Genomic DNA, 56489 nt, shown 5'->3' on the forward strand with positions numbered 1-56489 from the left:
GCAAGGGGGACCTTGTGGGAGAGTAGGTCGCCGCCGAACAATTATTGAATAAAGAGGGAGGGCCCGCGCCGGGTGGTGCGGGCCCTTTCTGCGTTTATGGGGCAGTCGGGGGCGGGGGCAGGGGCTTTTTCGTTGCGGGGCGGCGGGGAGCCGGGGGATCATCGGCTGCATGAACCATGAGATCCGTGCCGTGCGGCCCGAGGAGTGGGAGAAGGCCAGGGAGCTGCGGCTGCTGGGGCTCCAGGACCCCGCCGCTCCCATCGCCTTCCTGGAGACGTACGAGCAGTCGCTCGCGCGGCCGGACTCCTTCTGGCGGGAGCGCGTGGCCGGCGGAGGCGGGCGGGCGCGCCAGTTCATCGCGGAGGCGCCGGACGGGACCTGGTCGGGGGCGCTGACCGTCCGCGTGGAGGAAACGGGCAGTCTGGACTTCCTGAACACCGTGATCAAGCAGGCACAGGGCCACGTCGTGAGTGTCTTCGTGCGGCCGGAGCAGCGCGGCACGGGGCTCATCGGGGCGCTGATGGACGCGGGGCTCTCGTGGGCCTGGTCGCTGGACAATCCCCCGCTGGAGCTGGTGCGGCTCTACGTCCACGAGGAGAACGCCCGCGCCCGTGCCGCGTATGCCAGGCTGGGGTTCGTACCGACCGGCCTTGAGATCCCGTTCGCGCCGGACCCGAGCACGCAGGAGCTGGAGATGGCCCTGGAGCGCCCGCGCCGATAGCGCGGCGACCTCGGCGGTGGGGGTGGGTCCGGGCTCCGCGCGTTCAGGGCGCGTCGGCGAGGGTGTGGTGGGGCCAGCGGCTGCGGGCCTGTTCGCGGGAGCGCATCAGGGCGAGCGGCGGGAGGCCCTGGGCGCGGCCCGTGGCCAGCAGGTCCGGGAGCATCGGCAGCGGGGCGACCGCGGCGACGTCGTCCAGGACGAGGGACATTGGTGGGTCGAGCCGGCCGTCAGGTGACCTGGCGGCCATGCGGCGGCCGTGCTCGACCACGTGCGAGGCGAGAGCCGTCAGCAGCGGCATCGCGCCGGGGCGTGAGCGGGGATCCTCAAGAGGTTCACCCACCACGTACAGTGTCCCCCCTTCCGCCGCGAAAGACTCCAGTGAGACGGCGTCATTTCGGTTGAATGTGACGGCGTCCCGGATGTGCACGGAGGAGAGCGCTTCCACCGTGCGGGCGGCCAACTGCTGTGCGATCTCCCGGCGTTCGCGGTGCGCGGTGAGGGCGCTCTCCAGGAGGCCCGCGTAGCCGGCCGCGGCCTTCGGGTGGGTGCGCAGGACGCGTACGGCCTCCTGGGCGCCGGTGCCCTGGGCCCAGCGGTGCACCTGGCGGAAGGGGCGGCCGTCCACCGCCGCGGCGTGCAGCCAGCAGCGCAGCAGGGTCTCCGCGGTGTCGGCCATGGCCGCGTCGAGGGCCGCGTGCGGGCGTACGGGGGCCAGCAGGGCGATGGCGCGGTCGGTGGCCGTCGCGGGGTCCTCGCAGCCGGTGGTGGGCGACCAGCGCAGCCTGGCGGGGGTGTCGCAGAGGTGGCCGGGGTCGAAGACGAGGACGGGCCCGAGCTTGGCCCGTGCGTCCTTGGTGTCGTCCCACACGGCGGGGTTGGAGGTGACGACGAGGGCAGGGCCCTCCGCGTCCCTGATCGCGGCGACAGCGGTGGGCCTGCGGGTCGCGGCGTCGCCGTAGTGGACCTGCTGCGGGGCGCGTTGGCCGGGCAGGGGGACGGCCGGTACGGCGGGGGCGTGCGGGGACTGGGGGTCCTGGCCGGCCGCCGGGGCCGGTGGTGGCGCGTCCGGCGTGGCTCCGGTGGGCGTGAGGGGCGCGGGGGCCGGAGGGAGCTGCTCCCCGGGGAGCTCATGCGCCGTGTGCAGGGGCTCGGGGTGTGCGGTGTGCGCGGGGTGGCCGTACGGGCTCCGGGGGTACGGCTCCTGCATGTACGGGCCCTGTGCGTGAGGCCGTTCCCCGTACGGCCGTTCCCCGTAAGGCCGTTCCCCGTACGGCTGTTCCGCATACGGTTCCGTGGTCCCGGGGGACGGGTGGCGGGTGCGGCGGGCGGCTCGTACGGCGCGCCAGCGGGCCAGGGTGCCGAGGACGAACACGGTGAGGACGGTCAGCACCATCAGCTGGCTGATCAGCAGGCCCCAGAACAGGCCGTAGCCGGAGAGCCGGTCCTTCGGTGTGGCGGGCCAGGCGGCGGCCAGGTCGTGCGGGTGGGTGACCAGGGAGCGCATCGCGCCGGGGGTGCGGGTGAAGGCCACCCCTGAGGGCCAGGCGCCGTGGGTGAACAGGCCGCCGAGCCCTGTCGCGGTCCACACGAGGACCGTCAGGCCGAGCACGAAGGCGATCAGGCCGATCAGGGCGCCGTCGGGGATGCCGCCCTGGCGGCGGCCCCCCGACCGCCCGCCGCGCGCGTCGTGCGGCGGGCGGGGCTGCGGGTACGCGTCGTCTCGTGCCATGGGCTCACGCCACCGTCGACTCTGACGACTCGTTGAGGCGCCGCTGGTGTTCGAGGCGGGCGGCCCGCTGCTCGGTCTCCCACTCGGCGGCCCTGAGGTCGTCGGGCAGCGACTCGTACGGCACGGGGTTGGCTTCGCCGCTCTGCGGCCCGGGGACCGCGGAGTCCTCCGTCATCGCGCGGTCGGTGAAGACGAGCGGGCGCTCCGCCTCGGTGACGAGGTGCTTGACGACCTGCACGTTGCCGTTGACGTCCCACACGGCGATGCCGGGGGTGAGGGTCGGGATGATCTCGACGGCCCAGCGGGGCAGGCCGAGCACTCGGCCGGTGGCGCGTGCCTCGTCGGCCTTCTGCGCGTAGATCGTCCTGGTCGACGCCATCTTGAGGATGGCGGCAGCCTCCTTGGCCGCGGCGCCGTCGACCACGTCGGAGAGGTGGTGCACGACGGCGACGAAGGACAGGCCGAGGCGCCGGCCGAACTTCAGCAGCCGCTGGAACAGCTGCGCGACGAACGGGCTGTTGATGATGTGCCACGCCTCCTCGACGAGGAAGATGCGCTTCTTCCTGTCGGGGCGGATCCAGGTGTGTTCGAGCCAGACGCCGACGATGGCCATGAGGATCGGCATGGCGATCGAGTTGCGGTCGATGTGGGAGAGGTCGAAGACGATGAGGGGCGCGTCGAGGTCGATGCCGATGGTGGTCGGGCCGTCGAACATGCCGCGCAGGTCGCCGTCGACCAGCCGGTCGAGGACAAGGGCGACGTCGAGGCCCCAGGCCCGTACGTCGTCCAGGTCGACGTTCATGGCCTCCGCCGACTCGGGCTTGGGGTGGCGGAGTTGCTCGACGATGTCCATCAGCACGGGCTGGCGCTCGGTGATGGTCTCGTTGACGTAGGCGTGGGCGACCTTGAGGGCGAAGCCGGAGCGCTCGTCGAGGCCGTGGCCCATGGCGACCTCGATGATGGTGCGCAGCAGCGCCAGCTGGCCCGTGGTGGTGATGGCGGGGTCCAGCGGGTTGAGGCGGATGCCGTCGTCGAGGGCGGCCATCGCGTCGAGCCTGATGGGGGTTATCCCCAGCTCCTGGGCGATGAGGTTCCACTCGCCGGCGCCGTCCTCGCCCTGCGCGTCGAGGACGACGACCTGCCGGTCGCGGAAGCGCAGTTGCCGCAGGACGTACGTCTTCTCCAGCGCGGACTTGCCGTTGCCCGACTCGCCGAGCACGAGCCAGTGCGGGGCGGGCAGTTGCTGTCCGTAGAGCTGGAAGGGGTCGTAGATGTAGCCCTTGCCGCTGTAGACCTCGCGGCCGATGATCACGCCGCTGTCGCCGAGTCCTGGCGCGGCCGTGGGCAGGTAGACGGCCTGGGCCTGGCCCGTGGAGGTGCGTACGGGCAGCCGGGTGGTCTCCACGGCCCCGAACAGGAAGCTGGTGAACGCGTCCGTGATGACGGACAGCGGATCTTTCATCGCGGACCCCTTTCGGCTCGGCGGTCGTTCGGGCGGCGGTCGTCGTGGCGGCGGTGGTGGCCGCGGTGCTCGCCTCGGTGCTTGCTGCGGTCGAGGTGGCGGCTGTGGTGGCAGTGGCGGTGGTGCTCGGGGTCGGCGGGTGTCACCGGCGGATGCCGGTGGCGAACGGCAGGGTGTTCACGAACGCCCTGTGGTGCTCGCGGTCGCACCACTCCAGCTTGAGGTACGACTTGCCGGCGGACGCCCTGATCGTCCGCTTGTCGCGGGCGAGGGCCTCAGGCGAGCGGGACGACACGGTGATGTACCCGACGAGGTTGACGCCTGCGGCGCCGCTCGCCAGATCTTCACCCCGCTGGTCGAGCCGGCCGTGTGCGGCGATGTCGCGCGGGTCGACCGTGCGGTTCATCTTGGCGGCGCGGCTCGCCTCGGCCTCGTCGTTGGTCTTCTCGGTGAGCATCCGCTCGATGGCGATCTCGGTGGGCTCCAGGTCCATGGTGACGGCGACCGTGCGGATCACGTCGGGGGTGTGGACGAGGAGCGGGGCGAGGAAGTTGACGCCGACCGGGGTCATGGGCCACTCCTTGACCCAGGCGGTGGAGTGGCACCAGGGGGCGCGGGTCGCGGACTCGCGGGTCTTGGCCTTGAGGTACGTGGGTTCGACCGCGTCGAGCTCGGCCGGCCAGGCGTTTCGTTTCGTCATCGCCTGGATGTGGTCGATGGGGTGGTCGGGGTCGTACATCGAGTGGACGAGGGACGCGAGGCGGGCCTGGCCGAGGGGCTGGCGCACCCGGATGTCGGCCTCGGCGAGGCGGGCGCAGATGTCGGTCAGCTCGCGGGCCATGACGATGGCGAGGCCCGCGTCGTGGTCGAGGCGGCGGCGCGTGCCGCCCGCCTGGCGGGCGGCACGCGCCATGGCCTGGGCCTCGGCGGCCAGTTCGCGGTTGAAGTGCATGCACGCGACGAGGTAGGCGCGGTGCTGCTCGCTCGACGTGGAGACCATCGACTGGAGCTGGTCGTAGGAGTCGCGCAGCCAGGCGGGGGAGTCGTGGTCGCCGCGCTGGGCGACGTCCTTGGCGTGCGCGTCCGGGTCGGCCGGCAGGGTGCGGGCGAGCATCTGGAGGCGGGTGACGAAGCCGTCGCCGTTGGCGACGTGCTTGAGCAGCGTGCCGAACCGGTCGACGAGGGCCTCCTGGTCCTCGCTGTCGCGGAGGCCGACGCCCGGGCCCTCGATCTCGATGGCGGCGGTGACCGTGCGGCGGTCGGCGTGCAGCAGTACGGCGATCTCGTCGGGGCCGAACGGCGCCGCCAGCCAGTTGACATGGCCGATGCCGGGCGGCGGGCCGATCTCGATCTCGCGGCCGTCGAAGGACGTGCCCGCCTCCATCGCGGGCGACCTGTACGTCGTGCCGCGGCGCAGGATGCGCTTGTAACTGCGGTTGATCTCGAACCACTTGTAGAACGTACGGTGCTTGTACGGCACGTAGACGGCGGCGAGCGCGAGCAGCGGGAAGCCCATCAGGAACACGATCCGCAGGGACAGCACCGGCACGATGAGGCCGCTCATCATGCCGAGGAACGCGCCGGCGATGATCAGGGCGATCTCGCCGGTCTCGCGGTTCTTGCCGACGATCGCGTTGGGCCTCGCCCGGCCGATGAGATACGTGCGACGGGGCGCGATCGGGTGGGACTGGGTGGTCAACGCCCTCTACCTCCTGCTGTTGGTGCCTGGGCCGCCGGCGCCGCCGCCCGTGGAGCGCGAGCCGTGCGGGGTGCCGCTGGTGGGACTGCTGCTGCGGGGCGGGGGTGCGGCGGAGGGAACATGTCCGCCGCCTGCCCCGCCCCCGGAAGGGGACGGGCGGGAGCCGTGCGCTGCGACGCCGCCGCCCATCGGGTTGGCGGGCCTGGCGCCGCCGCCTTCCCCGCCGCCCTCGCCGCTGCCGCTGCGCTGGGGGGCGCGGCTTGAGTGGGTCTTGATGCCCTGGGCGACGAGGTTGGCGGGCGAGGAGATGACGGCGGCGGCCTGGGAGCCGTCCGTGGCCTGTTTGCGGCCCGCGCGCGAGGAGGCGATCTCGTCGCCGAAGCCGGGCACGAAGCGGTAGATCATGGCGGAGGCGAAGATCGCGAGCAGGATGATGGCGAGGCCGGAGACGACGGCGGAGAACGCGTCGGGGCCGGTGTCGCCCGAGAGGGCGCCGGCGAGGCTCAGGACGACGACGATCACGGGTTTCACCATGACCACGGCGATCATGATGCCGGCCCAGCGGCGTACGTGGCCCCACATGTTCTTGTCGACGAGGCCCGCGTAGACGACGGTGCCGAGGAGGGCGCCGACGTAGAGCAGGGCGGCCCTGATGACGAGTTCGAGCCAGAGGACGCCGGCCGCGAGGATCGACACGAGGGAGACCACGATCAGCATGATCGGGCCGCCGCCGATGTCGCTGCCCTTCTTCAGAGCGTCCTGGAAGCCGCCGAAGAACACGTCGCTCTGGCCGCCGGTGCTCTTGGAGATGACGTCGGTGACGCTGTCCACGGCGGAGACGACCGTGTACAGGATGAGCGGGGTGAACGCGGAGGCGAGGACGGTCAGCCAGAGGAAGCCGACCGCCTCGGAGATCGCGGTGGTCAGCGGCACGCCCCTGATGGCCCGCTTGGCGACGGCGAGCAGCCACAGGACGAGCGTGAGGATGGTGGAGGCGGCGAAGACGACGGCGTACTGGCGCAGGAACGAGGGGTTGGTGAAGTCGACGTTGGCCGTCTCCTTCACGGCGGACGACAGCTTCCCCACGGTCCAGGCCGCGGCGTCGGCACAGCCCCGGCCGAGGGAGGAGAGGGGGTCGAGGGCGTCGGCACCGGGGAGCAGGCTGGAGGAGCCGCCGCCGCTGCTTCCCTTGTCGCAGAGGTCGCTGATGGGGCCGGGGACCGAGTCGGCGCACTTGTCGCTCGGCGTCGGCGCGGGGGACGGGGCCGCGGCCGCGCGGGCGGCGAAGAAGAACACGGCGGCCTGGGCGCCGGCCAGGGCGGCCAGGACGGAGCGGGGGCGCGGCAGAAGCCGCCCGGCCGCGCCGTCGGCGGCCGGGACCCGGCGCCGGCCGAGGGCCGCTCCGTGATCGGCGGCGGGCGCGGGCGGGCGGGCAGGGCTGTGGGCGTGGCTCGGGCTACCTTGCATATGTGAAGCCTCCGAACTGCTCGACAGCCTTGCTGATCTGATCCGACGTGGACGCGGCGTCGTCGCCTGGCACGGGGGCCGGGCCGTTCTTCTGCGTGTAGGCCGTGGCCTTCCACGTGCCGGCGGTCCAGCGCAGGTCGAAGGTCCCCGTCTTCCAGGTGGTGGTGACCGGGTTCTTGGAGTCTGTGCCTGCCATGCCGATGAGGCCCGTGTACCAGACGCTGACCTTGGCCGCGCCGGTGCTGTAGCTCTCGACCTTGGTGCCGACCGGGATGGTGCGGGAGACGAAGGTGGAGCCCTGGGGGGCGTCGCCGTGGGCGTCGAGGCCGAGTTGGGAGAGGAAGTCGGTGGAGTAGGCGGCGTCCAGGCTGCCGGTGAGCTTGGCGGCGGCGGACGGCGTGTAGAGGGTGTCGAGGATCGCGTGGCGGGTGTCGGCGTGGAACATGCCGGAGGAGCCCAGCGCGACCGCGTAGTTGGCGGCGGCGCTCGCGGCGCCCTGCTGGTCGTCGGCGAAGCCGGACGGGATGCCCGTCGCGGTGTTCGCTGTGCCCTTGACCGGTGTGACGCCGCTCGGCGCCGTGGGGTCGGCCGCCGCGCCGCCGCCCGCGCCTGGGCGGTCGCCGCCGGCGGAGGCGGAGTCGTGGCTTCCGCCGCCGCGGTTCGCGAAGGCGATCGCGGCGACGAGGAGGACCACGACGCCGACGACCGTGATGAGGGAGCGCGAGGCGCGCACGGGGCGCCTCGGGGCGCCGTAGCCGTCGTCGCCCTCGGGCAGGCGGGTGCGTGTCTGGCCGGGATCGCCGTGGTAGTCGTGCTCGTCGCCGTAGCTCATCGCCTGTCCCCTTCACCGTGCGCGCCGCCGCGTACGCCCACGTACGACGGTAGCCCCGCCGGGCCGCGTGCGGGGGTCCCGCGGTGATCGGGCGTCAGGGAAATCGTTAACAGCGTCCGCGATCGCGAAGCCCGCTGCGAATCCATGCGCGGGGTCGCCCGCGCCGCGGGGCGCGGGGGTGCGGCCGGGGTCCTTGGTGGCATCAGCAGGCGGGACATCGAAGGGGCGCATCCTCAGCCGGTGGGCGCGACGGGCGGATTCGGATCGGGTCGTGTGTCGGGGGCGGGTGGCCGTCGTGGGCCCTGGGCGGCCGGGCGGCGGGTGGCGCCGGTCGGGTGCGGGGAGGGGCCGCGTGCCGTGGGTGGGCCGGGCCCCGCCGGGGTGCGGGTGGCCGGGAGCGCGGGTCGTACGGGCTCGGGCCCGGCCGGTGCGCGGTGGCCGGCGGCGGGGTGCGGGCGGTGGCCCCCCGCCGCCGGCCGACCGGCCGTCAGACCGCCATGCCGTACACGATCGTGAACAGGGTGCCGAGGGAACCGATGATGAAGACTCCCGTCAGTCCCGCGACGATCAGGCCCTTGCCCTGCTCCGCGCTGAACGTGTCCCGGAGCGCCGTCGCGCCGATGCGCTGCTTGGCCGCGCCCCAGATCGCGATGCCGAGGCAGAGGAGGATGGCCACCGCCATCACCACCTCGACCATGACCTTGGCCTCGTTGCCCAGGCTGGAGAACGGGCCCCAGTTGGGGGCGATGCCACCGATGATGGTGTCGATGCTGCCCTTGTCGGCCGCCAGGTACATGTAACTCACCGCCCCTGTTGGGTCTTTCGCTGCCCGCGCCCCCATGGCACGGGTCAGGTCCAATCATCGCTGATGGAACCCGCCCCGTACGCCGGTTGGTGGCTCTCTTTACCCGATCCCCGCACATATGACCGATAGTGTTGCCCTGACCTGGCCCGGAGCACCACGTGCGCGAATGCGGATGGTCACTCTGTGTATCACGGTGCGTGACTCCGGGCAATGACTGTCGTTGATACACCTCGACGCAGAACCGGGCGGCCCGCCGCACGGCGGGCGCGGGCCCGTGCGGCGCCGCGTTCCGGCTGCCCCGTCAGGAGGCGTGCGCGCGCGTGCGCAAGCGCGCCGGGTCCGTCGTCCGGGTGAAGCGGAACGGGCAGGCGCGGGGGCGTCGCGGCAGGTCCTGGGCCCGGCGGGCGCGGGGCGGCGGCCCGGTCGGCGGGGGCACCGGCGCGCGCGTACGCCGCCTGCGCCCCCTTTTGCTCCCCAGGGCGTGGAGCGTCCGGTTTTGACAGAGTGCGGGCCCCTGCTTCGCCGACGGGCGGCGAAGTGCCGTTCGAGGGCGCGGGAATGACGGAGCGTACGGCCACGCGCGTGGCCACCTGGCAGCAGCTGTTCGACGTGACGGGTTCGGTGGGGCGCGGCGTCCTGGCGCCGGACGCCTGGCGCGGCGCGCGCGGGCGCAGGCTCGTCCACAGCGACGAGGCGTGGACGGCCGCGGCTGCCGCGCTGCGCGAGGCGGGCGGGCGGATCGCCCCGGTCGGCGCGGAGTTCGCCCGTGCGCACGAGGGGGTGGCGGCGGGGCTCGGCGCGCTGGCCGCCGCGGGGGCGCTCGGCGACGTACGCGGCTCCTGGGAGCGGCGGTTCGACGCGGCGGCCGTCGAGTGCGAGGAGGTGGCGCGTGCGCTGGTCGGGGTGGCGGAGGCGCAGGGGGCGCGGGAGGCGGTGATCCGGGGGACGTTCGGGGCTGCGACGGGGACGTCGGGTGGTGCCGGCCACTCTGCCGGGGCGGCTGGGTCGGCTGGTGCTGGTGCTGGTGCGTCGAGTGGTGCGGACGCCTCCGCCGTCGTGGGTGCGGCGTTTGGCGGCGGCAGAGACGGCGGTACGGCGTGACCGCGGCGGCGGCCGAGCGCGTACCCGCGTCCGGGAGCGGGCTGACCTGGACGGGCCTGCGGGACCTGCGGTGCGGTGAGTTGGAGGCGGCGGCGGACGGCTGGGACCTGGCCGCGCACCGGGCGGGCGACGCACGCGAGCGGGCCGACCGGCAGGTGCGCCTACGCCTCGCGCAGTCGCAGGAGGGCGCGGCCGCGCGGGCGGCGGTGGGCAGGCTGCGGGTGCTGAGCGGGGACTTCGCGTACGCGGGCGCCGAGTGCGGACTCGTCGCCGCGGCGCTGAAGAGGCTCGCCGACGAGCTGCGGGGCGCGCAGCGGGCGCTGCGGGAGGCGCTGGACGAGGCGGAGTCGCTGCGGTTCACCGTGCACGCGGACGGCTCCGTCGGCTATCCCGCGGCGGAGGTGCAGGGCGGGACGCTGTTCGGGGAGGCCGGGGCCGGGGCAGGCACCGGGCTGGTGCCCGGGGGCCGGGCGGCCGCGGACGCGTGGCTGCCCGTGGCCGGGGCGGGGCAGCCCCTGCGGTCCCCCAACCCGGGCGCGGCGCGGGCCCGCGAGGTCGCCGAGGCGATCGGCCGCGCCGTGGCGCTGGCCCGCGCGGTCGACGCGCGGTACGCGGCCGAGCTGCGCGCCCTGACGGCGGATCGCGCGCCCGGCGGCGCACCGGATGTCGCCGTGAGCGCGGCGATGCGGCGGGACGCGGCGGGCGACCTGCGCCGCGCCGTGCCCGCGGGCGCCGCGCCCGCGGCGGTCAAGGGCTGGTGGGACGGCCTCCCGCCCGCGCTGCGCGCGGCGTACGAGGAGGACTGCCCCGAACTGGTCGGCAACCTCGACGGCATCCCTGCGGCCGTCAGGGACCGCGCCAACCGCACCAACCTGGACGCCCTGATCGGCCGCCTCGCGCACCGGCGGGACGACGCCTCGCGCGAGCGCCTCGCGGGGCTGCGGCGGATCAGGGAGCAGCTGGCCGCCGGCGGTCACCCGAGGCCGTATCTGCTGGGCATCGGGAACGAGGGCAACGGCAGGGCGATCGTCTCCTTCGGCAACCCGGACACCGCGCGCAACGTCGCCGCGTACGTGCCGGGCCTCGGCACGGGCCTGGACGAGGACTTCGCCGAGGGGGACCTGAAGCGGGCGCGGGACACCGTCCTCGGGGCCGAGAAGTTCGACAGGTCCGTCGCGGCGATCGCCTGGCTCGGCTACGACGCACCGCAGAGCGCCGGGGTCGCGGGTATCGGCGCCGCGGAGGCCGGCGGGAGCGCGTACGACCGGTTCATGGGCGGTCTGGTGGCGACGAACACGCATGACGACCTGCATCTGACGGCGATCGGCCATTCGTACGGTTCTCGTACGGTCGGAGCTGCCGCGCGGCTCCCCGGGGGAATCCCTGGCGCGGACGACATCGTCCTGGTCGGCAGCCCCGGCGTGGGGGTCGACCGGGCGAAGGACCTGGGAGTCGGGAGGGACCACGTGTTCGTGGGCGCGGCGGAGAACGACGTCGTGACGAGGCTTCCTTCGCCGCGGCAGGTGGAGGCGGGCGCGCTCGGGCTCGTGCTGGCAGGCCCGGTCGCTGCCCGGGCCGCGGGGGGCCTGGCGGACCGCGAGGGCGACGACCTCTGGTTCGGCAGGGACCCGGCGAGCAAGGCGTTCGGGGCCAGGAGGTTCGCGGTGTCCGACGGCCCCGCGCTTTTCACGGACGGCGCGGTGCCCGCCCACTCGCACTACTTCGACCGGACCAGGGACCCGGAGTCCGCCGACAGCATCGCCCGTGTCACCGCGGGCTACGGCCGCGACGTGCGGGGCGAGGCCCCCAGGTGAGGCGCCGGTACGCGTACGTACTGGTTCTGGCGGCGTTGTTGAGCGGATGCGGTCTCGCGGGGCCCCCGGCCCCGGGGGCGGAGGGTGGTTCGAGGATGGACATGGAGGAAGCGGCCTACCGCGCGGACGCGATGCTCGACGGCACGTTCGCCGCTGTACGGCCCGCGGTGCGCTGGACGCACGGTGAGACGACGGTCGGGATCTGCGACCTCACCCGTAGGCGTGCCGTGATGACGGAGGTCTCGGAGTACCGCAGGGGGGCCTTCCTCGGCGTCGTGGACAGGTACTGGCGCCGTGCCGGATACACCGTCAAGTCCGTGCACGTCAGCAAGGAGTTCCCGGCGATCTACGCCCAGGCGCCGGACGGGTTCGCGATCAGTCTGAGCGTGGGGGCGCGGGGGCAGGTCTACTTCGAGGTGGACACCCCGTGCGTCGAGCGCTCGGCCGTGCCGCGTCCCCGTACCCCCTCCGACGGGCCCGACCACCAGGGCGGGCCCGTGCCGTGGCCGAACGTGCGGGACGACTTCTGGTCGTCCTCGGGCGCGGCCGTCTGAGCGGGGGCTTTCGCGCCTAAAATGTGCGCGTCACTGGCTCCGTGCCGCGGGAGAGGGGTGTCTGACGGTGCGCAAGGCGTGGGTGGTCGGCGGCGCCGTCGGTGGGTGCGGGGCCGGGTTCGTGGGGCTGCTCGTCGTGGGGACGTTCGTGGCGGCCTCGGGGCTCGCGGGCGGCGCGGGCGGCGCGGTGGTCGGCCTGGCGAAGGGCGCGGTGCCCGCGGCGTACCAGTCGCTGGTGGAGCGCTTCGGCAACACGTGCTCGGCGATCAGCGAGCCGCTGCTGGCCGCGCAGCTCTACCAGGAGAGTGGCTGGAATCCGACGGCGAAGAGTCCGGCGAACGCGTTCGGCATGGCGCAGTTCCTCCCGTCGACGTGGGCCGCGCACGCGGTGGACGGCGACGGCGACGGCGACCGGGACATATTCGACCCGGCGGACGCGATCGCCTCGGCCGCTGCGTACGACTGCGAGCTGGCGAAGAACGTGCAGCATGTGCCGGGCGACGTGACCGACAACATGCTCGCGGCCTACAACGCCGGTACGTACGCGGTCATCCAGCACAACGGGGTGCCGCCGTACAAGGAGACGCAGGACTACGTCGCGCGGATCACCACGCTCGCCAAGAGCTTCGCGAAGCCGGTGGGGCGGGTGCCGCCGACGCGGCAGGCGGCGGGGGCGATCGACTTCGCGCAGGGCAAGCTGGGCACGCCGTACCTGTGGGGCGGCAACGGCACGCCCGAGCAGGGCGGCAGGTTCGACTGCTCTGGCCTGACGCAGGCGGCGTACCGGACCGTCGGGGTGGAGCTGCCGCGCGTGGCGAACGACCAGTACAACGCGGGCCCGCACCCGTCGCGGAGCGAGCTGCTCCCCGGTGACCTGGTGTTCTTCTCCAACGACCTGTCCAACTCGCGGGCCATCCACCACGTCGGCATCTATGTGGGCGGCGGGTACATGATCGACGCGCCGCACACCGGCGCGAAGATCCGCTTCGACAAGATCGACAGCCCGGACTACTTCGGCGCGACCCGGGTCACCGCGTCCGGTGCAGCTTCGCTGCCGAAGGACCTGCCCGCTTCGGCGTGAGCGGGCGCGCGCCCCGGCGTGCGCGGGCCGGGACGCCTCGGGCCGACGCACCGGTGGGACGGGTGGGGCGCGAGGGGCGTGGGCCCCTCCGCAGATGCTCACTCTGCGTCAAGTCGAGGCCCTGAGCTGGGGCGATGGGTCACTCTTCGGTAACGTCATGGTGATCGTTCGGTGGAGTCCGGAACGCGGGCCGCGCGCAGGCCGTTCCCTGGACTGACTGCCCGTCGCCGACCGCCTGCCATGTGTCACATGTCACGCGCGGTGCGGCGGGTCCGACAGGGCACACGGCCGAGAGGCAAGGGCCAGGCAAGAGGCAAGGGGCCGCGGCAATGGCTGTACTCGCACTCGACGGTTCGAACCCCGATGTCAGCCTGCTCTACGACATCAACGGGCTGGCGCACAGCGCCCCGTCGTGGTTCGACCGTGCGGTGGAGTTTCTCGGGCAGTACGGCATCACGCTCGCCCTCGTCGTCACCGTGCTCGCCTGCTGGCTCGCGGTCAGGCGCCGCGGCTCCGTCCGCGACTCCGTGAGCGCGGTCGCCGGGCTGATCTGGGCGCCGCTCGCCGCGGGCGCCGCGCTGCTCGTCAATGTGCCGGTGCGCCGCTTCGTGGCGCGGCCGCGCCCGTCCGTCGACCACAAGGACCTCGACGTCCTGGTCTCCGGCCACCACGGCTTCGCGTTCGTCAGCAGCCAGGCGACGCTGGCCATGGCGATCGGCGTCGGCCTCTTCGTCGTGCACCGCACGTACGGGCTCGCCGCGATCGGGCTCGCCGTCGTGGAGGGCTTCACCCAGGTCTACGTCGGCGTCCACTACCCGACGGACGTCATCGGCGGCTTCGCCCTCGGCACCGCCGTCGCGCTGCTGCTCACCCCGGTCGCCATGGCGCTGCTGACCCCGCTGGCCTCGGCGCTCGCCGCGTCCCGGGCAGGACGCCTCGTCAGGTCGCGCCGCTCCGGCGCACTGGAGACCGCGGGCACGGCGGACGGCGGGGAAGAGGGGGATGGCGAGGACGGCCTGAGGGAAGCGGGACCCCTCCCCGCCGACACCCGCGAGCTGGGCGTGGGTGACCCGCGGCCCGACGACACCAACCTCGCGGCCTGAGCCGGGCCCGCCGCGCGGCGCCGCCGCGCCTCAGCGGCCGCTGCTCCCTGCCACGGCCACCGCGCTGACCACCACGTTCGCGTCCCAGTGCCCGTCGGGCCCGATCAGCCCTCCGCAGGTGATCAGGCGCAGTTCCGCGTCCCGCGTCGGTCCGTACACCCGCGCCGTGGGAAAGCGGCGCGTCGGGTACGTGTCGACGCGCGTCACCCGGAACGTCACGTGGGCGCCGTCGCCGCGCTCCACGTCGACCCGGTCGCCCGGACGCAGCCTGCCGATCCTGGCGAAGGCGCCGTCGCGCAGCCGCGCCCGGCCGACGCGCCTGCCGTGCACGTACGTGTTGTCCGGCGCGTCCCGGTGGCCGACGAACACGGCGGGGCCTGGCCGGCCGGGCCGCGGGCCCAGCGCGTACCAGCCCGCCTTCGCCGCGTCCGCGAAGCCCGGCACGTCGAGGCCGCCCGAGGCGTCGAGCGCGAGCGGCAGCACCCCTGCGGTCAGGCCGAGCGCAGGGACGCGCAGCCGCACGGGCACGCTGTCCGCCTCGGTGACCGGCACCGGGCCAGGCGCTGCCGTCGACTGCGGCGGCGGCGCGGCCTGCGACCCGGCGCGCGCGGGCCACAGCTGGAGGGCGAGGGCGGCCGCGGCGCACACCCCGGCGAGCAGCGCGAGCAGCGTGACGGCCCGGTGGAAGCGGGGCGCGGGCGCGCGGTTCCCGGCCGTCAGTGCTCACCGCCCGCCGGGGTGCCGCGCAGCCTGCGCACGGTCACGAGGCAGACCGCGCAGGCCGCGGCCGCCGCCCCGATGACGAGGGCGACGCGGGCCGCGACGGCGGCGGCCGACCGGTCGGCGACGACCGCCACCGGGTGCACGGCGCCCCCGTCCGCCGCCCCGGACGGCGTCACCTGGAGCGCCCCCACCACGGCGGCCGAGGCCCGCGGTACGGACGGGACCGCTGCGGCGGAGCCGGCCGGCACGGCGGTCGGGGCCGCCGTTCGGGAGGCGGCCGGTGGGGTGCCCGTGTGCGAGCGGGCCGGTGGGGCTGCTGTGTCGGACGTGGTGTAGGGGGACGTGCGGTGTCCGGCGCCTGCGGGTGATGTGGGGGCCGGGTGCTGCGGGCGGGAGGTCGCCGTGCCGATCTCGCCGCCCGGCGGCGGGAGCGGGGTGCCGTCGGGGGCGACCAGCCGGAAGCCGTCGACGCGCCGGCCCTCGGGGCGGTGGTGGGGGCGGTCCTTCGCGTAGTAGTAGAGGGGATGGCCCGCGTAGACGACCTGCGGGAGCGTGCTGCCAGGGGCGTGGTGCGGGGAGCGGGTGAGCGCGCCGGTGACGCCGTGGGCCCGGGTGGGCGAACCCACCGCGGGCGGGAAGAGGGCGGCGCACCGGCCGGTGCAGTCCGGCGTGCCGCGCCGGTCGGCGCTCCGCAGGTAGAGGGGCGTGCCGTGCGCGTCGGCGAGAGCCGCGCCGTCCGCCGTGCTGATCAGGGTCAGTTTCCCCGGCTGCGTGGGCCCGTCCACCGCGGCGGCGGTGCCCGCGGCCGCCAGCACGAGCAGCGCGGCCGCCGCGACCGCGGCGAGCGTGCGGGGGCGGCGGCGTGCGGGCGGGGCCGTGGGCAGGGGCACGGCCATGGGCAGGGGCGGGGGCGGCGCGGCAGCAGGCATGGAACCAGGCCATCCGCAGCCGCCCCGCGCGGCAACGCCGGTGAGCCGTCCGGGGGAACGGGTCACCCCCGGCCGCCCCCTGCGGCCCGCAGGGCCCCGGGGAGTCGCCGGCTCCCGAGGCCGGCCCCAGGCCCCGGATCCCCTACAGCCCCTGCGCGAAGGCGAAGAGGCCGTCCGGGTCGTACTGCTTCTTCAGCCGGGCCAGGCGGCCGGCGGCCGAGCCGTAGTAGGCGGTGCGCCAGTCGGAGAGCGTGGGGTCCGCGTAGTTCTGGTACGCGGCGCCCGACGCGTACCGCCGCAGCGCGCCGTGCGTGGTGCCGAGCCAGGCGCGGTGGGCGCTGCCGGTGCCGTCCGGCTGCCAGGACGCCACGTACTGGGCGAGCATCCGGGAGCGGCGGTGGACGAACGCGGTCGCCGAGGGGGCGACCCGGTTCACGGCGCCGCCGAGCGCCGTCAGGGCGAGCGAGGCGCCGCCGCCCTGGGAAACGGGCAGCCGGGTGAACGCCTCGACCGCGCCGAGCAGCGCCCTGCGGCCCCCGGCGTCGAGGGACCTGTCGTAGAAGTCGGAGGCGGCCGCGTAGGTCTCGCGCCGCAGCGCGCCCTGGTCGGAGCGGCCGGGGAGCGTGCCGGGCAGGGCGCACTGGGCGCCGCTCAGGCCCGAGCAGCCGCCGAAGACCCCCATGGCGTCCTCGAAGCCGCGGGTGCGCAGGGAGACGGAGCTCGCAGGGCCCGGGCCGCCCGCGCGGTCGGCGAGCCGGTCGACCGCGGTGTGCAGGTCCGCCTCGCCGCCGAGGGAGAACACGCTCACCGAGGCGGTCGGCGCCACTCCGCCGGGGCCCGCGTCGAAGTGCAGCGACGACCAGATCTCGTCGGGCTGGTCAGGGCCCCACTCCTGCCAGGAGGCGAGCAGGGCGTCCGCCCGCGCCCAGGGCCAGTTGAGGAACGCGACGACGCCCTCGGGCGCCGGGTGGGTACGGAAGCGCAGCGAGGTGACCACGCCGAAGTTGCCGTTGCCCGCGCCGCGCAGGGCCCAGAACAGGTCGCTGTCGCGGCCGGAGTCGACGGTGCGGGTCGTGCCGTCGGCGGTGACGAGGGTGGCCGAGGTGAGGCTGTCGCAGGCCAGGCCGTACGCGCGCGAGGTGACGCCGTGCCCGCCGCCGAGCGCGAGACCGGCGACGCCGACCGTGGGGCAGGACCCGGCGGGGATCGTGCGGCCGCGCTCGGCGAGCGCCCGGTAGACCCCGGCGAGCCGGGCGCCCGCGCCGACGGTGGCGCCGCCGGCCGTGGCCTCGACGGAGTCGAGCCGCGAGACGTCGACGACGAGGCGGCCGTTGCCGCTCGACCAGCCGCCGTACGAGTGGCCGCCGCCGCGTATCGCGACGGGCGTGCGGTGCGCGCGGGCGAACGCGAGGCACTCCCTGATGTCGTCCTCGCCGCTCACATAGGCGACCGCGGCCGGTTTCAGGCCGTCGTAGCGGGTGTTGTAGAGCTGCCGCGCCGCCGTGTAGTCGGCGTCGCCCGGCCGTATCAGGTCGCCGTCGAGGCCCTTGCCGAGCGCGCTCCAGCTGGGCGCGCCGGGGGAGGCGGAGGACGGGGCGGGACCGGTCGTGCGGGTGTCCGAGGGGGTGGCGCCCGAGGTGCGGCCGGGGCCGGGCGCACCGCCGTCGTCGCAGCCCGCGAGGGCGGTGGCGGCCAGCGCCGACACGGCTGCCAGCACGGACCTGCGCCGCACCGGCCGTTTTGCTGCGGGGCCTGTGCGTCCGGGCGCGGGCGTGGATCCGGGCGCGCCGCCGTCCGGCGCTGCGGTGGGACTGCTCATGTGGTCGACCCCTCCCGCGAAGGACAGGAGTGTGGGGAATGTCCCGTGGGGCGCGTCCTTCGCCAGTACCCGACGGTACGAGGGAGGCGTCCCGCGCGGGGAGGGGGTGGTGGGAAACGCGGCGCCCGGCCGCCGGGACCGCGGCAGCGGGGCCCGGATCAGAGGCCCTGGCCTGCCGTCTCGTGGGTGCGGGCGTCGGCGCGGGCGAGGTCACGGGATCTGCGGGCGGGGCCGCGCCAGCCGCAGCTGCAGCGCGCGGAGCAGAACGCGCCGCGCTCCACGGTCGTCGCGGAGTGCGGCGGGACGGCGGGGTCGGGGGCGGCGTCGGGGATCTTGTCGCACACGCCGTCCACCGTACCCGCGGCCCGGGCGTGCGGTCCCCGGGCGGTCCCCGGCCGACGCGCGGGACCCGCAGGGGACATGGGCCGCCCGGGCGGTACGCCGTGACCGGTCGGCGCGCGGCGTCGTTATCCGGACCGTCAGGGGGTTCGGCGCACGGGGGTTGGCAGGCGATGGTGGAGCGGCAGCGGGACCGCGGACGGGCGCGGCGCGGGCACGGCGGCAGGCGCGCCGCCCTCGCGCTCGCGGTGATGGCCGGGATCGCGGCGTCGGCCTGCGGCTGCGGCGCCTCGGGCGGCGCGGCGGCGGACGGCGCGGACGGCGGCGCCGCGGCCGTGCGGGGCGCGGCGGGCACGCTGGTCGCCGCGGGCAGCGCCCGCGCGGTCACGTCGATGGAGATGGCGGCGGGCGGCACCCGGGTCACGATCCGCGGCGAGGGCGGGTACGACTTCAGGCGCAGGATCGGCAGCCTCACGGTCACACTGCCGAAGGACCCGACGGGCTCGCCCGAGCACCGGCCGATCACGGAGCTGCTCTCGCCCGCGCTGCTCTACATGAAGAACAGGGGCGCCGGGGTGCCCGCGGGCAAGTGGGTGCGGATCGACTCGGCGACGCTCGCGGACGGGAACCTCGTCACCGGCGGGGCGACGGACCCGCTGACCGCCGCGGAGCTGCTCGGCTCGGCGGGGAAGGTGTCCTTCGCCGGCACGGAGGACCTCGCGGGCACCTCGGTGCGGCACTACCGGGGCGTGGCGGACCTCGGCGCGGCCGCGAGGGGCGCCGCGCCGTACGCGCGGGGCGCGCTGGCCGCCGCGGTGCGGGGGAAGGGGTTCGGCTCCGCGGCGGTGCCGTTCGACGCGTACGTGGACGGCGAGGGCAGGCTGCGCAAGGTCAGGCAGCGCTTCACCTATCTCAACCAGGGCAGGCCGGTCACGGTCGCCTCGACCACCGTGCTCTACGGCTTCGGCGCGCGGGTCCTTGTGCGGCTGCCGCCCGCGGCCGACATCTACGCGGGGCGCGTCAGGGACTGACGCCCGCGGCCGTTCCCCGCGGTCGGCCCCGGCGGCCGGGCCGCTCGGAAAGATGGGCGCCAAATGGTCCGGAAGTGCCATGCGCGGTGCGTGTCGCCCTCCGTACGCTAGGAGGCCGACACCGACCGAGAGAGGTGATGCACGTGGCTCCGTTGCGTACGCCGATCGTTCAGGACCACGTGGCCCTCGTCGAGATCGAGTTGTGCGGAGAGTTGATGATCGCGGCGTCGGCCGCCGACGGGGACCGGCTCAGCCCCGACCGGATCGACGAGGTGCTGAGGACGGCGGCCGAGCGGGCCGCGAGGCTCCGGCAGCCGGTGCGGGACTGGGAGTGACGCCCCGGCTCCGTACCGTCGAGAACCGGTCACGGCCCGGAGCGTGGGCGTCGGCGCGCGAGGGTCGGATATCTCACGCGCCGGACGCGTTTGCCGCGCCCGGCGGCGGGTGATCCGCGCGCGCGGGCCTCAGGTGCGCAGCAGCCGCGCGATGGCCTGCTTGGCCTCCTCCACCTTCTCGTCGATCTCCGCGCCGCCCTTGACGGCCGCGTCGGCGACGCAGTGCCGCAGGTGCTCCTCGAGGAGCTGGAGCGCGAAGGACTGCAGCGCCTTGGTGGAGGCGGAGACCTGCGTGAGGATGTCGATGCAGTAGACGTCCTCGTCGACGAGCCGCTGGAGGCCCCTGATCTGGCCTTCGATCCTGCGCAGCCGCTTGAGGTGCTCGTCCTTCTGCTTGTGGTAGCCGTACACCTGGTGGCCGTGGTGCGGGCCGGGGGGCGGCGCGGCGGAGGGCGGTTCGCCGGTCGCGCCGGCCGCGTCCGTGGTCGTCATGGCGTCCTCCGTGGTCAGCCGCGCGGCGGTCCGCGGGAGACCGCCGGTGTCCGGTTCGTGCGAGTAGCGAGGTATACCCCCTGCGGGTATATGGTACCTCTACGGGGAGCTTCGGGCAGGGGGTCCTTCAGGGCGGCCGTCCCGGATGAGCGACACTGGCATCCCGCTCATCTAGCATCGGCCTGACCGAATTCCATGTAACCCCGAGGACTCCAGGTGCGTTTTCGTCTGACCCCCAGGGAGACGAGCTTCTACGACATGTTCGCCGCGTCGGCGGACAACATCGTCACCGGCTCCAAGCTCCTGATGGAACTCCTCGGTGCGGACTCCTCCGCGAAAGCCGAGATCGCGGAGCGGATGAGGGCCGCGGAGCACGCGGGGGACGACGCGACCCACGCGATCTTCCACCAGCTGAACTCCTCGTTCATCACGCCCTTCGACCGTGAGGACATCTACAACCTGGCGTCGTCCCTCGACGACATCATGGACTTCATGGAAGAGGCGGTCGACCTGGTCGTCCTCTACAACATCGAGGAGCTGCCGCGGGGCGTCGAGCAGCAGATCGAGGTCCTCAGCAGGGCCGCGGACCTGACGGCCGAGGCCATGCCGCACCTGCGGACGATGAGCAACCTCACCGAGTACTGGATCGAGATCAACCGGCTGGAGAACCAGGCCGACCAGATCCACCGCAAGCTGCTCGCCCACCTCTTCAACGGCAAGTACGACGCGATGGAGGTGCTCAAGCTCAAGCAGATCGTCGATGTGCTTGAGGAGGCCGCCGACGCGTTCGAGCACGTCGCGAACACGGTGGAGACCATCGCGGTCAAGGAGTCCTGAGCTTCGTGGACACCCTCGCGCTGATCGTGACCATCGGTGTCGCGCTCGGATTCACCTACACCAACGGCTTCCACGACTCCGCGAACGCGATCGCCACCTCCGTGTCGACCCGCGCGCTCACCCCGCGCGCCGCCCTCGCGATGGCGGCGGTGATGAACCTGGCAGGCGCCTTCCTCGGGCAGGGCGTCGCCGAGACCGTCAGCAAGGGCCTGATCGGCACGCCCCACGGCGACAAGGGGATGGGCATCCTCTTCGCCGCGCTCGCGGGCGCGGTCGTGTGGAACGTGGCGACCTGGCGGCTCGGGCTGCCGTCGTCCTCGTCGCACGCGCTGTTCGGCGGCCTCGTGGGCGCGGCACTGGCCGGCGGCAGCGCGGTGATCTGGTCGGGGGTGGTCGAGAAGGTCGTCGTCCCGATGTTCCTCTCGCCCGTGGTGGGGCTGATCGTCGGCTATCTGGTGATGCTGGCGATCCTGTGGCTGTTCCGCCGGTCCAACCCGCACAAGGCCAAGCGCGGCTTCCGGATCGCGCAGACCGTGTCGGCGGCGGGCATGGCGCTCGGGCACGGCCTCCAGGACGCGCAGAAGACCATGGGCGTGGTGGTGCTCGCGCTGGTCATCGCGGGCGAGGAGGACTCCACGGCCTCCATCCCCGTGTGGGTGAAGATCGTCTGCGCGCTGATGCTCTCGCTCGGCACGTACGCGGGCGGCTGGCGCATCATGCGGACGCTGGGCCGGAAGATCATCGAGCTCGATCCGCCGCAGGGCTTCGCGGCGGAGACGACCGGCGCCTCCATCCTCTACGTGACCTCGTACATCTTCCAGGCGCCGGTCTCCACCACCCATGTGATCACCTCGGCGATCATGGGCGTGGGCGCGACCAAGCGGGTCAACGCGGTGCGCTGGGGCGTCGGCAGGAACATCGTGATCGGCTGGTTCATCACCATGCCTGCGGCGGGCGCCGTGGCGGCGATCGTGTACTGGATCATCGAGGCGATCTTCGGCTGAGGCGCCCGGGCCTGCCCGCCCGGGCCGCTGAGGCCGCTGCGGCCCTCGGCTCCCGGCGGCCGCGCGGGGACGCGGTACGGGCCCGCCCTCCGAGGAGGGCGGGCCCTTCGTTCTGCGGTGGCACCGCCATGCAGCACCGCGGAACGTCTCGGTCCGGCCGGGGTTACCCGAAGCGGCCGGAGATGTAGTCCTCCGTGGCCTGGACGGACGGGTTGGAGAAGATGCGCTCGGTCTCGTCGATCTCGATGAGCTTGCCCGGCCGGCCGACCGCCGCGAGGTTGAAGAAGGCCGTACGGTCGGAGACGCGCGCCGCCTGCTGCATGTTGTGCGTCACGATGACGATCGTGAAGCGCTCCTTGAGCTCCCCGATCAGATCCTCGATCGCGAGCGTCGATATCGGGTCGAGCGCCGAGCACGGCTCGTCCATCAGCAGGACATCGGGCTCGACCGCGATCGCGCGGGCGATGCACAGGCGCTGCTGCTGGCCGCCGGAGAGCCCCGCGCCCGGCTTGTTCAGCCGGTCCTTGACCTCGTTCCAGAGGTTCGCGCCTGTCAGGGACTTCTCGACGATCCCGTCGAGCTCCGACTTGCGGGTGCGGCCGTTGAGCCGCAGGCCCGCGGCGACGTTGTCGTAGATGGACATCGTCGGGAACGGGTTCGGCCGCTGGAAGACCATGCCGACCGTGCGGCGCACGGAGACCGGGTCGACCCCTGAGCCGTACAGGTTCTCGTCGTCGAGGAGGACCTTGCCCTCCACGCGGCCACCGGGGGTGACCTCGTGCATCCGGTTCAGGGTGCGCAGGAAGGTGGACTTGCCGCAGCCGGACGGGCCGATGAAGGCCGTCACCGTACGGGGTTCCACGGTCATCGAGATGTCGTCGATCGCACGGAAGCCGCCGTAGAAGGCGCTCAGTCCGCTGACGTCGATGCGCTTGGCCATGGGTACTGCTCTCAATCCTGGTTTCGGGTGGCCGCGTCAGCGACCGGACGTCTTCGGGGCCTTCCAGCGGGCGATGCCGCGGGCGATCAGGTTCAGGATCATCACGAGGATGATCAGCACGAGGGCCGCGGCCCAGGCGCGGTCGTAGCTCGCGGTGTTGCCCAGGTTGTACTGCTCGTAGATGTAGAAGGGCAGCGACGACTGCGGGCCGTTGAACGGATCGTTGTTGATCACCTGGCTGCCGAAGACCAGCAGTAGCACCGGCGCGGTCTCGCCCGCGATACGGGCGACGGCCAGCACGATGCCGGTGATGATGCCGCCGATGGACGTCGGGATGACGATGCTGGTGATCGTGCGCCACTTGGGCACGCCGAGGGCGTACGACGCCTCGCGCAGCTCGTTCGGGACGAGCTTGAGCATCTCCTCGGTGGAGCGCACGACGATCGGCATCATCAGGATCGTCAGGGCCAGCGACCCGGCGAAGCCGGAGAAGCCGAAGCCCAGGATGAGGATCCAGAAGGACAGGATGAACAGGCCGGCGACGATGGACGGGATGCCCGTCATGACGTCGACGAAGAACGTGATGGCCCTTGCCAGGGAGCCCTTGCCGTACTCGACCAGGTAGATCGCGGTGAAGACGCCGATCGGCACGGCGATGACGGTGGCGATGCCGACCTGTTCGAGCGTGCCGATGATCGCGTGGTAGACGCCGCCGCCCGGCTCGGTGCCGAGGACACCGCTCATCGAGTGGCTGAGGAAGGTGCCGTCGAGCACCTTCGCGCCCTTCGCGACGGTCGTCTCGACCAGGGAGACCAGCGGGACGACCGCCAGGATGAAGCAGGCGTAGACGAGGCTGGTCGCCACCCGGTCCTTGGCCTGCCGCCGGCCGTCCGCGATCCGAGTGACGACGTAGTTCGAGGCGATGAACAGCACGAGCGCGATCAGGCCCCACTGGATGTGGCTGCTCAGACCGGCGCCGGCGCCGATGCCGCAGCCGACGAGGACCGCCGCGACGGCGAGGGCGAGCGGCGTCCAGCGGGGGAGCCGGTTGCGGGCCAGCGGCGAGCCGGGCGCCGCGGCCCGTGCGGTGTCGAGGTCGTTCACGGTGTGGCTCATGCGTCGACCCCCGAGTACTCCTTGCGGCGCGCGATGATCAGGCGGGCCGCGCCGTTGACGATCAGCGTGATGACGAACAGCACGAGGCCGCCCGCGATCAGCGCGTCCCTGCCGAAGTCGGTCGCCTCGCCGAAGTGCGCGGCGATGTTCTGGGCGAACGTGCCGCCCTGCGGGTCGAGCAGGTGGAGCGAGAGCACCGAGGAGGACGACAGGACCGTCGCGACGGCCATCGTCTCGCCGAGCGCGCGGCCGAGTCCGAGCATCGAGGCGCTGATCACGCCGGAGCGCGCGAACGGCAGCACGGAGAGGCGGATGACCTCCCAGCGCGTCGCGCCGAGGGCGAGCGCCGCCTCCTGGTGCATGCGCGGCGCCTGCCGGAAGACCTCGCGGCTCACGTTGGTGATGATCGGCACGATCATGATCGCGAGCAGGATCGACACCGTGAACAGCGAGCGCGCGGCGGATCCCGGCGAGGACTGGTCGAAGAGGTACGTCCAGCCGAAGTACTTGTCGAGCCAGAGGTCGAGGCCGTTCATGTGCGGCACGAGGAACAGCGCGCCCCACAGGCCGTAGACGATGCTGGGCACGGCCGCGAGCAGGTCCACGAGGTAGGCGAGCGGCGTGGCGACCCTGCGGTGCGCGTAGTGCGTGATGAACAGCGCGATGCCGAGGGAGACCGGCACGGCGATCGCCATGGCGATGATCGAGCTGACGACCGTGCCGAAGGCGAGGACCGCGATGCCGAAGACCGGCGGGGTGCTGTCGGCGTTCCACTCGAAGGTCGTGAAGAAGTTGCCGTGGTCCTGCGAGATCGCGTTGACCGCGCGGTAGGTGAGGAAGCCGGCGATGGCGGCCATCACCACGAGCAGCAGGATGCCGGAGCCCCCGGAGAAGCCGAGGAAGATCCGGTCGCCGAGGCGGAGCGCGGGGCGCTTCTCGACGCCGCTTTCCGCCCCGTCCTGCGGGGCGGGCGGGCTTGGTGGCGGCGCGTCGGCCGTCTGGGTTGTGTCCATGGATGTGTCTCCGGTCTGGGTGGGGGAGCGGTGCTCCCCCGGCGGCGGTGCACCGGATGTACGCAGGCCCCGCGGGGCTGGGAGCCACGCGGGACCTGCCGTACATGGATCAGCGGGCGGGGCGGGCGGCCCCGCGGGTCAGGAGAGCGAACCGATCGCGGTACGGACCTGCGTGGCGATGTTGTCCGGCAGCGGCGCGTAGCCCAGCGAGGTGATCTGCTTCTGGGCGTCGTCGCTCGCGATGTAGTTCAGGAAGGACTTCGTGGCGTCGAGCGTCGCCGCCTTGTTGCCCTTGTCGCAGAGGATCTCGTTGGTCACCAGCGTGATGGGCCAGGCGCCCTCGGCCTTGGTGGTGTAGTTGAGCTGGAGGGCGAGGTCGCCGCCCGTGCCGACGACCTTCGCGTCCGCGATGGCCTTCGACGCGGAGTCGGCGCTGACCTTGACCGGGGCGGAGGCGCCGGTGTTCAGCTGGACCGTCGGGAGCTGGTTGGAGTTGGCGTACGAGAGCTCGGCGTAGCCGATGGCGCCCGCGGTCTGCTTGACCTGCGAGGCGACGTTGGCGGAGCCCTGCGCGGACTGGCCGCCCTTGGCCTGCCAGGTCTGGCCGCCGGAGAAGGGCCAGTCGCTCTTGGCGGCGGCGATCAGGTACTTGGTGAAGTTGTCCGTCGTGCCGGAGTCGTCCGAGCGGTGGAAGGGCTGGATCGCCGTGGCGGGCAGCTTGGCGCCCGGGTTCAGCTTGGCGATGGCCGGGTCGTTCCACTTGGTGATCTTCGAGTTGAAGATCTTCGCCAGGGTCGGCGCGTCCAGCGTGAGGTTGTCGACGCCGGGGACGTTGTAGATCACCGAGATCGGGCCGCCGACCATGGGCAGGTCGATGGCCTGGCCGCCGGAGCAGACCTTCTTGGACTGGGTGATCTGCTCGGGCTTGAGCGGCGAGTCGGAGCCCGCGAACGCCGTCTGGCCCTGGAGGAACTGCTGCACGCCCGCGCCGGAGCCGATGCCCTTGTAGTTGATCTGGGTGCCGGAGCAGGACTGCATGAAGTTCTTGACCCACTGGTCCATGGCGTTCTGCTGGGCCGTGGAGCCGGAGGCCAGCAGGTTGCCCGAGCCCTTGCCGCAGTCGACGGAACCGGCGGCCTGGGACGCGCCCGCGGGGCCTGAGGCGCTCGCGCTCGCGCTGCTGCCGCTGCTGTTGTCGTCCGAGCCGCACGCCGTGAGAACCAGGGCGCCTGACACGGCGAGGGCACCGAGCGCGGTGGCACGCAGCCCGTTCTTGCGCAGAAGCTTCACTTCGGGTGTTTCCTTCCAGGAGCCGCCGTTCGTCTCGGAACGCGATGGCGGCGTGCGTCGGGTGAGCCGGTCACGCGCCGTGTGGCGCGTTACCTGGTAAGCCCGAAATTAGGCAGATGAGGTGAAGCCGTCTGCGGGGGGAAATGAACGAGGGGTGAACCGTGGGGGACGGCCTGGTTCGGCCCCGGCGTCTAGCGCCCGCAGGTGTCGGTTCGGCTGTCGCGGAGGTGTCGATTCAGGCGCGCTTTCGCTCCCCGCGGAGGCGCCGGCGCGGTCAGGCGGAGCCGGGGGCGATGCGGTCGAGGAGTGCGCGGTCGCGCGGGTGGGTCAGGCGCTCGCGCGCGGCGGCGAGCGGCAGCCACAGGACGCGGTCGACCTCGCTGTGGGGGGTGAACGTGCCGCCGCTCTCCTCCGCCGCCCAGTACGTGACGGACTTGGGCCGCCCCTCGGCCTCGTAGCGCACCGTGCCCAGGGGCTGCCCCGGCACGCAGTAGTGGCCGGTCTCCTCAAGCACCTCGCGCAGCGCCCCCGCGAGCGCGCTCTCACCCGGCTTGAGCTTGCCCTTCGGATGCGACCAGTCGTCGTACTTCGGCCGGTGCACGAGGCAGATCTCCACGGTGCCGCCCGCGCGCCGCCACAGGACGCAGCCGGCGGCGAGCACCGCGCCGTCAGGCCGCCCGGGATCCGCTGCCGTCATGGTCACCGCCGTTCACGTCGCGTCGCGGGCCGCACACCGCTGGACCGTATGCCCCGCGGGCCCGGGGCCCATCCGCGCCGGGACAGGAAACCGCCTCAGCGGGCCGCGGCGGACTGCTGCCACAGCCGCTGGAAGGCGAAGCGCGCCGCCTCGACCTCCAGGCGCTGGTCGGCGTGGAGCACGCCCAGCGCGTACGCCGTCGCCGGGGCGATCCGCGGGGTGCGGGCCGCGTTCGCGGCGGCGGCCGACGCCTCCGCAGCGTCGCGGTGCCGGTCGAGGGCGCACCCCGCGTCGGCGAGCAGCGGGTCGGGCGCGCCGCCTGCGCACCACACCTCCTCGGCGTAGCGGTGCAGCCGCAGCAGCTGCCGCACCTGGTGCCACGGCGCGTCCTGCGCCTCGCCTTCCGACGCCGTGGACAGGCCGTGGACCAGGGCCTCCGCGTTGTACGGGTGGGCGGCGCGCGCCAGCGGCAGCGCGGCGACCGCGTCGAGCAGCTGGAGCCTGGCGCGCTCGCCCGGCGCGCCGAGCGCGTCGGGCGCCGCCGTCGCCGCGGGCGGCGCGAGCGGTACCTCGGAGGCGAGCACGGCGACCGCGTCGGCGACGGCGTGGAAGCGCGAGGAGCCGAGGGCCTGGAGCGCGGCGGAGTGTGCGCGGGTGCGCGCGAGGGTCAGCTGCCGGTCGAGCAGGGCGCCGGCCCGGGAGGCGCCGACCGTGAGCGCGCCGGGCGGCGGGGCCCCGGCGTCGGGGAGCGCGCCGTTCGCCGCGCGGGCGGTCGGCACCGCACAGGACCGCGCAGCCGCTCCCGCGGGGACGGCGGCCTCGGCCGCGCCGGGCGAGGCCCCGTCGACCGCGCCCGCTGCGGTGCCGACGCCGGAGAGCCTGGCGAGCGCCGCGACCAGCCGGTGCAGGCGGGCCGTGCAGGCGTGCTCCTGCGCGAGCGTCCCGGAGAGCCACGCAAGCTCGGCCCGCAGGTGGTCGGCCCACCCCGGCTCGAACATGCCGCGGTAGGTGTACAGGGTGCCGCTGATCCTGCGCGCCGAGCCGCGCAGGGCACGGGCCGCCTGCTCGGCCGCCGCGGTGTCGGAGCCGCTCTCGCCGTACAGCCGCAGGCTGCGCAGGAAGTCGCCGGCCCGGGAGTGCAGGTACCGGGAGAGCACCTCCCCCGCGGCCGCCGTCAGCTGGTCGGTCTCGACTTCATGGTGCTGCACGCCGGCGCCTCCGGGCGTCAATGAGCATTTCTTGTACGTGCCGCAGGGGCAGCCCCTCCGCGTCCGTGGAGCGCCGCGTCCACTCGCCGTCGGGGCCGAGGTGCCAGGAGGAGGTCCGGTCGGACATGCCGGTCTCCAGGAGCCGGGTCAGCGCGGCGCGGTGCGCCGGGTCGGTGACCCGTACGAGGGCCTCTATGCGGCGGTCGAGGTTGCGGTGCATCATGTCGGCGCTGCCGAGCCACACCTCGGGCTCGCCGCCGTTGCAGAACGCGAAGACGCGGGAGTGTTCGAGGAAGCGGCCGAGTATGGAGCGCACGCGGATGTTCTCCGAGAGACCCTGGACGCCCGGCCGGATCGCGCAGATGCCGCGCACCCAGATGTCGACGGGCACCCCGGCCTGCGCGGCCCGGTACAGGGCGTCGATCACGGCCTCGTCCACCATCGAGTTGACCTTGATCTTCACGTAGGCGGGCCGGCCCGCGCGGTGGTGTGCCGCCTCCTTGTTGATCCGGGAGACCAGGCCGTCCCGCAGGGACTTCGGCGCGACCAGCAGCCTGCGGTAGGTCTCGCGGCGCGAGTAGCCGGAGAGCCGGTTGAACAGGTCGGACAGGTCGGCGCCCACCTGCGGGTCGGCGGTGAGCAGGCCGAGGTCCTCGTAGAGCCGCGCGGTCTTCGGGTGGTAGTTGCCGGTGCCGACGTGGCTGTAGCGGCGCAGGGTGTCGCCCTCCTGCCGCACGACCAGGGAGAGCTTGCAGTGGGTCTTCAGTCCGACCAGGCCGTAGACGACATGGCAGCCCGCCTCCTCCAGCTTGCGGGCCCACTTGATGTTGGCCTGCTCGTCGAAGCGCGCCTTGATCTCGACCAGGACGAGGACCTGCTTGCCCGACTCGGCCGCGTCGATCAGCGCGTCCACGATGGGGGAGTCCCCGGACGTGCGGTACAGCGTCTGCTTGATCGCGAGGACGTCGGGGTCGGCCGCCGCCTGTTCGAGGAACGCCTGCACGGACGTGGAGAACGAGTCGTACGGGTGGTGCAGCAGCACGTCGCGCTCGCGCAGCGCGGCGAAGATGTCAGGCGCCGACGCGGACTCCACCTCCGAGAGGTCGCGGTGGATGCCCGCGATGAACCGGGGGTACTTCAGCTCGGGCCGCTCCAGCGACGCCACGCCGAACAGCGCCGTCAGGTCGAGCGGCCCCGGCAGCGGGTACACCTCGGCGTCGGACACCTTCAGCTCGCGCACCAGCAGGTCGAGCACGTACGGGTCGATGGACTCCTCGACCTCCAGGCGCACCGGCGGGCCGAAGCGGCGCCGCATGAGCTCCTTCTCCAGCGCCTTGAGGAGGTTCTCGGTGTCGTCCTCCTCGACCTCCAGGTCCTCGTTGCGCGTCACCCGGAACATGTGGTGCGCGAGCACCTCCATGCCGGGGAACAGCTCCTCCAGGTGCGCGGCTATGACGTCCTCCAGCGGCACGTACCGCTGCGGGGACGCCTCGAGGAACCGCGAGAGCAGCGGCGGGACCTTGACGCGGGCGAAGTGGCGGTGGCCGCTGACGGGGTTGCGCACCACGACGGCGAGGTTCAGGGAGAGCCCCGAGATGTAAGGGAAGGGGTGCGCGGGATCCACGGCGAGCGGGGTCAGGACGGGGAAGATCTGCTGCCGGAAGAGGGTGAACAGGCGGGCCTGCTCCTTCTCCGTCAGCTCCGGCCAGCGCACGATGTGGATGCCCTCGTCGCCGAGGGCGGGCGCGATGTCCTGCTGGTAGCAGGCCGCGTGCCGGGCCATGAGCTCCCGCGAGCGGGTCCAGATCAGGTCGAGCACCTCGCGCGGCTGGAGCCCGGAGGCCGACCTGGTGGCCACGCCGGTCGCGATGCGGCGCTTGAGGCCCGCGACGCGGACCATGAAGAACTCGTCGAGGTTGGAGGCGAAGATCGCGAGGAAGTTCGCGCGCTCGAGCAGCGGGGTCGCGGGGTCCTCGGCGAGTTCGAGCACCCGCTCGTTGAACGCGAGCCAGCTGCGCTCCCGGTCGAGGAACCGTCCCTGCGGGAGCTGCTCGGCGCCCTCGGGGACGCCGCTCTCCTCGTAGGTGTCGAGGTCGGAGTCGAGGTCGGGCTCCAGGTCGGAGACGGTGCCCGCGACCGTGCTCGGCCGGTGCGCCGCGAGGAATCCGACGGAGGGCTGGGTCGCGGGCCCCTGGGGGCGCGCGGGCGTGGACTGCTGGACCGGTACCTCGGCGGGCTGCTGGCTCATGTCCCCATTCTTCCGCGCGGAGGGGGCGTCGGGCGCGTTGGAGCGAGCGGGGGAGAAGGGGTTCCTGCCGTTCTGGGTGGGGGGCACAGCGGGCTGCATTCCGCGAGGGTCGCAAGGGCCGCTGAATGACCGGTGACGAGGAGATGACGTGAAGGAAAGCGAGCCGCTACCCCCAGGGGGCGGCAGCGCCCGCATGGGGCGCGCGCCGCGGTGCCGGTCCGCCGCGCCCGGGCCACAGCGGGCGCGCCCCCGGCGCTCAGAGTTCTGTGCGGTACATGAGGTCGGTTTCGTAGGTGGTGAAGCCGAGGCCTTCGTAGACGCGGAGGGCCGGTGTGTTGTCGCCGTCCACGTAGAGCATCGCCGTGGGCAGGCCCTCCGCGGCCAGGTGGCGCAGGCCGATCGCGGTGAGGGCCTTGCCGAGGCCGCCGCCCTGGGCGGCGGGGCTGATGCCCACCACGTAGACCTCGCCGAGCTGCTCCTGCGCGTGGACCTTGGTCCAGTGGAAGCCGAGCAGCTCGCCCGCGCGCTCCGCGAGGAAGAAGCCCTTCGGGTCGAACCACGGCTCGGCCATGCGGTCGTCCAGGTCGCGCTGCGTCATGCCGCCCTGCTCGGGGTGGTGCGCGAAGGCCGCCGCGTTGAGCGCGAGCCAGGCCGCGTCGTCCGCGCCGGGCACGTACGTGCGGATCGCGACGCCCGCGGGCAGCGCGGGTTCCTGGATGTCGAGCGGGGCGAGCGGCCGCCGCAGCTGGCGCAGCTCGCGGAAGAGGCTGAGGCCGAGCACCTGCGCCAGGTGGCGGGCCGCGGGCTTGCCGCCGTGCGCCCAGACCCGCAGGCGCCGCCCGGACGCGGCGAGCAGCGCGTCACCGAGGGCCCTGCCGTGGCCGCGGCCGCGCCACGACGGGTGCACGAGCAGCTCGGCGGAGGGCGCCTCCACCGGGTCGCCGCCGTCCAGCTGCGCGTACCCGACGACGGTGTCGCCGACCGAGAGCAGGAAGTGCCGCACCCCTGGGCGCGCGCCGCCGCGGAGCTGGAGCCTGCCCTGCTCGGAGACGGCCTGGAGGCCGTCGGAGGCCGCCGTGTCGGCGAGCAGGCCCAGCACGGCCGCTGCCTGGTCGTCCGTGAGCGCGTCGAAGGTCTGGACCCGCCGCGCGGGCTCGCGAGCTGCTGCGTCAGTCATGCGACGAGGGTACGGCGCCCTCCCCGCCCCACCCGTCGCCCGGGGTGCCGCCGGACACGTCGGGCGGGACGTCGGGCGGCGGGGTCGGCGCCCCCGGCAGCCGGATGCGCGCGACGGTGCCGCCGCCGTCGGCGGGTTCGAGCGTGATCTCGCCGCCGGCCTGCTGGAGCGTACGGGCGACGATCGCGAGCCCGAGCCCGGAACCCGGCAGGGAGCGGGCGGAGGGCGAGCGCCAGAAGCGCTCGAAGACGTGCGGAAGGTCCTCGGGCGGGATGCCGGGCCCGTGGTCCCGCACGGTCAGCACGCCCGCGCCGTCGAGCCGCACGGCCACACTGCCGCCGGGCGGGCTGAACTTCACCGCGTTGTCGAGGACGTTGACGACGGCGCGCTCCAGGGTCGCCGGCTCGGCCCGTACGTACCAGTCGGAGGTCGTCGCGTCGATGGCGAGGTCGGGGCCGCGCAGCCGGGCGCGGCGCAGCGCCTGCTCCACGACCTCGTGCAGCGCGACCACCCGCACCTGGCCGGGCGCGAGCGCGTCGGGCCGCGACAGCTCCTGGAGGTCGCCGATGAGCGCGGCGAGCTCCGACATCTGCGCCGTGACGGACGCCATCAGCGCCCTGCGGTCGTCGGCGGGGATGGCCCTTCCTGTCTCCTCGCTGCGGGCCAGCAGCTCGATGTTGGTGCGCAGCGAGGTCAGCGGCGTGCGCAGCTCGTGGCCCGCGTCGGCGATCAGCTGCGACTGCCGGTCGCGGGACGAGGCGAGCGCGGCGGTCATCGAGTTGAACGACCGCGAGAGCCGGGCGATCTCGTCCTCCCCGTCGACGGGGATGCGGACGCTGAGGTCCTCGGTGCGCGCCACGTGCTCGACGGCCCTGGTGAGCCCGTCGACGGGCCGCAGCCCGGTCCGCGCGATCCACAGGCCGGCAGCGCCAGCGCCCAGCACGCCGATCCCCGCGACGACGGTGAGCAGCAGCGCGAGCCGGTTCAGCGAGGTCTGGATCTCGTCGACGGGCCGGGAGATGCTCACGGCCACCACCCGCAGCGGGCTGCCGGGCGGCCCGTAGCGGATCGACTGGAGCCGGGTGTGGACCTGGACCTGCTGGCCGCTGTCCGTCGTGCTGGTGTGCACCGGCGACTCCGGCGTGTTCTGCCGGGCCACGGTCACGTCCTCGGCCTGCACCTTCACCGGCTGCGAGCCCACGGCCACGCAGCGGGAGCCGTCGTCGAACACCACCTGGAAGTACGCGAAGGCCTGCTCGGAGCCGGACGGCGCGGTGCCGCGTCCTGTGGAGTCCGTGCCGGAGTCGGAGTGCGAGCTGCTGCCCTGGTTGCAGGTGTCGATGGCGCTGGAGATCTGGCTGCTGGGGGCAGTGCTGTTGCGCAGTGAGTTGTCGAGCTCGTTGCGCAGCTGGCTGCGGGTGAGCAGCCAGCTCGCGACGGCGACGACGGCCACCGCGATCGCGACCGCCGCGGCCACGAGCAGCGCCATCCGCGAGCGGATCGGCAGCGCGCCGAAGCGGCGTACGGGCGCGGTGAGGCGGATCGCGAGGGTCGTGCGGCCGCGGGCCGGCCGCGCCGCCGCCGGCTCGTGCCGCTCGCCGTGCGGGCCGCCGACCCCCTCGGTGTCGTCCGCGCCGTGCGCGTCCGCCGTGCCTTCCGTGCCGTCCGTGCCGTCCGTGTCCTCGGCGTTCTCCTCGACCTGCCCCGTCGAGCCGTACGTGCCGTCCCGGCGGTCGCGGGAGGGGTCCGTCATGCGCCGCCGCCGGGGTTGTCCGTGCGCAGGACGTAGCCGACGCCGCGCACCGTGTGGACGAGGCGCGGCTCGCCGCCGCCCTCGGTCTTGCGGCGCAGGTACATCACGTAGACGTCGAGGGAGTTGGAGCTCGGCTCGAAGTCGAAGCCCCACACGGCCTTGAGGATCTGCTCGCGGGTGAGCACCTGGCGCGGGTGCGCGAGGAACATCTCCAGCAGGGTGAACTCGGTGCGCGTCAGCTCGACGCGGCGCTCGCCGCGGGTCACCTCGCGGGTGGTCAGGTCCATCCTGAGGTCGGCGAAGGACAGCACGTCGTCCTCGGGCACGGCCGTGGCGCCGGACGCGGACGCCAGGTAGGAGCTGCGGCGCAGCAGGGCGCGGATGCGGGCGAACAGCTCGTCCAGCTCGAACGGCTTGACCAGGTAGTCGTCCGCGCCCGCGTCGAGCCCCGTGACCCGGTCGCCGACCGTGTCGCGGGCGGTGAGCATCAGGATCGGCACCCTGGAGCCGCCGTTCCTGAGCCTGCGGGCCGCCGTCAGGCCGTCCATGCGGGGCATCTGGATGTCCAGCACGATCAGGTCGGGGGCGTACGCCTCGGCCTTGGCCAGGGCGTCGAAGCCGTCGACGGCGACCTCGGTGCCGTACCCGTCGAAGGTGAGGCTGCGCCGGAGCGCCTCGCGCACCGCGGGTTCGTCGTCCACGATCAGAATCCGCTGGGTCTCCGCCTCGGCGGAACTCATGTCGCTGCTCCCTCTTCCGTCCCTGCCCTCGGTGCCGTCGACTCCCTCGACGTCGTATCCGAAGGTAACGGAGTGCGCCACGGGGTCCGTCCTCTCTGGTGCGGGGCCGTTGACGTCAGTTTCCGGAGCTGCCGCCGTCGCGCAGCGACGCCAGGTCGGCCTTGACCGTGTTGACGGGGATGGCGAAGCCGAGCCCGACGCTGCCGGCCGAGCTGGAGTCGCCGCTCGTGCTGCCGCCCGAGGAGGGCGCGTACATGGCCGAGTTGATGCCGATGACGTCGCCGTTCATGTCGATCAGCGCGCCGCCCGAGTTGCCCGGGTTGAGGGACGCGTCTGTCTGGAACGCCTTGTAGGTGGTGGTCTGGCTGCCGGTGTCGCCGTTGAACTGCTGCCCGCCGAACTCGAAGGGCCAGTTGTCGCTGCCGCCGCTGCCCGACCCGCCGCCGAACAGGCCGCCGCCGCTCTGGCCCTCGCTCTGCCCCTGGCTCTGGCTCTGGCTGTCGCCGTCCTCCTTCGGGACGGTGACGTCGCGGTCGAGCGCGGAGATGATGCCGCTGGTGACGGTGGACTGGAGGCCCTGCGGGGAGCCGATCGCGACCACCTGGTCGCCGACGTGCACGGAGTCCGAGTCGCCGAGGCCCGCGGTCTTCAGCCCGCTCGCGCCCTGCAGCTTGATGAGGGCGAGGTCCTTGTCCGGGTCGGTGCCGAGGACGCTCGCGGTGTAGGTCTTGCCTGTGCTCAGCTTCACCTTGACCTGCGAGGCGCCCGACACGACGTGGTTGTTGGTGAGGACCTGGCCGTCCGAGGTGATGACGACGCCCGAGCCGATCGACTCGCCGCCCTGCGAGTCCGCGGTGATCTCCACGATGGCCGGGGTCACGGCCTGCGCGACGCCCGCCACCGTGCCCTTGCTGCTCTGCGAGACAGTGGTGCCGCTGACGCCGACCGTGGTGCTGGCGTTGGGGTTGCTGTCGGCGTTCTTGGTGAGCACGGTCGCCACGCCGCCGCCGACCACCGCGGCCGCGAGCGCGACCGCGGCGACCAGCGCGACCGGGCCGCGGGCCCTGCGGCGGCCGGCGCCGTGTCCGTGGTGCCCGCCGTCGCCGCCGTCCTGGCCCGGCGCGTAGGCGGGCGGCGGGGGGAAGCCGCCGGAGGAGGAGCCGCCGTACGCGGGTTCCGCCGGGGCGGCGTAGGGCGAGGCGGGCGTCCCGGCCTCGGAGCGCCCGGATCCCTCGGAGCGCTCCGGGCGCTCCGAGCGCTCCGAGAATGACGCGTACGGCTGCTGCGGGGCCTGGTGAGGCTGCTGCTGCGCCTGCTCAGGCTGCTCGCCGAAGGACTGGTCGTCGCTGTGCTGGCTGTCGCGGTGCCCGAAGAAGTTCGTCATGGCTATGACTTTCCGACCGTGACATGAAAAGACTATGAGGGCGCTGTGAGAAGCCCGACAGAAGTGCGTATGCCCGATATAAGGAAGCGCCCGCGGCCGCCGTACGGAGTCCCCCGAACCCACCCGAAACACCCCATGAACAGGGCGGGAGCGCCCGGACCGCCGTGGACGCAAGCCGTCGGCCTGGCGGGTGGCTCTCCGGTCCGGTCCGGCCGGACGCCGAGAGACGCAGAGACGCTAGGAGCAGCCGCAGGAGCGGCGGACGATCAGCGCGGACGGGAACTGCCGCACCCGGCCCGTGCCCCCGTCGCGGCGCCCCGCGATCCGCAGCCCGTCGTCGAGCACCAGGTCGACTGCGGCCCTCGCCATCGCGGGCCGGTCGGAGGAGACCGTCGTCAGCGGCGGATCCGTCAGCGCCGCCTCCTTGACGTCGTCGAACCCGGCGACCGCGAGCTCGCCCGGCACGTCGATCCGCAGCTCGCGCGCCGCGCGCAGCAGCCCGATCGCCTGGTCGTCCGTCGAGCAGAAGACGGCGGGCGGCCGGTTCGGGCCCGAGAGCAGTTCCAGCGCGAGCCCGTACGCGTCGTAGCGGTTGTACGGCGCCTCGAACAGGCGCCCCTCGGTGGACCTGCCGGACTCCAGCATGGCCCGCCGCCACCCCTCGACGTGGTCGGCGACCGGGTCGCCCACGGACGGGGTCGTCTCCACGCCGCCCAGGCAGGCGACGTACGCGTGGCCGTGCTCCAGCAGGTGCCTGGTGGCGAGCTGTGCGCCGCCGACGTCGTCGGTGACGACGGCGACGTCGTCGATGGACTCGGGCCGCTCGTGCAGCAGCACCACGCGGGCGTCCCACGCGTCGATCTCGGCCGCCGCGCCCTCGCTCGGGCCCTGGGCGACGAGGATGAGCCCCGAGACCCGCATGCCGAGGAACGCCCGCAGGTAGTGGACCTCGCGCTCGCCGCGGTAGTCGGAGTTGCCGACGAGCACCATCTTCCCGCGCTCGGCCGCGGCCTGCTCCACCGCGTGCGCCATCTCGCCGAAGAACGGCTGGCGCGCGTCGGGGACGATCATCCCTATGAGGTCCGTACGCCGGGAGGCCATGGCCTGGGCGACCCGGTCGGGCCGGTACCCCAGCTCCTTGATGGCGGCGAGCACCCGCTCGCGGGTGGCCGGGGCGACCGGCCGGGGTCCGTTGTTGATGACGTAGCTGACCACCGCGGTCGACGTCCCCGCAAGCCGTGCCACATCGTCCCGCGTCACCTTTGCCACGGACGGAGTCTACGCGGGAGGAACCCCGCCCACGCCGCCCTGTGCGGCCGTCTCACCTGGTGGGCGGGGCAGGCGGGGGCCCGGCCGGTAGACTTCCGGGCCGGCCGTGGAGTTCATGGGATTTCATGGGAGTTCATGACGGTATGAGCGGGGGCGGACGTGGCCGGGCGCAGCGCAGTGGGGCCCGTCTCGCGCAGGCGGCTGATGGCGGGTGCCGCCGCCGTGCTCGCGGCCGGGGCCGCTGCCGCCTGCTCGGGGCCCGGCCGCCGCGATGACGCGAAGGGGTCGGGTGCGCCGCACATGACGGGAGCACCGCCGCATCTGACGGCCGCGGTCGGCCTGGTGGATTCACTGCTCGGCATCGGCTGGGACGCGGGCCGCAACGCGTACAAGAAGGTGCACGAGGACGACGGCCGGGTGACCCGGGTCCAGTGGGAGGGCCGGCCTGAGGTGCTGGCCCAGTGCGGCTCGTTCCAGGCGCTGGTGCTGGAGCACGCCTACGGCCCCGGCACGGACGGCGGCTGGGCCACCGGGGCGTTCTTCCGCGACCGGTTCTTCTCCGGGCGCGGCCTGCGCGACACCCGCAAGCGGTTCCCCAACGCGGCCGAGTTCCGCGCGGGCTTCGCCGCAGGCGCGGGCGCCCCTTACTTCGAGCGGGTGGCAGGGCCGAAGGCGCTGCGCCCCGGTGACCTGGTCGCGATCGACTACCGGGACGCCGGGCTCTGGTACTCGGGGCACATCGTGATGGTCCGCGCGGCCCGCGGCGTCCTCGCGTCGCCCGTGGACGAGCAGGTCGGCAGGGACGCGGTCGGGCACGTCTTCGAGGTCGTGGACTGCACGGACTCCCCGCACGGCGACCCCGAGCGCGGCACGCGCGCGCTGTACGAGAGGTATCCGGACACCCGCCTGACCTACCGAGGGGACCGGGACAGCGTCTCGCACGTGCACAGGCACACCGGCGCGGGCTTCGGCCACATGGTCCTCTACGCGGACGCGGCGGGCGGCTTCGCCGGCTACCGCTGGAGCGTCAACTCCTCCAGGGCCTCGACTGCGGCACACCGCCCCCTCGCCGCGGCGCGCGTACGGGCCGCGGGCTGAGGCCCGCGACGAGTGTGCGGGCCGCACACCGAGGCCCGCGACACCTCAGAGCCTGCGGGCCACGCGCAGCCCCTCCGCGTAGAAGCCGCCGCCGTCGAGGGTGGCGCGGCCCGCCAGGTCGCCCATGGTGGGGCCGTTCGCCTGGGACCTGCTCGACAGGAAGCGCGAGTGGCCCGCGTCGTCGAGGCCGAGGTACAGCCCGCAGTGGTCGATGGCGATGGGCTTGCCGATGTTGATCGCGAAGAAGACCAGGTCACCGGGTTGCAGCAGCGAGATGTCGGTGGGGCGCCGCTGGGTGTCGGGGATCAGCAGGACCCCGGGCGCGTAGGCGGCGATCGCGAAGGCGCGGCGCGGCAGGCCGACGCCCGCCGTGTTGGTGTCGTGCAGCGGGAAGCCCGCGCGGTAGCCCCACACGAGACGCATGAAGCCCGAGCAGTCGACGTCGCCGAGGCGCGCGGACTCGGGCTGCGCGCGGGTGCCGTCGGCGAACGTCCACGGGATGCCCAGGTAGTCGTAGAAGTCCGACTTCTCGTCGTGGTAGTGGAAGGACTGCTCGGACTCGCCCGGCACGACCGGGCCGAACTGCGCGTCCCCCGCGTAGCGCAGGCCCTTGGCGGTGCGCCTGGTGGGTGCCCCGTCGCCGTACTGGAAGGCCGTGTCGAGGATGTCGGGCTCGGCCGACGCGAGCGTCTTCGGGAACCACCCCTTGAACCAGGCGGTCTTCTCCTTGCCCGCGCTCCACGCGCCGGGCATCAGCCGCACGTGCGCGTCGCTCGTCACGGCGGCGCTCGTGGTGCGCGGCTCGCGCCAGGTCCTGCTCGCGCCGGTCAGCACGGCGCTGCGCGCCCCGTCGGTGAAGGTGGCGATCACGTCGCCCGCCGCGGAGCGCGCCACCGTGCGCGGGGGGCCGCTCAGCCGCTCGAAGGTGGCGCTGCCCGCGGCGGCCGCGGGCGACGTGCCCGCCACCGGGCGCACGCCGCCCGCCGCCGGGTCCGGGGCGGCGGCGCGCTCGCGGGTCCACAGGTAGCCGCCGCCCGCGCCGAGCACGGCGACACCGGCCGCCGCGGCGAGCAGGCCGCGCCTGCTCACCCCGGTGGGCCCGCGGCCCTGGGAGCGGTGGCCGCCGGCCCGCCGGGTGCGCGGGGGCTCGTGCTGTACGGGGTCCATCGCAAGACCTCCTCGGGGAACTGCGGTTCAGGTCGTGGGCATGACGCCGAGAAGCAGGCCGACCGCGAGGACGACATAGGTGGCCAGGGTCACGGCGCTGGTGGAGATGGCGGTGGCGGCGACGGGCTGCCGCACCAGCTGGTAGGCGATCAGGCCCGGCACGATGAAGCCGAGGGTCTGCGTCGTGTAGAGGAGCGGGAACTCCTCGTGCAGCAGGATCATCAGGGTGCACTGGAGCAGCACGGCGCACAGCACGACCGCGGCGAACAGCCGCTTGCCGTACAGGATCACGTTGCGCTGCAACACCTTGGTGAGGCCCCAGGTGAGCAGGGTGACGCCGAGCATCAGGCCGGACCGCTCAAGGCTGGTGACCAGGCTGACGGCGAGCCAGCCCGGGGTGATCATGCCGCCGGGGGAGAGGTTGGTCGTGAGGTAGCAGACCAGGGAGAAGACCAGCCCGAGAGCGATCCCGAGGACGGCGACGGTGGGCGTGACATCGGCGGGGATCACTCGGGGTTCCTCGGCTGGTTCTGGTCGAGGCGGTTCTGGTCGAAGCCGCTCTGGTCGAAGGGGCGCGGCCCGGAGGGGGCCTGCTCGAAGGCGCTGCGCCCGAACGCGCCCTGCGCGGAGCGGTCCTGGCCTGGGCTGTCCTGGTCCGGTCGCTCTCGGCCCGGGTGGTCCTGGTCGGGTCGTCGTCCCTGGTCGTACGGGTACGGGTACGGTGCGGCGCCGGCCGGGCCCGGCCCGTGCGGCCCGGTGGCCGCAGGCTCTCCGCTGTACGGGCCGCCCGGCACGGGCCCCGCGCCGTACGGGCCGGTGGCCGGCTCCTGGCCGTACGGCCTGTGGCCGTGCGGCCACGGGCCAGGCCCGTGCGGTGCGTGTGCGGTGGCGGCCCTGCGGGCGGCGCCCCGCGCCGCCTCCTCGCGGGAGCTCGGCACGCGCACGGCGTGCGTGGCCGGGCCGTCCGCGTACGCGGCACGGTCGTGGGCCTGTTGGGCCCGGAGCGCGGCGATGTGCCGTGCGGTCAGCGCGCGTTGGGCGCCGGTGCTCTCAAGTCCCGCGACCCAGCTGTACGGTTCGGGCTCGGGCGGCGGGGCGACGGCGAGCGGCACGGTGCCCGCGTCCTCCATCGGGTCTGCGGCGGGGGCGTGCCCGGCCGCGGCGTCCCAGCCGTCCTGCTCGTCGTCGAGCGGGAGCTCCGCGAGGTGTTCGAGGAACAGCTCGCCCTGGCCGTGGATGTTGCCGATGGCGATCAGGGAGGAGCGGGCGCCGAGTTCCGCGAGGATGTCCCGGGTCAGCTCGCCCGCGTCGCGCCGGTCGCCGCCGAGGTCGACGACGCGCCCCGCGAAGTCGGCGGGGATCGCGTCCTTGGCGCTCTTGGTGGGGTGGCCGATGAGGAAGACCGCGTCGGGCGCGAGCCGCGGCACGATCTCGCCCATCTGCCCGTTGCGCTCGACGCGGTCGGGGCGGCAGTTGATGACGACGTTCAGCGGCCGCTCGATGGCGCCGAGGTCCTCCAGCTGCTCGACGTTCATCAGTGTCGACTCGGGGTCGTTGGCCGCGAAGACGTTGGCGAACCTGAGCCGCTTGCCGTCCTGGGTGCGGTAGCGCTCCACGGACAGCACACCGGGGTCGGGCGGCGCGTCGTACATGCCCTTGAGGGCCGTCCCCCGGTCGATGCCGAGGAGTTCGGCGACGGCCAGGGCGATGGCGACGTTCTCCTTGAAGGTGAACCAGCTGAACCCGCGCAGCTCCGCGTCGCTGACCGTCTCCGGGTCGACGGCGATCAGGCGGCAGTTCCGCGCCTCGGCCTCCTCCTGGAGGATGTGCAGCCGGTCGCGCTCCGCGGTCACGCAGATGCCGCCGACCGGCATCGAGCGGGACAGCGACCGCGCGACGTCGTCCAGGGTCGGCCCCATCTCCGCGAGGTGGTCCTCGCGCACGTTGCACAGCACGCCGATGGTGGAGCGGATCAGCTTCTCCTGGTTGATCTCTTGGAGCGCAGGCATCACCGCCATGCACTCGATCACCAGCGCGTCGGGGCGGTAGGTCGCCGCCCGCCGCACGATGCCGATCTGCTCGACCACGTTGGCCAGGCCGAACTTGCGGAAGACGGGCTCCTCCGTGGCGTCCGGGTGGATGAAGCGGGCGGCCGTGCCCGTGGTCTTGGCGACGGTCACGAGGTCACCGCCGCGCAGCGCACCCGCGCACAGGCGGGTGATGGAGCTCTTGCCGCGGATGCCGTTGACCAGCACCCGCACGGGTATCTGCTCCAACGAGGCATAGTGGCGCCGCTGTTCGACGATCCCCGCGACGAGCAGGGCGCCGCAGCTGAGCAGCAGCACGCAGTAGAGGTAGAGCAACGTCGTCCTTCTTGCTAGATCCGGGGCGCGGGGTGGTGGGCCGAGCCGGGCGCGCCGGCCTCGCCGTACTGCGCCGGGGTCCCCCAGGTGACCCGGGTGGGGACGCCGTGGCCCACGGAGGCGAAGGGGTCCGCGGGCGGCCGCGGTGCGGCGGGGGCGGTGCTGCCGGCGGCCGGGCGCCTGCCCTCGCGGGTGAGGGCCTGGCGCAGCAGCTCGAAGCCGCGGGTCACGGAGCCGACCTCGTCGTGGTGGACGGGGTAGAGGACCGTGCGGCGGTCGCCCTCCGCGAGGTTGACCGCGAGCACGGCGAGCGACCTGGTCGGGCGAACGACGACCACGTGCAGCCAGCCGAGGCAGGCGAGGGACACCGTGAGGCCGAGCAGCCCGGCGAGCATCGTGAACCACTGGGTCTCGTACGCGGCAAGCGGCAGCGCCTGCGCGGGCTCGGCGGCCACGACCTGCCAGTCGAGTGCCTGCGTGGGGCCCGTCGCGGCCAGCGGCACCGCCGCGGCGACCGCGGCGTGCGCGGCCAGGCCGCGGCGGCCGCCGCCGACGACCCCGGACTCCGGGTGGCGGTGCTTCGCGTCCCCGGCGGCCGTGTCCGCGGTGAGCGCGGTCAGCCCCTGGCCGGGGAGCTGCTGATACGCGGTGAAGCCGACGCTGGCGGCGAGTACCCGGTGCGCGCCGTCGACCAGATAGGTGTCGCCGAGCCCTGGGCGCTTCAGCCGGTCGGCGAGGCGGCTCTCGTCGATCTCGCCGTACACCTGCTCGGTGGTCGGGGTCTGCTTGCCGCCTGAGACGACGGTCACCGGCACGTGCGCGGCGACGGCGGGGACGCGACCAGTGGAGCTGACGCTCAGGATGCCGGTGCCCGAGGGCGCCGAGTGCACGGTGCGCAGCGGCGCGGCGCCCTCGTGCTCGTGGGCGCGGCCGGCTCCGTCCACGAGGTAGACGGAGCGGAAGCGCCCGTGGTGGCGGAGGAAGGAGCGGAGGGCGGCGCGCCGCTGGGCCGTGGAGCCCGCGCCGACCCGCGGCGCCACGGAACCGAGTTCGAGGGTGGCCTGTTCCAGCGAGGCACGGGTGCGGTCGGCGGCCGACTGGGTGCGGCTCTGCTGGGTGAGTACCTGGTCCTCCGGCACGGCGCTCGCCGCGTCGACCTGGTTGAGGAGGAACAGCAGCGGCAGCGACCAGGCGGCGAGCACGGCGGCGCAGACCACGACGAGCGCCCGCAGGCCGGGACCGCGGCCGGTGCCGCCGGGCAGCGGCGCGGGTGGCGCCTCGCCGTGCTGGGCCTGGCGGCGCAGGGACTCCAGCGCGCGCCCGATCCTGGCGGGCTCGCCGAACCGCGGCACCGGCACGGGCCTGCCGAGCTCGCCGCGCGGGTCCCGCCGGCCGGCCGCGGTGGCCGAGGCGAGGCGGGTGGCGGAGAGGTGGAGGCGCAGCAGCGGGCGCTGCACGGTCAGCCACAGCACCAGCCACACCAGGAGTGCCAGCACCACGAGGGCGCCCGCGGCCTCGGCGGCGAACACGCTGTGGGCGGCGGCCGCGGCGCCGGAGCGCGCGGTGCGGTAGGTGAAGACGGTCATCGGCAGGTCGCGCGCGTCCGCGTCGGTGCCGACGGCGGCCCAGCCCGCCACGGTCCTGCGGCCGTCGGAGTCCGCGCCGAGCAGGCTGCCCGCGTCGGCGGCGCCGGGTGCGGCGGCCGCCGCCGCGGCCCGCGCGGTCAGGCCGGCGTCGGTCGCCGGCAGCGGCGCCGCGGTGTCGGCGGGCAGCGGGACGCGCCGCTGGATGCCGGTGGAGCTGGGGCTCGGGGCGGGCGAGGGCGCTGCCTGCGGCAGGTCCGCGCTGCCGGAGGAGGCGAGGGGGCGCCCGCCGGGCAGCAGGAGCCGGACGCTGCGGCCGTCGCCGTGCACCTTCGGCACCTGCACCGTCTCGGACACGGCGAGCAGCCAGCGGATGCGCGGGCCGGAGCCCGGCACGGTGACCCGGGCGAAGTAGAGCAGGCGAGGTCCGGCCCCGGCGTCGGGGACGAGCGTGGGAGCGAGGGCGCGTCCGCCCGGCCTGGCCTGTGCGGCGTGCACGGCGGAGAGCGGCAGCGACTCGCCGCTGCCGGCCAGCAGCCTGCCGCTGCCGCTGTCGAGGAGGGCGGCGCCGCGGCCCGAGGTGTCCGGCGGTACGAGGGACTTGAGCGCGGCGGCGGGTGCCGTGCCCTCGGCGGCCGTGGCGGTGAACGCGGAGGCGCTCTCCCTGAGGGCGTCGGCGTGGGCCGTGACGGAGGCGTGCAGATCGGCGGCGGCGTCGCGGGCGACGGCGCGCTCGGCCTCGCCCGCCGGCCTTGACGCGTCGCCGTGCCCGGCGCGGCCGATGCCGACGAGGGTGACGGCGGCGACCGCGAGCAGCAGGCACAGCAGGGCCGCGAGCGGGGGCCTGACCCCGCCGAGCAGAGGCATGTCGGCGCGCCGTCTCGTGCGGTGCGAGCGCGCCGGTACGTCCGTGGACAGGGCGGGGTCCTCTCATGCGCAGCGCGCACCCCCGCTGCTGTGTTCGCCCGGTGTCAGTGACGCGATCCCTTCACATTAGGAGGACATAAATAACAGGATCATCACACCGCGGACTCGAACTGGCGTATCAGGAATGGTTGTACGAAGATCATCGGTAGCTTTGTGAGGTTGGGCACTGTGCACGCTTTCCCCAGCGGAACGCGGGCCGACGCGCAGGTGAACGGTGGGGTGCGGCGCACGGGCGCGCCGGCGGCGCCTGCGTACACCTGAGGGCGGGTCCCGCGGTGCGGGGCCCGCCCTCAGGTGCCGAGCGGCGGTGGCGACCGGGAATCGTCGGACAGGCCTAGGCCATGGCCATCTGGTCGCTCGACTCCGGCTTCTCGGGGGACACGAAGCGGTAGCCGACGTTGCGCACCGTGCCGATCAGCGACTCGTGCTCGGGGCCGAGCTTCGCGCGCAGGCGGCGCACGTGGACGTCGACGGTGCGGGTGCCGCCGAAGTAGTCGTAGCCCCAGACCTCCTGGAGGAGCTGGGCGCGGGTGAAGACCCGGCCGGGGTGCTGCGCCAGGTACTTCAGCAGCTCGAACTCCTTGAAGGTCAGGTCGAGCACCCGGCCCTTCAGCTTGGCGCTGTAGGTGGCCTCGTCGACCGACAGGTCGCCGTTGCGGATCTCGGCGGGGCCGTCGTCGTCGGTGATCTGCCGGCGCCCGGTGGCGAGCCTGAGGCGCGCCTCGACCTCGGCGGGGCCCGCCGTGTCGAGCAGCACGTCGTCCACGCCCCAGTCGGCGGAGACCGCGGCCAGGCCGCCCTCGGTGACCACGAGGAGCAGCGGGCAGCCGGGGCCCGTGGAGCGCAGCAGCTGGCACAGCGAGCGGACCTGCGGCAGGTCGCGCCGGCCGTCGACGAGGATCGCGTCGGCGCCCGGGGTGTCCACGAGGGCGGGCCCCTCGGCAGGGGCCACCCGCACGCTGTGCAGGAGCAGGCCGAGCGCGGGCAGCACCTCGGCGGAGGGCTGGAGGGCGTTGGTGAGCAGGAGGAGGGAACTCATCGGGCCTCACCCGCCCGGGTCGTACAGGCGGCGCGCGCGGGCCGCCCGATGCCCGCGGCGCGCCCGCGCCGGTCGTGGCGGGGCCTGCCGCGGCTGTGGCGGGAAGTGGGGTGATGGTCCGGTGATTGCTTGCCCATGACGTCGGTTCCTCCTCGGTCCCTGCGGTGGGGGCAATGCCGTGCGGTGCGGGCGGGGCCGGGGAGCGCCGTCCGTACCGCATGGGTGACGTTGTTCCATCCGTTCATCTGCTTGTAACACCAAGCAGAAAACGCAAAAGGACCCGGTGGCTGCATCGCCGGGTCCTCTTCCCCAGCAGAATAGCCCACATGTGTGCCATGTCAGGAGGGCGATACCGCAGATCATCCGCTTCCGGCGGCCCGCCGGGCGCCGTGCGGGCCGTCCTCGGCACGGAGGACGGCGTCAGGATCGAGGCGATGTACGCGCCGTGCACGGCGGATGTCGCAGGTGACGGCCGTGTGGACGGCGGCGCTCACGGACGTGTCGCCGACCCCGCGCCGCGCACCGCCGTCGTCGTCGCCCACGGCTTCACCGGCAGCGTCGACCGCCCCGCCGTGCGCAGGGCCGCCCAGGTCTTCGCACGCGGCGCGGCCGTCGTCACGTTCTCCTTCCGCGGGCACGGCGCGTCCGGCGGCCGCTCCACGGTCGGCGACCGCGAGGTGCTCGACCTGGCGGCCGCCGTGCGCTGGGCCAGGTCGCTCGGGCACCGGCGCGTGGTGACCGTCGGCTTCTCGATGGGCGGCTCCGTCGTCGTACGCCACGCCGCGCTCTACCGGGAAGCGCCGGACGCCCGGCCGGACGCCGTGGTCTGCGTGAGCAGCCCGGCGCGCTGGTACTACCGGGGTACGGCCCCGATGCGCCGCCTGCACTGGATCGTCACCCGGCGCTTCGGCAGGGCGGTCGGCCGCTTCGGCCTGCACACCCGCATCTACCAGCACGACTGGGACCCCGTACCGCTGTCGCCGGTCGCCGCCGTGCCGCTGGTCGCGCCCGCGCCGCTGCTGGTCGTGCACGGCGACCGCGACCCGTACTTCCCGCTCGACCACCCGCGGATGCTGGCGTCCGCGGCCGCGGAGGGCGCGGCCGAGCTGTGGATCGAGCCCGGCATGGGGCACGCGGAGAACGCGGCGGGCGAGCCGCTGCTCACCCGGATCGCCGGCTGGGCCGCGGCCGCGTCCCCCGTGCCCGCGTCCCGCTCCCGAGGGGCGCGGGAGGGGCACACGTGACCGAGCACCCCGCCGCGTCGGCCATCATGGAGGCCGACGCGGCCGACGGAGGCCGAGAGGGAGGTACCGCGATGGCGGCGGGCACGATCCGCTACTGGGCCGCGGCGAAGGCGGCGGCAGGGGTCGCCGAGGAGCCGTACGCGGCGGACACCCTGGCCGATGCGCTGGCAGGCGCCCGCGCGCGGCACCCGGGTGACCTTGAACGCGTCCTCGCGCGGTGCTCCTTCCTCGTCGACGGCCTCGCCGTCGGGACCCGCGGGCATGAGACCGTACGGCTTGCCGAGGGCGGCACGGTCGAGGTGCTCCCGCCGTTCGCAGGAGGGTGAAGCGCACAGCATGAGCAGCGATCAGCAAGGCCCCCGCCACGGGCACGAGGGCCGCGGCGGGTACGACCCGCACGCGGCGGGGCCCGGGCACCCGGGCGGTCCCCAGGGCCCCGCCCACGGGCCGGGGGACGGCCGCTACGAGCCGGCCCCAGCGCGGGACCGCCGGTACGCCGAGGACGCCGAGTCCACCACCCAGACCTGGCGGGGCCAGACCTGGGACACCGCCACCCAGCCCGCCGTCCCGTGGCAGGAAGCCCCCGCGCAGCCGCCGCAGCCGTACGGCGCCGCCCCCGCGCAGCCGCAGAGACCGTACGGGTCCGCCCCCGCGCAGCTGCAGGGGCCGTACGACGCCGGGCAGTTGCAGTACCCGCACCCCTCGGGGCAGCCGCAGCCGCAGCCGGGCCGGCCGTACGCCCAGGCCGAGCCGGGGCAGCCGGGTCAGCCGTACGGCCAGAGCCGGGATCAGGCCGCAGCGCAGGCCCAGCCGGGCCGGCCGTACGGCCCGAGTCAGGGCCAGGCTCCAGCTCAGGCCCAGCCAGGGCAGCAGTACGCCACCCAGGCCCAGGCCGCAGCCCACGCCCAGCCCGGGCAGCCGTACGGCCCCGAGCCCGGGCGGGCGTATCCGCAGCAGCCGCCCTACGGGTCCGCCGCCGCGCCGTACGGCGGGTACCGCCCCGGCGGGCCGCCGTCGGCGGCCGAGGAGACCGCGCTGCTCGCCGCACCGGTCCCCGGCACCCCCGCGCAGCCCTCGGGCGCCTACCCGCTGCCGCCCGAGGTGCCCGCGCCGGCGCAGCAGCCGCACCTGGCCGCCGGCCAGGGGCCGTATGCGGCGCCCACCGAGGTCCTGCCCCCTGTCCCCGCCCACGCGGGCCCCGGGCAGGCAGGGCCCGCCCACGCAGGGCACCCGTACCCGGGGCCCGGCACGGACGCCGGCGGCCCGCAGACGGCGCCGCCCGCGGGCCCCGGGGCCGACGGCTACGGCACCCCCACCACCCTCGGCAACGCCCGCGTCACCGACGCCCAGCGCGCCCGCGCGGAGGGCAGGTCGCCGATCATCCCGCCGGGCATCCAGCCGGCGGGCCTCACCGCCGTGCTCGGGCTGCTGCTCGCGGGCGGCGCCGCGCTCGGCCCGTACGCGCTGCTCGTGCCCGTGGTGGTGCTCCAGGCGGTGACGGCGGCCGGCTGGTTCCGGCTCAACGGCATGTGGCCGGCCCGCCAGGGCATCGCGCTCGCCTTCCTCGGTGGCCTCGTCGCCGACGCCGCCGTGCTCGCGCTCGGCAAGGGCCAGGCGCCCGCCGCGATCATCGGCACGCTCGGCGTGTGGGTGCTGCTCACCGTCGTGCTCCAGCTGCGCAGCCACGCCGACCCGGACACCCGCCTCACGGGCCTGCTCGCGACCGTCGTCTCCGCGGCGCTCTCGATCGTCGCCACAGGGCACCTCGCCGCGGCGCCGCACGCCGTCGTCGTCGGTGCGGTCGCGGTCGCCGCGGCCACCGTGGTCAGGGCGCTGCCGCTGCCGGGGCCCGTCTCGGTCGTCGCCTCGCTGGTGGTCGCCGCGGGCGCGGGACTGCTGATGGGCGCCGTCACGGACATCGGCGGGAAGGGCGCGCTGCTCGGCCTCGCCGCCGGGGTGTGCGCGCTGATCGGCCTGCGCGCGGCGAGCTACGACTACCCGTCCAGGTTCGTCCACATGACCGCGGGCGTGGCGCTCCCGCTGACGGCCGCCGCGCCCGCCGTCTACCTGCTGGGACGGGTGTTCGGCTGACCGGAGCGCCGCGACTTTGCGGACACGACCCAGGACCGCCGCCGGGTGAACCGATGGCCTAGGGTCGCCGTCACCACAGGGGGAACACGTGGCACCACGGCACCACGGCACACGCAGGTGGGAGCCGCGGCACACGAGGGAGCACGGCCGCGCCAACAGGGGCGCGGCCGAGGACTTGGGGGACAACGAGCGATGCGCGCACTGCGGATACTGCTGATCTTCGTCGTGGTCGTCTGCGGTCTGTTCGTGGCCGCGGACCGGCTCGCGCTGCACTACGCGGAGGGCAAGGTCGCCGACCGTATCCAGTCGAGCCAGCACCTCGACGCCAAGCCGAGCGTCTCGGTGAAGGGCTTCCCCTTCCTGACGCAGGTGGCGGGGAAGTCGCTCGACGAGGTCGACGTCGGCCTCGGCAGCCTCACCGCCTCAGCCAACGGCCACGACGTGCGGGTCACGGACGTCAGGGCCGTACTCAAGGACGTGCGGATCGACAGCAGCTTCTCGTCCGCGACCGCCGGCACGGCCGACGGCTCGGCGCGCCTGTCGTACGCGGACCTCGGCGCCGCGCTTCCGCAGGGCGCGACGGTCTCCTACGCGGGCCCGGAGCGCGCGGCGAAGGGCCAGGTCAAGGTGGTCGCCAAGGCGAAGGACCTGCTGGACACCCTGCACATCCCCGACCCTTCGGGCCTGATCGCCCAGGTGCTCGGGGACCGGACCCTGACCGCGTACGCCAAGGTGACCATGGCGGACGGCGCCACGGTCCGGCTCGACTTCGACGACATCTCGGGGCTGCCGGTGCCCGGCCTCGCCGACCAGATCAAGTCGCTGATCGACGCGAAGCTGAAGCTGGACGGCCTGCCGTCCACGGTGACGCTGGACAAGGTCACCGTCTCCGACGACGGCCTCCGCTTCTCCGGCACCGGCACGGATGTCGCCCTGGAGGGCTGAGCCCGGGGCGGCAGCCCGGCCCCGGGGGCCGCGTACGGCGCCCGGGCGGGCGGCTCACGCGCTCCGGCCGGATGGTGAGACGGTCCGTCCGCCCGCGCGCACCGTACCCGCGCGCGGGCCCGTGCGGACCCCGGCCCGGCGCCCGCGCCCACCCCGCACCGCCCTCCCGTACCGCATCGCGGACACTCTTGTCTCAGCATGCGACACACCGGTGACATGGGCGTGTGTGCGTCCTTACGATCGGGCCCATGGAGCGACGGGTGGATCTGCGAGTGGATCTCACAAAGCGGCGGGCAGTAGACCTGTGCCGCGTTGCCACCATGCTCTGTCGCGACGCCCAGCCGGTACCCGCACGCTGAGGAACGCCGGGGCGGCCGTGCCCGCCCCGCGCCCGTGACCTGCGGCCGCGTACCGACCCCCCGCCCTGCTGCCCAGGGCGGCCCGCGTCTCGCCCCCGCCCTTCCGCGCCGCCCCTGGCCGCGCGGGCGGCGGGAGGAGCCGGGAGGCAAGCCCCCACCATCACCTCGCCGAACACTGCCCCGGAGGGAAACAGCATGAGCCGCACCGACGTCCTGGTCGACGCCGACTGGGTCGAGTCGCACCTCGACGACCCCAAGGTCGTCGTCGTAGAGGTCGACGAGGACACCTCGGCGTACGACAAGAACCACATCAAGAACGCCGTCCGGATCGACTGGAAGCAGGACCTCCAGGACCCGGTGCGCCGCGACTTCATCGACCAGGAGGGCTTCGAGAAGCTCCTGTCCGCCAAGGGTGTCGCCAACGACGACACGGTCGTCCTGTACGGCGGCAACAACAACTGGTTCGCGTCCTACGCGTACTGGTACTTCAAGCTGTACGGCCACGACAGCGTCAAGCTGCTCGACGGCGGCCGCAAGAAGTGGGAGCTCGACGCCCGCGAGCTGGTCGAGGAGGTGCCGCAGCGCGCCGCCACGAACTACCGGGCCAAGCCGCAGGACACCTCGATCCGCGCGTTCCGCGACGAGGTCGTCGCCGGGATCGACAGCCAGAACCTGGTCGACGTGCGGTCGCCCGACGAGTTCAGCGGCAAGCTGCTCGCGCCCGCGCACCTGCCGCAGGAGCAGTCGCAGCGCCCGGGCCACGTCCCGTCCGCCCGCAACATCCCGTGGTCGAAGAACGCCAACGACGACGGCACCTTCAAGTCGGACGAGGAGCTCAAGCAGCTCTACACCGACGAGCAGGTCGACCTGTCCAAGGACACCATCGCCTACTGCCGCATCGGTGAGCGCTCCGCGCTGACCTGGTTCGTCCTGCACGAGCTGCTGGGCGTCCAGAACGTCAAGAACTACGACGGCTCGTGGACCGAGTACGGCTCGCTCATCGGCGTTCCGATCGAGCTCGGCGCGGCGAAGTAACCCGTACGCGCCTGCGGGGCGCCCCTCCCGGGCGCCCCGCACCAGACCGCGCGTCGCACCCGACCGCGACCGCCCTACCCGGAGGACGAAGAAGCATGTGTGGAGCGAAGGCCGGCGGCCCCGACGCCTCGACGATCAAGCCCGGTGAGACCACGATCCAGGGCCAGGTGACCCGCGACGGCGAGCCCGTCACCGGGTACGTGCGCCTGCTTGACTCCACGGGCGAGTTCACCGCGGAGGTGCCGACCTCGGCGACCGGGCAGTTCCGCTTCTACGCGGCCGAGGGCACGTGGACGGTGCGCGCCCTGGTCCCGGGTGCGACGGCCGACCGCACGGTCGTCGCGCAGACCGGCGGCCTCGCGGAGGTCGCGATCGCGGTCTGAGACCGCGTGCCGGACGCACGCCGGTGCGGGGCCCGTTCCCTCGGGGGGAGCGGGCCCCGCACCCGTGTGCGCCCGGGCCCTGTGCAGCGCTGGCCGGGCGCCTCCGGCCGGTCGTACGCTGAAGACATGTACACGCGACGGCGTCGTCGTTACTTCGCGCTCATGTGCGGATGCCTGGTCCTCTTCGTGTCCGCGTGGGCGTTCGTACGGCTGTGGTCGGTTCCGGCCGCGGTCGCGATGTGCGTGGTGGCGATGGTGATCCCGCCCGTCGCCGCGATGGTGGGCAATGCGCGCGGGCGCGGTGACCGCTGGTGGGACGAGACGTCGGGCGACCAGAAGTCCGACGAGTGGTGGGACGAGCTCGACGGCAGGAAGCCCCCGGCAGGCCGGGGCCCCGAGGACGACAAGAAGCACCACAGGCGCAGGCCCTGAGCCCCTCCCTCCCCGGCACGGGAGTTCCGCGCGGGCCTGCGGCGCCCGCGCGGCTGCAACACACGTGCGAGCGGCAGCATTTCGGGTGACGCCGCGCGTCCACCGGGGCCCGGGGCGGCCCCCGGTACGATCATGCCTCCCGGGCACGGCCGCGCGCGCCGGACGGGATCGGCACCCCGCCCGCACGGCGGCGCCCGCCGGGCCCCTGTTCCCTCAGGGCCGTCCCGCGCCACCGGCGGAAGGATGCAGATGGAACTGGAGCCCCGCGATGACGGGCCTCGGTGAGGCCGGGGGCGGCGGCGCCGCGCCGGCGAGACCGGGCGCCAAGGACCCGGGCACGGTCAGACCCGGCGGCCGCACGGCCCGGGTGCGCGCCGCCGTGCTGCGCGCGGCGGGCGACGCCCTGGCCGAGCACGGCTTCGACCGGCTCGACCTCACCGACATCGCGCGCCGCGCCGAGGTCGGCAAGACGACCGTGTACCGGCGCTGGTCGACCGCCGCGGGGCTCGTCGCCGACCTGCTCGACGCCATGGCGGAGCAGTCCGTGCACCGCGAAGGCACCGGCTCCCTCGAAGGCGACCTGCGGGCCGGCGCCCGCCTCGTGGTCGCGACGCTCAACGACCCGCGCCAGGGCCCGCTGTTGCGCGCCGTGATCGCCGCCTCGACCGGCGACCCGCGCACCGCGCGTGCGCTGCGCCGCTTCTACGAGACCCGTGTCGAGGAGTGGGCGGAGCGCGTACGTTGCGCCGTCCGCAGGGGCGAGGCGCCCGAAGGCACCGACCCGCACGAGGTCGTACGGGCCGTCTCGGCGCCCCTCTACCACCGCGCCCTGATCAGCGGCGGCCCCCTGGACGACCGCGCGGCCGACCGCGCGGCGGCCGCGGCCCTCGCCGCGGCACGCGCGGGCGTCTACACACGGTCACCAACGCCGCTCTGACCCGCGCCCGTTGCCGTACCGACCGCTCAACGCCCCCGCCGTGCACCGCCGGTGAAGGCGAACCCGGTGAACCCGGTGAACCCGGTGAACCCGCCGAGCGGAACGTACCCGACGCGCCGGTACAGCGCGTAGCCGTCACCGGGCCGATCACCCGAGGACGAAGGGGAGTTGCCCGGCCAGCTCGCCCAGTTCGGCCTCCTCCGTGGCGGTCGGTGCCCGCCTTCCGGTGCCCACGAGCAGCGCGTCCTCGTCCGAGAACGACGCGGGGAACGCGGCCCCCGCGATCTCCTCCAGCACCGCCCGTGACCGGCCGAGGGCTTCCGCGGGCGGCCCGGCCGTGCGGGGCAGGTGTGCGACCAGGTCGAGGTGGTGCAGCGTCCACTCCAGGACGTACGCGCAGAGGTAGTCGCCCGCGGTGAGGACCTCGCCGCGGGTGCCGACCCGCAGGCCCGGGTCGGCGAGCGCCGCGGCGCGGTCCGCGGCGGAGCCGACGTCGTCGAGGTGGAACTTGAGCAGCCCCGGCTCCTCGTACGCGGCGGCCAGCCGGACGATCAGCGCGTCGAGCGGGTCGTCGCCGGTCGGCGGTGTTCCCGAGACGTCCCAGTACGTCACCGCGTCGCGCGTCGGCTCCTCGTCGACAGGCGTCACGAGGGTGATCAGGACGTCCTGGGCGTCGATGACCAGGTGGCACACCAGGTCCCGCACGAGCCAGCCGGCGCAGCCCGACGGCCGCGCGAAGTCCCCGTCGGAGAGCCCGGCGACCGCCGCGCGCAACGCCGCCCAGGAGCGTGAGAAGAGATCCACGGCCGCAAGCTAGCAGCCCACCACCCACCGACCGGCGCGATATCCGGGGGCCTGCGGTCGGGTGTTGCGCGTGCTTCTGCAAGCGGGGGCGCTTGCAGAAGTTAGCGGGGTGGGTGCATGGTGGAGGGCATGGCAGCACTCAACGTCGGCAATGTCGGGGAGTACCTGCGGGAGCAGCGGCGCAGTGCGCAGCTCTCGCTGCGGCAGCTCGCCGACGCCGCCGGGGTGTCCAATCCGTATCTGAGCCAGATCGAGCGCGGGCTGCGCAAGCCGAGCGCGGAGATCCTCCAGCAGCTCGCCAAGGCGCTGCGCATCTCCGCCGAGACGCTGTACGTGCAGGCCGGGATGTTGGACGAGCGGGAGCGGGAGAGCGTGGAGACGCGCGCCGCCATCCTCGCCGACCCCTCGATCAACGAGCGGCAGAAGCAGGCCCTGCTGCAGATCTACGAGTCGTTCCGCAAGGAGAACGGCGCGGGGGCCGAAGCGCCCTGACCGGGCGCCGGGCGGCCCGCGGTGCTGTCGTACGACCCTCCCACCCTCAATCGATCCAGGAGGTTGACCGAGATGGCCATCACCGATGACCTGCGTAAGACCCTGACCGACCCGACCCCGCTCTACTTCGCGGCCGGGACCGCCGACCTGGTCGCCGAGCAGGTGAGGGAGCAGGTCAAGAAGGCGCCCGAGCGGCTCGACGCGGTGCGCAGGGCCGACCCGCGCGCCGTGCAGGAGCAGGCGGCCGAGCGTGCGCGCGAGGCGCAGGAGCGCGTGCAGACCAAGGTGACCGAGCTGTTCGGCTCGCTCGACCGCGACCCGCGCAAGCTGGGCGAGACCGCGCAGAGCCTGGCGCTGCGCGGCGTCGGGGCCGCCCTGGAGTACGCGGTGAAGGCCCGCGAGACCTATGTGCGCGTCGCCGAGCGCGGCGAGCAGAGCGTGCGCGGCTGGCGCGGCGAGGCCGCCGAGGACCTCACCGACATCGCCGTCGCCGTCGAGCCCGACGCGCCCGCCGCCAAGGCGCCCGCGTCCGCGCCGCAGACGCCGGTCGCCACCGACCCGGCCGAGGCGGCGGCGCCGCCCGCCCCCGCTGCCCGCAGGGCGGCGCCCCGCAAGGCCACCCCGCGCAAGGCCGCGCCCCGCAAGGCGGCGGGCGCGCGCAAGACGCCGCCGACCACCGAGGGGAAGTAGCCGTGGGGGCCGGGCGCCGCGCCGCGGCAGGGCGGCGCCCGGGCGTTTCGGGCATTGTTTCCGCGCGCGGTCCGTTGTCGGGGTGTTCGCGTACGGTGGCAGGCGGCACACCACCCATCTTCTTCTCAGGCGGTGCACAGCATGTTGCTCACAGGGTTCGGCTTCGTCCTCTTTCTGATCAGCGTGTTCCTGCTGGTGTTCGGCATCGTCGCGCTGGTGGTCGCCGCGACCGCCCGTGAGGACGCCTACCGCGCCGCGGACAAGAGGACGAAGAAGTTCTGGGTCGCCATCCTCGCCGCCGTCGTCGCGGTGAACGTGCTGCCGATCGTCGGCTTCCCGCTCCCGCTCTCCACGATGTTCCAGATCGCCGGCCTCGTCGGCACGATCGTCTTCATGGTCGACGTGCGGCCCGCGGTCCGCGCGGTCAGCGGCGGCGGGGGCTTCGGCCGCGGCCGGCGGCGCGGCGGGGGCGGCGGGTCGAGCAGCGACGGTCCTTACGGGCCGTACAACGGGCGCCGCTGACCGTACGGGCCCGCGGGCGCGTGCGCGCCGCGGCCGAGCAGCAGCACCGCGACGTCGTCGGTCAGCTCCCCGCCGTTCAGCTCCTCCACCCGCGCGAGCGCGGCCTCGAGCAGTTCGTCGCAGCACAGCCCGGCGGCCAGCTGCTCGTCGACCATCGCGGCCATGGCGTCCTCGCCGAGGCGCCGGCTCGCGCCCGGACCCTCGCGGCCCTCGATCAGCCCGTCCGTGTAGATCATCAGATTCCAGGTGTCGCCGAGCTCGACGCGCCTGCTCGGCCACCTGCCGCCGGGCAGCAGTCCGAGCGCGGGCCCGCCGCACTCGTACGACAGCAGCCGCGCCGGCTCGCCGCCGCGCGCGACCAGCGGCGCGGGGTGGCCGGCGAGCCGCACCTGCGCGGCGCGGCCGTCCGGGTCGATGTCGACCGTGCACAGGGTCGCGAAGATCTCCTCGCTCTCCCGCTCGTGTTCGAGCACCTGCTGCATCGTCGCGAGCACCTCGTCGCCGCGGATCCCCGCGAGGGTGAGCGCGCGCCACGCGATCCGCAGCTCCACGCCGAGCGCCGCCTCGTCGGGGCCGTGCCCGCAGACGTCGCCGATCATCGCGTGGACCGTGCCGTCCGGTGTGCGGACCGTGTCGTAGAAGTCGCCGCCGAGCAGGGCGCGCGACCGGCCGGGGCGGTAGCGGGACGCGAAACGCAGCTCGGAACCGGCGAGCAGCGGGGTCGGCAGCAGCCCGCGCTCCAGCCTGGCGTTCTCCTGGGCGTGCAGCCGCGACTCGGTGAGCTGGCGCTGTGCGCGGTCCGCGCGCTTGCGCTCGACGGCGTAGCGGATGGCGCGGCTCAGCAGCCGCCCGTCGAGTTCGTCGCGCGAGAGGTAGTCCTGCGCGCCCGCGCGCACGGCCGCCGCGGCGCGCTCCGCGTCGCCCTCGGCGGCGAGCGCGAGGACGGCGTGGCCGGGCGCGAGGCGCAGCACGCGGTGGAGCGGGCCGAGCGGCCCGTCCCACTCGCCGCCGGGCAGCGCCAGGTCGACGAGGAGGCAGTCGATGTCGTCGGTGAGCAGCCGGGCCGCCTCGGTGAGGTTGCGCGCGGTGCGGATACGGACACGGGTCCCGCCGCCCTCGGGCAGCTCGGGCACGCTGAAAGGGCCCGTGGGATCGTTCTCGATCACCAGCAGCGTGAGCTGCCGCGCGCCGGGCGCGGGGGCGCAGGCGCCGTTGGCGTGGTCGTCGGGGCCGTTGTGGTGGCTGCCGGGGCCGTGGCTGCCACCGTGACCATCCGGGCCGTCGGGGCCGTGGCCGCCGTCCGCCGGGCCACCGAGGCCGCCGGGGCCGCCGGAGGAGTCCTGGGGCGGCGGAGCGCCCGGGCGTCCGGTGGCCGGACCGGTTGCGTGACCGGCCCTGTGTCCGGCGCGTCCGGTGTGTTCCGCGGTGTGCTGCTCGGTCTCTGCGGTGTGTTCCGCCTCCGCGGTGCGGTCGGTGCGGTCGGTGCAGTCGGTGTTTTCGGCGCCGCCGGAGCGGCCCCCGCCACGGGCGTCCTCCGCGCTGTCGGCGGCCCCGGCGGTGGAGTCCGCCGCGGCCGCGTGGTGCTCCGTCTCGGAGCCCGTGCGCTGCCGCGGTACGGGTACGGGCATTCCTCTGGCCTTCCTTCCCTCCCCCCGAGGGCGCGGTG

51 protein-coding genes and 2 pseudogenes are annotated in these 56489 nt (G+C 74.1%); 23 read left to right on the top strand and 30 right to left on the bottom strand.

What is annotated here, in order from left to right:
* Positions 1 to 169: 169 nt before the first annotated feature.
* Positions 170 to 721, top strand: a complete 552-nt coding sequence (locus tag AB0910_RS24945) for a GNAT family N-acetyltransferase (RefSeq protein WP_366746867.1) — start codon at positions 170 to 172, stop codon at positions 719 to 721.
* 43 nt (positions 722 to 764) lie between these two features.
* Here AB0910_RS24945 and AB0910_RS24950 read toward each other — a convergent pair whose 3' ends face one another.
* From AB0910_RS24950 to AB0910_RS24975, 6 genes and pseudogenes are all read right to left on the bottom strand, one after another.
* A complete protein-coding gene (locus tag AB0910_RS24950; RefSeq protein WP_366746868.1) occupies positions 765 to 2450 on the bottom strand; it encodes a type VI secretion protein in 1686 nt (561 codons plus the stop codon).
* A 4-nt stretch (positions 2451 to 2454) separates the two neighbouring features.
* Positions 2455 to 3912 (bottom strand): ATP-binding protein, encoded by a 1458-nt coding sequence (locus AB0910_RS24955; protein ID WP_366746869.1) that lies wholly within the window; start codon positions 3910 to 3912, stop codon positions 2455 to 2457.
* Positions 3913 to 4054: 142 nt separating this feature from the next.
* The gene (locus tag AB0910_RS24960; protein ID WP_366746870.1) at positions 4055 to 5611 is read right to left on the bottom strand and encodes an SCO6880 family protein; all 1557 of its coding nucleotides are present in this window, start codon (positions 5609 to 5611) and stop codon (positions 4055 to 4057) included.
* Positions 5608 to 6937 (bottom strand): annotated as a pseudogene (locus tag AB0910_RS24965) (hypothetical protein). The gene AB0910_RS24960 and the pseudogene AB0910_RS24965 overlap by 4 nt, the downstream one beginning before the upstream one ends.
* A 130-nt stretch (positions 6938 to 7067) precedes the next feature.
* The gene (locus tag AB0910_RS24970) at positions 7068 to 7910 is read right to left on the bottom strand and encodes a hypothetical protein (RefSeq protein ID WP_366746871.1); all 843 of its coding nucleotides are present in this window, start codon (positions 7908 to 7910) and stop codon (positions 7068 to 7070) included.
* Between the two features lie 487 nt (positions 7911 to 8397).
* Positions 8398 to 8706, bottom strand: a complete 309-nt coding sequence (locus tag AB0910_RS24975; protein ID WP_366746935.1) for a hypothetical protein — start codon at positions 8704 to 8706, stop codon at positions 8398 to 8400.
* 567 nt (positions 8707 to 9273) lie between these two features.
* On the opposite strand from AB0910_RS24975, the gene AB0910_RS24980 reads away from it, so the two are divergent.
* The 5 genes from AB0910_RS24980 (at position 9274) to AB0910_RS25000 (ending at position 14368) form a co-directional block, all read left to right on the top strand.
* Entirely contained in the window at positions 9274 to 9816 is a 543-nt protein-coding gene (locus tag AB0910_RS24980; RefSeq protein WP_366746872.1) for a hypothetical protein, read from the top strand.
* The gene (locus AB0910_RS24985) at positions 9813 to 11630 is read left to right on the top strand and encodes an alpha/beta hydrolase (RefSeq protein ID WP_366746873.1); all 1818 of its coding nucleotides are present in this window, start codon (positions 9813 to 9815) and stop codon (positions 11628 to 11630) included. The genes AB0910_RS24980 and AB0910_RS24985 overlap by 4 nt, the downstream gene beginning before the upstream one ends.
* A 95-nt stretch (positions 11631 to 11725) precedes the next feature.
* Positions 11726 to 12184: a hypothetical protein gene (locus AB0910_RS24990; protein ID WP_366746874.1), complete on the top strand. Its 459-nt coding sequence runs from the start codon at positions 11726 to 11728 to the stop codon at positions 12182 to 12184.
* 67 nt (positions 12185 to 12251) lie between these two features.
* Positions 12252 to 13265, top strand: coding sequence for an NlpC/P60 family protein (locus AB0910_RS24995; protein WP_366746875.1), 1014 nt, complete (start codon positions 12252 to 12254; stop codon positions 13263 to 13265).
* A 329-nt stretch (positions 13266 to 13594) separates the two neighbouring features.
* Positions 13595 to 14368 (top strand): phosphatase PAP2 family protein, encoded by a 774-nt coding sequence (locus tag AB0910_RS25000; RefSeq protein ID WP_366746876.1) that lies wholly within the window; start codon positions 13595 to 13597, stop codon positions 14366 to 14368.
* Positions 14369 to 14398: 30 nt separating this feature from the next.
* Here AB0910_RS25000 and AB0910_RS25005 read toward each other — a convergent pair whose 3' ends face one another.
* From AB0910_RS25005 to AB0910_RS25020, 4 genes are all read right to left on the bottom strand, one after another.
* A complete protein-coding gene (locus AB0910_RS25005; protein ID WP_366746877.1) occupies positions 14399 to 15016 on the bottom strand; it encodes a sortase in 618 nt (205 codons plus the stop codon).
* 68 nt (positions 15017 to 15084) lie between these two features.
* Positions 15085 to 16020: a hypothetical protein gene (locus AB0910_RS25010; protein WP_366746878.1), complete on the bottom strand. Its 936-nt coding sequence runs from the start codon at positions 16018 to 16020 to the stop codon at positions 15085 to 15087.
* Positions 16021 to 16162: 142 nt separating this feature from the next.
* Positions 16163 to 17752: an FAD-binding oxidoreductase gene (locus tag AB0910_RS25015; RefSeq protein ID WP_366746936.1), complete on the bottom strand. Its 1590-nt coding sequence runs from the start codon at positions 17750 to 17752 to the stop codon at positions 16163 to 16165.
* Positions 17753 to 17997: 245 nt separating this feature from the next.
* Complete coding sequence (locus AB0910_RS25020; RefSeq protein WP_366746879.1) at positions 17998 to 18183, bottom strand: hypothetical protein; 186 nt, start codon at positions 18181 to 18183, stop codon at positions 17998 to 18000.
* A gap of 168 nt (positions 18184 to 18351) precedes the next feature.
* Between AB0910_RS25020 and AB0910_RS25025 the strand changes: the two genes are divergently transcribed.
* The gene (locus tag AB0910_RS25025) at positions 18352 to 19209 is read left to right on the top strand and encodes a hypothetical protein (protein ID WP_366746880.1); all 858 of its coding nucleotides are present in this window, start codon (positions 18352 to 18354) and stop codon (positions 19207 to 19209) included.
* Between the two features lie 137 nt (positions 19210 to 19346).
* Positions 19347 to 19544 (top strand): hypothetical protein, encoded by a 198-nt coding sequence (locus AB0910_RS25030; RefSeq protein ID WP_366746881.1) that lies wholly within the window; start codon positions 19347 to 19349, stop codon positions 19542 to 19544.
* Positions 19545 to 19673: 129 nt separating this feature from the next.
* On the opposite strand, the gene AB0910_RS25035 is transcribed toward AB0910_RS25030, so the two are convergent.
* Positions 19674 to 20036 carry a metal-sensitive transcriptional regulator gene (locus tag AB0910_RS25035; protein WP_366746882.1) on the bottom strand — a complete coding sequence of 121 codons (363 nt, stop codon included), beginning with the start codon at positions 20034 to 20036 and terminating at the stop codon, positions 19674 to 19676.
* Between the two features lie 216 nt (positions 20037 to 20252).
* On the opposite strand from AB0910_RS25035, the gene AB0910_RS25040 reads away from it, so the two are divergent.
* Positions 20253 to 20873 (top strand): DUF47 family protein, encoded by a 621-nt coding sequence (locus tag AB0910_RS25040; protein WP_366746883.1) that lies wholly within the window; start codon positions 20253 to 20255, stop codon positions 20871 to 20873.
* Positions 20874 to 20878: 5 nt separating this feature from the next.
* The gene (locus tag AB0910_RS25045; protein ID WP_366746884.1) at positions 20879 to 21877 is read left to right on the top strand and encodes an inorganic phosphate transporter; all 999 of its coding nucleotides are present in this window, start codon (positions 20879 to 20881) and stop codon (positions 21875 to 21877) included.
* 163 nt (positions 21878 to 22040) lie between these two features.
* On the opposite strand, the gene pstB is transcribed toward AB0910_RS25045, so the two are convergent.
* The 12 genes from pstB to AB0910_RS25105 all read right to left on the bottom strand — a co-directional run bounded on the left by pstB (position 22041) and on the right by AB0910_RS25105 (position 36712).
* On the bottom strand, positions 22041 to 22817 hold the full coding sequence (gene pstB / locus AB0910_RS25050; RefSeq protein WP_366746885.1) for a phosphate ABC transporter ATP-binding protein PstB: 777 nt from the start codon (positions 22815 to 22817) through the stop codon (positions 22041 to 22043).
* A gap of 36 nt (positions 22818 to 22853) precedes the next feature.
* Positions 22854 to 23933: a phosphate ABC transporter permease PstA gene (gene pstA / locus AB0910_RS25055; RefSeq protein WP_366746886.1), complete on the bottom strand. Its 1080-nt coding sequence runs from the start codon at positions 23931 to 23933 to the stop codon at positions 22854 to 22856.
* On the bottom strand, positions 23930 to 24946 hold the full coding sequence (pstC, locus tag AB0910_RS25060) for a phosphate ABC transporter permease subunit PstC (RefSeq protein WP_366746887.1): 1017 nt from the start codon (positions 24944 to 24946) through the stop codon (positions 23930 to 23932). The genes pstA and pstC overlap by 4 nt, the downstream gene beginning before the upstream one ends.
* 138 nt (positions 24947 to 25084) lie before the next feature.
* Complete coding sequence (pstS, locus tag AB0910_RS25065; protein WP_366746888.1) at positions 25085 to 26236, bottom strand: phosphate ABC transporter substrate-binding protein PstS; 1152 nt, start codon at positions 26234 to 26236, stop codon at positions 25085 to 25087.
* Between the two features lie 274 nt (positions 26237 to 26510).
* Positions 26511 to 26933 (bottom strand): NUDIX hydrolase, encoded by a 423-nt coding sequence (locus tag AB0910_RS25070; protein WP_366746889.1) that lies wholly within the window; start codon positions 26931 to 26933, stop codon positions 26511 to 26513.
* A gap of 95 nt (positions 26934 to 27028) precedes the next feature.
* The gene (locus tag AB0910_RS25075) at positions 27029 to 28141 is read right to left on the bottom strand and encodes a CHAD domain-containing protein (protein WP_366746890.1); all 1113 of its coding nucleotides are present in this window, start codon (positions 28139 to 28141) and stop codon (positions 27029 to 27031) included.
* Entirely contained in the window at positions 28128 to 30389 is a 2262-nt protein-coding gene (locus tag AB0910_RS25080) for an RNA degradosome polyphosphate kinase (protein ID WP_366746891.1), read from the bottom strand. Before AB0910_RS25080 ends, AB0910_RS25075 begins: the two co-directional genes overlap by 14 nt.
* Before the next feature lie 256 nt (positions 30390 to 30645).
* Positions 30646 to 31566 (bottom strand): mycothiol synthase, encoded by a 921-nt coding sequence (mshD, locus tag AB0910_RS25085; RefSeq protein WP_366746892.1) that lies wholly within the window; start codon positions 31564 to 31566, stop codon positions 30646 to 30648.
* Positions 31559 to 33055, bottom strand: a complete 1497-nt coding sequence (locus AB0910_RS25090) for a HAMP domain-containing sensor histidine kinase (RefSeq protein ID WP_366746937.1) — start codon at positions 33053 to 33055, stop codon at positions 31559 to 31561. The genes mshD and AB0910_RS25090 overlap by 8 nt, the downstream gene beginning before the upstream one ends.
* Positions 33056 to 33315: 260 nt before the next feature.
* Positions 33316 to 34059 carry a response regulator transcription factor gene (locus tag AB0910_RS25095; RefSeq protein WP_366746938.1) on the bottom strand — a complete coding sequence of 248 codons (744 nt, stop codon included), beginning with the start codon at positions 34057 to 34059 and terminating at the stop codon, positions 33316 to 33318.
* Positions 34060 to 34174: 115 nt separating this feature from the next.
* Positions 34175 to 35443, bottom strand: coding sequence for a trypsin-like peptidase domain-containing protein (locus tag AB0910_RS25100; protein WP_366746893.1), 1269 nt, complete (start codon positions 35441 to 35443; stop codon positions 34175 to 34177).
* Between the two features lie 237 nt (positions 35444 to 35680).
* Complete coding sequence (locus AB0910_RS25105) at positions 35681 to 36712, bottom strand: LacI family DNA-binding transcriptional regulator (protein WP_366746894.1); 1032 nt, start codon at positions 36710 to 36712, stop codon at positions 35681 to 35683.
* Between the two features lie 159 nt (positions 36713 to 36871).
* Here AB0910_RS25105 and AB0910_RS25110 point away from each other — a divergent pair, with 159 nt between their 5' ends.
* A complete protein-coding gene (locus AB0910_RS25110; RefSeq protein WP_366746895.1) occupies positions 36872 to 37810 on the top strand; it encodes a hypothetical protein in 939 nt (312 codons plus the stop codon).
* A gap of 45 nt (positions 37811 to 37855) precedes the next feature.
* Here the strand turns inward: AB0910_RS25110 and AB0910_RS25115 are convergent, their stop codons facing one another.
* The 5 genes and pseudogenes from AB0910_RS25115 to AB0910_RS25135 form a co-directional block, all read right to left on the bottom strand.
* A complete protein-coding gene (locus AB0910_RS25115) occupies positions 37856 to 38977 on the bottom strand; it encodes an NlpC/P60 family protein (protein WP_366746896.1) in 1122 nt (373 codons plus the stop codon).
* Positions 38978 to 39004: 27 nt separating this feature from the next.
* Entirely contained in the window at positions 39005 to 39487 is a 483-nt protein-coding gene (locus AB0910_RS25120; protein ID WP_366746897.1) for a poly-gamma-glutamate biosynthesis protein PgsC/CapC, read from the bottom strand.
* Positions 39484 to 41340, bottom strand: coding sequence for a poly-gamma-glutamate synthase PgsB (gene pgsB / locus AB0910_RS25125; RefSeq protein ID WP_366746898.1), 1857 nt, complete (start codon positions 41338 to 41340; stop codon positions 39484 to 39486). Before pgsB ends, AB0910_RS25120 begins: the two co-directional genes overlap by 4 nt.
* 14 nt (positions 41341 to 41354) lie before the next feature.
* Positions 41355 to 43790, bottom strand: coding sequence for a HAMP domain-containing protein (locus tag AB0910_RS25130; RefSeq protein WP_366746899.1), 2436 nt, complete (start codon positions 43788 to 43790; stop codon positions 41355 to 41357).
* Between the two features lie 421 nt (positions 43791 to 44211).
* Positions 44212 to 44889, bottom strand: a pseudogene (locus AB0910_RS25135) (response regulator transcription factor); the annotation flags it as partial.
* Positions 44890 to 45215: 326 nt separating this feature from the next.
* Here AB0910_RS25135 and AB0910_RS25140 point away from each other — a divergent pair.
* The 9 genes from AB0910_RS25140 to AB0910_RS25180 all read left to right on the top strand — a co-directional run bounded on the left by AB0910_RS25140 (position 45216) and on the right by AB0910_RS25180 (position 52315).
* The gene (locus AB0910_RS25140) at positions 45216 to 46133 is read left to right on the top strand and encodes an alpha/beta fold hydrolase (RefSeq protein ID WP_366746900.1); all 918 of its coding nucleotides are present in this window, start codon (positions 45216 to 45218) and stop codon (positions 46131 to 46133) included.
* Between the two features lie 71 nt (positions 46134 to 46204).
* Entirely contained in the window at positions 46205 to 46459 is a 255-nt protein-coding gene (locus AB0910_RS25145; protein WP_366746939.1) for a MoaD/ThiS family protein, read from the top strand.
* A gap of 10 nt (positions 46460 to 46469) precedes the next feature.
* A complete protein-coding gene (locus AB0910_RS25150) occupies positions 46470 to 48224 on the top strand; it encodes a hypothetical protein (protein WP_366746901.1) in 1755 nt (584 codons plus the stop codon).
* 192 nt (positions 48225 to 48416) lie between these two features.
* Entirely contained in the window at positions 48417 to 49169 is a 753-nt protein-coding gene (locus AB0910_RS25155) for a DUF2993 domain-containing protein (protein WP_366746902.1), read from the top strand.
* Positions 49170 to 49417: 248 nt separating this feature from the next.
* The gene (locus AB0910_RS25160) at positions 49418 to 49528 is read left to right on the top strand and encodes a putative leader peptide (protein WP_366746903.1); all 111 of its coding nucleotides are present in this window, start codon (positions 49418 to 49420) and stop codon (positions 49526 to 49528) included.
* Between the two features lie 195 nt (positions 49529 to 49723).
* Entirely contained in the window at positions 49724 to 50563 is an 840-nt protein-coding gene (locus AB0910_RS25165; RefSeq protein ID WP_366746904.1) for a sulfurtransferase, read from the top strand.
* A gap of 95 nt (positions 50564 to 50658) precedes the next feature.
* Entirely contained in the window at positions 50659 to 50946 is a 288-nt protein-coding gene (locus AB0910_RS25170) for a DUF1416 domain-containing protein (protein ID WP_266770873.1), read from the top strand.
* An 81-nt stretch (positions 50947 to 51027) separates the two neighbouring features.
* The gene (locus AB0910_RS25175) at positions 51028 to 51378 is read left to right on the top strand and encodes a DUF3099 domain-containing protein (RefSeq protein ID WP_366746905.1); all 351 of its coding nucleotides are present in this window, start codon (positions 51028 to 51030) and stop codon (positions 51376 to 51378) included.
* Positions 51379 to 51646: 268 nt separating this feature from the next.
* Entirely contained in the window at positions 51647 to 52315 is a 669-nt protein-coding gene (locus tag AB0910_RS25180; protein WP_366746906.1) for a TetR/AcrR family transcriptional regulator, read from the top strand.
* 147 nt (positions 52316 to 52462) lie between these two features.
* Here AB0910_RS25180 and AB0910_RS25185 read toward each other — a convergent pair whose 3' ends face one another.
* Positions 52463 to 53119 (bottom strand): maleylpyruvate isomerase N-terminal domain-containing protein, encoded by a 657-nt coding sequence (locus AB0910_RS25185; protein ID WP_366746907.1) that lies wholly within the window; start codon positions 53117 to 53119, stop codon positions 52463 to 52465.
* Between the two features lie 129 nt (positions 53120 to 53248).
* Between AB0910_RS25185 and AB0910_RS25190 the strand changes: the two genes are divergently transcribed.
* The 3 genes from AB0910_RS25190 to AB0910_RS25200 all read left to right on the top strand — a co-directional run bounded on the left by AB0910_RS25190 (position 53249) and on the right by AB0910_RS25200 (position 54823).
* Positions 53249 to 53611, top strand: coding sequence for a helix-turn-helix transcriptional regulator (locus AB0910_RS25190; RefSeq protein ID WP_366746908.1), 363 nt, complete (start codon positions 53249 to 53251; stop codon positions 53609 to 53611).
* Between the two features lie 72 nt (positions 53612 to 53683).
* Positions 53684 to 54301: a hypothetical protein gene (locus AB0910_RS25195; protein WP_366746909.1), complete on the top strand. Its 618-nt coding sequence runs from the start codon at positions 53684 to 53686 to the stop codon at positions 54299 to 54301.
* 141 nt (positions 54302 to 54442) lie between these two features.
* Complete coding sequence (locus tag AB0910_RS25200) at positions 54443 to 54823, top strand: DUF2516 family protein (protein ID WP_366746910.1); 381 nt, start codon at positions 54443 to 54445, stop codon at positions 54821 to 54823.
* Here the strand turns inward: AB0910_RS25200 and AB0910_RS25205 are convergent.
* A complete protein-coding gene (locus AB0910_RS25205) occupies positions 54796 to 56451 on the bottom strand; it encodes a PP2C family protein-serine/threonine phosphatase (RefSeq protein ID WP_366746911.1) in 1656 nt (551 codons plus the stop codon). The genes AB0910_RS25200 and AB0910_RS25205 overlap by 28 nt on opposite strands.
* Positions 56452 to 56489: the final 38 nt, after the last annotated feature.

The sequence above is a fragment of the Streptomyces sp. NPDC047002 genome (assembly GCF_040704505.1).
Classification (GTDB): Bacteria; Actinomycetota; Actinomycetes; order Streptomycetales; family Streptomycetaceae; genus Streptomyces.

Coding starts and splice junctions, on each gene's coding strand:
- AB0910_RS24945 (WP_366746867.1), top strand. CDS start 170: ATGAACCATGAGATCCGTGCCGTGCGGCCCGAGGAGTGGGAGAAGGCC.
- AB0910_RS24950 (WP_366746868.1), bottom strand. CDS start 2,450: ATGGCACGAGACGACGCGTACCCGCAGCCCCGCCCGCCGCACGACGCG.
- AB0910_RS24955 (WP_366746869.1), bottom strand. CDS start 3,912: ATGAAAGATCCGCTGTCCGTCATCACGGACGCGTTCACCAGCTTCCTG.
- AB0910_RS24970 (WP_366746871.1), bottom strand. CDS start 7,910: ATGAGCTACGGCGACGAGCACGACTACCACGGCGATCCCGGCCAGACA.
- AB0910_RS24975 (WP_366746935.1), bottom strand. CDS start 8,706: ATGTACCTGGCGGCCGACAAGGGCAGCATCGACACCATCATCGGTGGC.
- AB0910_RS24980 (WP_366746872.1), top strand. CDS start 9,274: ATGACGGAGCGTACGGCCACGCGCGTGGCCACCTGGCAGCAGCTGTTC.
- AB0910_RS24990 (WP_366746874.1), top strand. CDS start 11,726: ATGGACATGGAGGAAGCGGCCTACCGCGCGGACGCGATGCTCGACGGC.
- AB0910_RS25000 (WP_366746876.1), top strand. CDS start 13,595: ATGGCTGTACTCGCACTCGACGGTTCGAACCCCGATGTCAGCCTGCTC.
- AB0910_RS25010 (WP_366746878.1), bottom strand. CDS start 16,020: ATGCCTGCTGCCGCGCCGCCCCCGCCCCTGCCCATGGCCGTGCCCCTG.
- AB0910_RS25025 (WP_366746880.1), top strand. CDS start 18,352: ATGGTGGAGCGGCAGCGGGACCGCGGACGGGCGCGGCGCGGGCACGGC.
- AB0910_RS25030 (WP_366746881.1), top strand. CDS start 19,347: ATGCACGTGGCTCCGTTGCGTACGCCGATCGTTCAGGACCACGTGGCC.
- AB0910_RS25035 (WP_366746882.1), bottom strand. CDS start 20,036: ATGACGACCACGGACGCGGCCGGCGCGACCGGCGAACCGCCCTCCGCC.
- pstB (WP_366746885.1), bottom strand. CDS start 22,817: ATGGCCAAGCGCATCGACGTCAGCGGACTGAGCGCCTTCTACGGCGGC.
- pstA (WP_366746886.1), bottom strand. CDS start 23,933: ATGAGCCACACCGTGAACGACCTCGACACCGCACGGGCCGCGGCGCCC.
- pstC (WP_366746887.1), bottom strand. CDS start 24,946: ATGGACACAACCCAGACGGCCGACGCGCCGCCACCAAGCCCGCCCGCC.
- AB0910_RS25070 (WP_366746889.1), bottom strand. CDS start 26,933: ATGACGGCAGCGGATCCCGGGCGGCCTGACGGCGCGGTGCTCGCCGCC.
- AB0910_RS25080 (WP_366746891.1), bottom strand. CDS start 30,389: ATGAGCCAGCAGCCCGCCGAGGTACCGGTCCAGCAGTCCACGCCCGCG.
- mshD (WP_366746892.1), bottom strand. CDS start 31,566: ATGACTGACGCAGCAGCTCGCGAGCCCGCGCGGCGGGTCCAGACCTTC.
- AB0910_RS25090 (WP_366746937.1), bottom strand. CDS start 33,055: ATGGCGCTGCTCGTGGCCGCGGCGGTCGCGATCGCGGTGGCCGTCGTC.
- AB0910_RS25095 (WP_366746938.1), bottom strand. CDS start 34,059: ATGAGTTCCGCCGAGGCGGAGACCCAGCGGATTCTGATCGTGGACGAC.
- AB0910_RS25100 (WP_366746893.1), bottom strand. CDS start 35,443: ATGACGAACTTCTTCGGGCACCGCGACAGCCAGCACAGCGACGACCAG.
- AB0910_RS25115 (WP_366746896.1), bottom strand. CDS start 38,977: ATGGACCCCGTACAGCACGAGCCCCCGCGCACCCGGCGGGCCGGCGGC.
- AB0910_RS25130 (WP_366746899.1), bottom strand. CDS start 43,790: ATGCCTCTGCTCGGCGGGGTCAGGCCCCCGCTCGCGGCCCTGCTGTGC.
- AB0910_RS25140 (WP_366746900.1), top strand. CDS start 45,216: ATGTGTGCCATGTCAGGAGGGCGATACCGCAGATCATCCGCTTCCGGC.
- AB0910_RS25145 (WP_366746939.1), top strand. CDS start 46,205: ATGGCGGCGGGCACGATCCGCTACTGGGCCGCGGCGAAGGCGGCGGCA.
- AB0910_RS25150 (WP_366746901.1), top strand. CDS start 46,470: ATGAGCAGCGATCAGCAAGGCCCCCGCCACGGGCACGAGGGCCGCGGC.
- AB0910_RS25155 (WP_366746902.1), top strand. CDS start 48,417: ATGCGCGCACTGCGGATACTGCTGATCTTCGTCGTGGTCGTCTGCGGT.
- AB0910_RS25160 (WP_366746903.1), top strand. CDS start 49,418: ATGGAGCGACGGGTGGATCTGCGAGTGGATCTCACAAAGCGGCGGGCA.
- AB0910_RS25165 (WP_366746904.1), top strand. CDS start 49,724: ATGAGCCGCACCGACGTCCTGGTCGACGCCGACTGGGTCGAGTCGCAC.
- AB0910_RS25170 (WP_266770873.1), top strand. CDS start 50,659: ATGTGTGGAGCGAAGGCCGGCGGCCCCGACGCCTCGACGATCAAGCCC.
- AB0910_RS25180 (WP_366746906.1), top strand. CDS start 51,647: ATGACGGGCCTCGGTGAGGCCGGGGGCGGCGGCGCCGCGCCGGCGAGA.
- AB0910_RS25190 (WP_366746908.1), top strand. CDS start 53,249: ATGGCAGCACTCAACGTCGGCAATGTCGGGGAGTACCTGCGGGAGCAG.
- AB0910_RS25195 (WP_366746909.1), top strand. CDS start 53,684: ATGGCCATCACCGATGACCTGCGTAAGACCCTGACCGACCCGACCCCG.
- AB0910_RS25200 (WP_366746910.1), top strand. CDS start 54,443: ATGTTGCTCACAGGGTTCGGCTTCGTCCTCTTTCTGATCAGCGTGTTC.
- AB0910_RS25205 (WP_366746911.1), bottom strand. CDS start 56,451: ATGCCCGTACCCGTACCGCGGCAGCGCACGGGCTCCGAGACGGAGCAC.